The sequence below is a fragment of the Ralstonia mojiangensis genome, from assembly GCF_023955645.1.
Taxonomy (GTDB): Bacteria; Pseudomonadota; Gammaproteobacteria; order Burkholderiales; family Burkholderiaceae; genus Ralstonia; species Ralstonia mojiangensis.
Genome location: NZ_JAMXHU010000002.1, coordinates 281,418 through 336,339, shown reverse-complemented (window position 1 = coordinate 336,339; position 54,922 = coordinate 281,418). Strand labels below are relative to the sequence as shown.

The following is a 54,922-nucleotide window of genomic DNA, read 5'->3' as shown; positions in this document are numbered from 1 at the left end:
GCCGGCTGGCGCGGCGTGTCGGTCAAGCTATGGGCCACGCTGTCGAACTACTTCGGCTTCGATGGCAATTCGCTGGCCGACGGCATCGATCGCGGCAGCCGCGGTTCCACTTACGCCGAAGCCAACTGGGCTGTGCCGTTGCCGAATGACTTCACACTCGGCCTGCACATCGGCCATGAGCACGTGCGCAACCACAGCGCGTTCAGTTTTACCGACTACCGCATCGAACTCTCGCGGCCCATCAACAAGTTTTTGACGCTGTCTGCTGCTTTGACTGGTGCGGATGCATCGGCCTATGCGCATCAGCTCTCCGCGCGCAACGGCACGGATCGCATGACGCTTGGCCGACGCACGGTTGCACTCAAGCTGACGGCCACGTATTGAGCGGCAGGCGACGGCGCTCTACCCACAACCCTTTTTCTACAACCTCTGCTTTCAAAGCACACACCATGGCCTCCCTGGGTTTTACCGACGTTGTCGGTCTGGTCGGCGTCGCCGCTTATGTTTCTGCGCACTTTGGCGTGCAGGTCCTGCATAAGCCGCCGACCGGCGCATTCGCCGTTCGCCTCAACCTGCTTGGACCGATTTGCATCCTGATTTCGCTGATGGGCTCGTTCAATCTTGCGTCGTTTCTCACCCAGTTCTTCTGGCTGGCGCTGACGTTGATGGGCTGGTGGCGCAATAAGCAGGCGGGGCGGCCGGTAGCGGAACCTGCTGGCGCGCCACGCCCGGGGCATCCAGCGCAGCAGTAGGTTCGCCGCTCACGGTTAAAACCGCGTCGATGTGCGCGGTTTTTTTTGCGGGACCGATCTGGGATCGCCGCGAGATATGTAGATCAAGAGTCTCTTTTTTCCGGCGCGGGTGCTGAACAATTGTTGATGTATAAAGAACAGTATTTTCTTCAATTGAGTATTTATTCATCGTGGGCAACGATCTATTCTGGTCACAAGCGCAACGAACTGAGCGCAACCGAATATCCAGACAGATCAGGAGCCCATCATGAACACCCGTCTCGCAACCGCTTTCTCCCGTAACGCTCTGCTGGCCCTGGTGGCCACGGTTTCAGCTTCCGCCGCTCTGCTGTCGGCCCAGCCGGCCGCCGCCGCCGTCCAAAGCAGTGCTGATCCGTACACGCAAGGTGCTGCCGCCAAGTACGACGTCTATACCCAGGGTGCGGATCGCCAGGCTGATACCTACGGCTATCTGTCGTGGAAGAACGACCGCTTTGATCCGTACACCCAAGGTGCTGTCGGCAAGGCTGACCCATACACCGATGGCGCAATCGCTAAGGCCGATCCGTACACCGACGGCGCTGCCGCCAAGTACGACGTCTACACGCAGGGTGCGGATCGCCAGGCTGATACCTACGGCTATCTGTCGTGGAACGGCGATGCCTCGTATCCGAAGGATGCCGCTTCGCGCGCCTAATCGAACCGCATCAAAGCAAAAGGGCCTTGGGGTGCAACCCAAGGCCCTTTTTATTTGTGCAGCGTTCCTGCTTCGTGATCAGACCACGCCGGCTTCGTGTGCCTGCTGATCCGCGTGGTACGAGCTGCGCACCATGGCGCCCACGGCCGCGTGCGTGAAGCCCATCTCGTACGCCTTCTCTTCGAACATCTTGAAGGTGTCCGGATGCACATAGCGCAGCACCGGCAGGTGGTGGCCCGACGGCGCCAGATATTGGCCGATCGTGAGCATGTCGATGTCGTGCTCGCGCATGTCGCGCATGACTTCCAGGATTTCCTCATCGGTCTCGCCCAGGCCGACCATCAAGCCGGACTTGGTCGGCACGTTCGGGTTGCGGGCCTTGAAATCCTTCAGCAGCTTGAGCGAGTGCGCGTAGTCCGCACCGGGGCGGGCCTGCTTGTACAGGCGGGGCACCGTTTCGAGGTTGTGATTCATCACGTCGGGCGGGCATTCCTGCAGGATGTCCAGCGCCTTCTCCAGGCGGCCCCGGAAGTCCGGCACCAGCACTTCAATGCGCGTGGCCGGCGACAGGGCGCGCGTACGCGAGATGCAATCGACGTAATGCTGGGCGCCGCCGTCACGCAGGTCGTCGCGGTCGACGCTCGTGATGACGACGTAGTTGAGCTTGAGTTGGGCGATCGTCTTGGCCAGATTTTCCGGCTCGTTCACGTCGAGCGGGTCTGGGCGGCCGTGCCCGACGTCGCAGAACGGGCAGCGGCGCGTGCACTTGTCGCCCATGATCATGAACGTAGCCGTGCCCTTGCCGAAGCACTCGCCGATGTTCGGGCAGCTGGCCTCTTCGCACACCGTCACGAGGTTGTTGGCGCGCAGGATGTCTTTGATTTCGTAGAAGCGCGAGTTGCCGGTGGCGGCGCGCACGCGAATCCAATCCGGTTTCTTCAGCTTCTCAGCCGGCACGATCTTGATGGGAATGCGCGCGGTCTTGTCGAGCGACTTCTGCTTGGCCGTCGCGTCGTACGGCTTGTTCGACGGGGTGGCAGGGGTGGCGACTTCAGTGGCGCCGGCGGCGGAATCGGTCATCGTGTTCTCCGCACGGGCTTGCGGCTCGTGCATTTCAGGGCGCTACGCGGTAGCGGCCTCGGCGGGATGCGCTTGCGCGCGTTGCTGCAATTGGGCGACCAGCGCATCGGCCAGGTCGCGGGAAACGGTTTGCCAGTCGTTCGCATCGACGGCGCGTCCGGACGCATCACGGGCGCCGGCGGTCACCATATCGACGGTTTCCAGGCCGGCATAGCCACACGGGTTGATCTGCGTGAAGGGCGACAGGTCCATCGCCAAGTTCAGGCTCACGCCGTGGTAGCTGCAGCCGTTGCGGATCTTCAGGCCCAGCGCGGCAATCTTGGCGCCAGCATGCGGCCCGCTCGACAGGTAGATGCCGGGGGCGCCAGCCTTGCGTTCGGAGGCGACATTATACGTGGCGAGCGTCTCGATGACGGCCGCCTCGATGGCGTCGACCAGCGCCTTCACGAACAGCCCGCGTCGGCGCAAATCCAGCAAAAGGTAAGCGACGACTTGGCCGGGGCCGTGGTAGGTGATCTGGCCGCCACGATCAACTTTCACCAGCGGGATGTTGCCGGGAGCCAACAGATGCGCCGGATCGCCGGCCAGGCCGAGCGTGAACACCGGCGGGTGTTCAACCAGCCAGATCGTGTCGGGCGTATCGGGGCCCCGCTGCGCGGTGAATGTCTGCATTTCGTCGAAGCAGGCGGCGTAGTCCTGCAAGCCCCGCTCGACGATGTCAATCGGAATCATGCCCGCGAGTGTAGCGCAGGGCCGCTAACGGCGCCCCGCGCCTTTGCCCGCTTCGGTCGCAGGGTTGCGAAAAAAAATGCCGGCGCGATGGGAGGCATCGGCGCCGGCGTCGGCTTTTGCGGCAGATGCCGCAAAGGAGGCTAGGAACAGGTTTCGGGCTCAGGCGGCCACGACCGGCGTGTCTGCGTGCTCGTTCCAGCCGAGTGCGGCGAGTGTGTGGCGCCATCCGTTCGTGACGTGCCAAGGCTGGCGCGGCATGTGGCCGTCGGTGGCTTCCACGGCCAACGCGACTGGGCCGAGGGCTTTTGGGTCTACCGAGACGACGATTTCTTCACCACGTTTCACGGCAACGGTGCCGCCCGCGTGCAGCCATTCGTCGCCGGCTTTGTTTTCGTGTGTGATCCATACGTCGTGCCCGTAGGCTTCTTCAACGCGCAGATTCTGGTTGGCCGGCATGCGCAACGCCATCACTTCGCCGGGCTGCAGAGTGAATACAATTTTTGTTAGTACAGCTTTCATGATCGGCTCCTTCACGGCAGTGGGATGGGGCCTTGCCGTTGAAGGAATTCTAGGCGCTTGGTTGCCTTGTACCAAACGATATATATTGCGTTTCTTGATAGCGTAGCTCACATAAAACCCACGCCGCGCTACGAAAATCCGGAGGGAAAGATGACCGAAATCCGCGAACCGATGCGCTTGCCGTCACTTGGCGCGCTGCGGGTGTTCGAGGCGGCGGCCCGCTATGAGAGTTTTTCGCGTGCGGCGACGGAGCTGTTCGTTACGCACGGCGCCGTCAGCCATCAGATGCGCACCCTGGAGGACGAGCTGGGCGTGCCGCTGTTCGAGCGGCGCGGCAAGCGCGTCATGCTCACCCACGCGGGCCGTGCCTACGCCGATCGCGTGCGCGAGGCGCTCGACCAGATCGCCCAGGCCACGCACCAGCTGCGCGCCGGCAACCGCGACAACCGCCTAGCCATCAGCACGATGCCGTCGTTCGCGGCGCGCTGGCTGACGCCGCATATCGGCACCTTCATCGAGCGCCACCCCGAGTTGGAGGTGGAGCTGTTCTCCAGCCCTGCGTTGGTCGACTTCGCCCGTGAAGAGGTTGACGTTGCGCTGCGCATGGGTTCGGGCAACTATCCGGGCCTGTACGTGGAAAAGCTGCTCGACGATGTGTTTTTTCCGGTCTGCAGTCCGTCGTTCAACGGCGGGCGCCTGCCGCGTACGGTGGCCGAGATGGCGACCATGACCCTGCTGCGCAGCGAGGGTGAGGATTGGGAGCCATGGTTCGAGGCTGCTGGCGTCTCAGGGTTTGTGGAGCCGCGTGGCGGGCTGATGTTCCAGGACTCGTCGCTGCTGTTGCAGGCAGCGGCGGCGGGCCAGGGCATTGCGCTGATCCGCCCGACGCTGGCGTTCAACGAATTGCTGGCCGGCCGCGTGGTGCGCCTGTTCGAGACAGCGACGCCGTGCCCGTGGAACTACTACTTCGTCTGCCCGCACAGCGCGCTGCAGACGCCCAAGATGCAGGCGTTCCGCGCGTGGCTGCTGCCGGAGATTGCGGCGTTCAAGCTCAAGCTGGCGCGGTTGATGGATGACAACACCGTCTGCCTGGGGCACGTGGCCAAAGGCTGACGCGGTATCGCCGCCCAAAACAAAACGCCCCGGCATGACCGGGGCGTTTTGCTTGGCTGCGCAGAGGCGCGTTACAGCACGATCTTGACCATCGGGTGGCTCGTCAGCGCCTGATAGAGCGCGTCGAGCTGTTCGCGGCTCGTCGCGCGCACGGTCACCGTCAGGCCCAGGTAGTTGCCGCTGGAAGACGGACGTTTTTCCAGGCGCCCTTCGTGGAATTCGGGGTCGTGCAGTCGGACCACTTCGACAATGGTGGCGGCAAAATCGTCATGCATCGGCCCCATCACCTTGATGGGGAAATCGCTCGGGTACTCGATGAGCGACTGTTCGGGCGGAATGTGGCCCGGCGGTGTGGTGTGAGAGGAGGTCATGTCGAAGTAAATGGGGGTGATTACTTCTTTTTAAACCACAGCTTGACCGCGTCGATCGTGCGGCCGACGAAGCCGGCTTCCGGCACTGCTTCGAGCGCCACCACTGGAAACTCCGACACCACGGTTGAACCGTCCATCACCTTGACCGCGCCCAGTTGCTGGCCTTGTGCGATCGGGGCGATTAGCGGGTCCTTGCGCTCCAGCACCGGCTTCAGGCGCGCACCCGCGCCCTTGGGCACGGTGATCCACTTGTCTTCCGGCACGCCCAGATTCACGCTCTTGGCCTGACCCTTGTACACCTCAGGCGTCTGCAGTGCTTCCTTGGCCTTGTACAAGCGAACCGTATCGAAGAACTGATAGCCGTAGTTCAGGACCTTCAGGCTCTCCTGTGTGCGGATAGCGTCGCTCTTGGTGCCGACGATGACCGACAGCAGACGCCGGTTCGCGCCGGGCACATCCGGCAGCGGACGATTGGCGGAGGTGACGAGGCAGTAGCCGGCCGACTTGGTATGGCCGGTCTTGCCGCCATCGACCGTCGGATCGAGCCACAGCAGGCGGTTCCGGTTGGACTGCTTGATGTTGTTATAGGTGAAATCTTTCTGCGAGTAGAACTTGTAGTCCTGCGGGAAATCCTTGATCAGCGCTGATGTCAGGATCGAAAGATCACGTGCGGTCGAGTAGTGATTCGGGTCGGGCAGGCCCGCGGCATTCATAAAGTGCGTGTTCTTCATGCCCAGGCGCTCGGCTTCGCGGTTCATCAGCATCACGAAGTTGGTCTCGGTGCCGCCGACGGCCTCGGCCAGCACCAGGGCTGCATCGTTGCCCGACTGGATGATCAGACCTTGCGTCAGCTCGCGCACCGAAGCGGGCTTGCCGGCTTGCAGGAACATGCGCGATTCGTCGGTCTTGACCGAGCGCACGGTCTCGGTGGGCGTGATCATCTGGTCGTACTTGAGCTTGCCGTCGCGCACGGCTTCAAAGACCAGATAGGCGGTCATCAGCTTGGTGAGCGAGGCGGGCTCGATGCGTTCGTCCATGTTCGCGCCGCCGAGCACCTGGCCGCTGGTCACGTCGGTCAGCATCCACGAGCGGGCCGCGACTTGCGGGGCGGGCACAGGCTGCGCCATGGCGGGCAGTGCGGTGACCAGCACGGCGGCTGCCACAGCGGTTGCGGCGGCGGAATGGAAGGCGAGGGGCGTGAAATGGGCGAAGCGGGTCTGCATGTCGGGTCCTGCGGTCTGCTTGGAGTTCAATGGTGCCGTGCACCGGGGGAGGCACGGCATCCGGAAAAATCAACGGGTTGGTGTTACGGCCGCGGCGCCCAGGCGCCGGTAATGAGCTGCCTGATCAGATGCAGCTTGCGGTGGAAGAAATGATCGGCGCCCGGAATGACGATCACGGGCAGTTCCTGAGGGCGCGCCCAGTTGAGCACGTCGATCAGTGGCACGGTGTCATCCTGTTCGCCGTGGATGATGATGGTGTCGGCCGGCACCGGCGCGACATCCCAGCGTGAAGTGGCAGTGCCGACCAGCGCCAGGCGCTCAGCGGGTGTGCCGGCTTCGGCCAAGCGCCGCGCCACCTGCGACACGACAAAGCTGCCGAACGAGAAGCCGCCAAGCGCCAGCGGTAGCGTGGCCACGTCGGCAGACCATTTGGTCTGTGTACGCATCCAGTCGAGCACGGCCAGCATGTCGTCCTGCTCGCCGATGCCGTTGTCGTGCGTGCCTTCGGTCTTGCCCACGCCGCGAAAATTCAGGCGCACCGTCACATAGCCCAGGCCGACGAAGGTGCGTGCCAGCGTCTGCGCGACCTTGTTGTCCTTGGTGCCGCCGAACAGCGGATGCGGGTGGCCGATCAGCGCCAAGCCGCGCGGCGCAGTGTCCGGCTGGTCGATCGACAGGTCGATCTGCCCGACCGGGCCGGGAATCAGGCGTTCTTCGGTATGAACGTTCATGGAAAAGGGAAAAGCAGATGCGGTAAAGCGCGGGCTCAAGCGTTGGCAGGGCGGTCGACCATCAGCCGTTCGACCGGTTTCCCTTCAACCAGATGGCTCTGGATGATTTCGTCGATGTCTTCCTTGTCGACAAAGGTGTACCAGACGGCCTCGGGGTAGACCACCATGACCGGGCCGAGTTCGCAGCGGTCCAGGCATCCGGCCTTGTTGATGCGCACGCGGCCTTCGCCGTTGATGCCGAGTTCCTTGCAGCGCTTCTTGGCGTATTCCTGCATGGCCTTCGCGCCGAAGTCGGCGCAGCACCGCGAGCCGTCCTCGCGTTCGTTCAGGCAAAAGAAAACGTGGTGCTTGTAGTGGCTGCTCATGGGCGGACCGAGAAGGCTGGGAGGGCTGCGTGACGGTACGCGCGGCAGGATGCGAATGGCTTCCTGACATCGCGCGCACATGTGGATTTGCGTAACGAGCCGGCATTATACGGCCCCGATGTCTCCGTTCCCCCGGGATGCGGGTGCGACGCGACGGCGCGATGCTGCGTTGCAGCATGTTTTCCGGATGTCTGGACGCCATGTGTGAGCAGATTCCGGGATTGACGACGGGTGGGGCGGGTGCCATCGTAGTCACACCACGCTGGAACAAGGGCTGGCGGGCCGCCAGTGCTCGAAATTTGTGTTGGCATAGCCCTTGCAATAAGGAGCGACCTGCTGCGGGAAGCGCCGGACACATCGGCGTATCGAGGCAGGAGAGAGACCACACCAGGGCGGGTCGGACCGGGCGAGCAACTGAGCGCACGGCCGGTCTGTGACACTCGAGGAAGACATGAAAAAACCGTTCTATAAAATCCTGTACGTACAGGTGCTGGCGGCCATCGTCATCGGCGTTTTGCTGGGCCATTTCTCGCCCGAACTCGCCGTGAAGATGAAGCCGCTGGGCGATGGCTTCATCCAGCTGATCAAGATGGTGATCGGGCCGATCATCTTCTGTACCGTCGTCTCCGGCATTGCCGGCATGCGCGACATGAAGAAGGTTGGCCGCGTGGGCGGCAAGGCGCTGATCTACTTCGAGATCGTCTCGACCTTCGCACTGGTGATCGGCCTGGCTGCAGGCCACATCTTCAACCCGGGCGCGGGCTTCAACGTTGATGTGAACACCATCGACGCCAAGGCTGTTGCCCAGTACGCCGCCAAGGCGCACTCGGCCAGCACGGTCGACTTCCTGCTCAACATCATCCCGAGCACGGTGGTGGACGCCTTCGCCAAGGGCGACATCCTGCAGATCCTGCTGATCGCGTTGCTGTTTGGCGGCGCGCTCTCCGCCATCGGTGACCGTGCACAGGTGGTGACGGATTTCATCGACCAGATCTCGCACGTGTTCTTCCGCATCGTGCACATCATCACGCGCGTGGCCCCGATCGGTGCCTTTGGCGCCATGGCTTTCACCATCGGTAAGTACGGCGTGATCTCGCTGGTGCCGCTGCTCAAGCTGGTCGGTACGTTCTACCTGACGGCCATCATCTTCGTGGTGGTGGTGCTGGGCATCATCGCGCGGCTGGTCGGCTTCAACATCTTCCGCTTTGTGTCGTACATCAAGGAAGAGTTGCTGATTGTGCTGGGCACGAGCTCGTCGGAATCGGCGCTGCCGCACCTGATGGAAAAGATGGAGAAGCTGGGCTGCTCGAAGTCGGTGGTGGGCCTGGTGGTTCCGACCGGTTATTCGTTCAACCTGGACGGCACCAACATCTACATGACGATGGCGGTGATCTTCATCTCGCAGGCGCTGAACATCGAGCTGACCTGGACGCAGCAACTGACCATCCTGGCCGTCGCCATGCTGACGTCGAAGGGCGCTTCGGGCATCACCGGCGCAGGCTTCATCACGCTGGCCGCAACGCTGGCCGTGGTGCCTGATATTCCGGTGGCGGGCATGGTGCTGATTCTCGGCATCGACCGCTTCATGAGCGAATGCCGCGCCCTGACCAACATCACGGGCAACGGCGTGGCCTGCGTGGTGATCTCGGCCTGGGAACGTGAACTGGATCGCGCCAAGCTGGCTCGCGTGCTGTCGGGCGACCGTAGCGATGAGGGCGTGCCGGCCTCCCCGGCAGTTTGATCGATCGAATCTGGCTGGCGCCCGCGGGCGCCGGCGCTTGAAAGCGCAAAGCGTATGATTGCGGGGCCTGTCCTTCCAGACGGCCCCGCTTCTTTTTTGGGATGCACCTCGTGAAGCACCTCGGCGGCATGCCGACTGCGGGCGCGGCGTTGGAAGGCACGGCAACACTCTCTGCCGCCGACCTCCAGCCGATGTCCGATCCCGATTTCTCCTTGACCAGCGCCTCCGGCTCGCGACGCGGCTTCTGGTGGCTGGTGGCGCTCGGGCTCGTGGTGGTGATGGCCGTGGTGTGCGCGACCACATTTGTGGTGGCGTGGAACCGAGGGCTCACGCAGGCCCAGCAGGCCGCCGGCGGCCGGGTCGACCGTTATGCCGCCAACCTCAAGAGCACGCTCGACCGCTACGAATACCTGCCGGCGCTGGTGGCGCTGCATCCGTTCATTCACGATCTGCTCGCCAATCCGACACCTGCCAACGTCGACCGCGCGAACCGCTATCTGCGCGAAGTCAACGATCGCGCTCACGCCACAGCCACCTATGTGATTGCCCCCAGCGGCAAGGCTCTGGCCGCATCCAATTACAACCAGCCTGACAGCTTCGTCGGCGCTGAATACCTGTTCCGGCCGTATTTCCAGCAGGCAGCGGAAGGGCATGTCGGGCGCTTTTACGGCATTGGCATCACCCGCGAAGAGCCCGGCTATTACATCTCGCAGCCGGTTATGCAGGAAGGTCGCGTGATCGGCGTGACGGTCGTCAAGCTGAACCTCGAATGGTTCGGCCGCGCCAGCCACGACGCGTCGGAGCCGGTGATGGTGGCGGATGAGAACGGTGTGATTTTCCTGTCGTCCGTGCCCGCGTGGCAGTACCGCACGGTGGAGCCGCTCACATCCAAGCTGCAGGCGCAGTTGGAAGCGACGCGCCAGTATTACCGCAAGCAGATCACGCCACTGCCGCTGCAGCCTGAGGCGCCGGCCTTTCTGCGATTGACCGGACGGTTGCCGGAAGGTGCAGAACTGATTCGCGTTGGCGAGCGGACGAACGCCACGCGCTATCTGCAGGTTTCGCGTGACCTCGTCGAGCCTGACTGGACGCTGATGTACCTCACACCGGTGGATCCGGTGATGAGCGCGGCCCGCAGCGCCACCGTGGCGGCGGCGTTTGCCTTTGCGTTTGCGTGCCTGCTGCTTTTCTATTGGCGTCAGCGCCGCCTGCGCATGATGGAGATGCTGCGCAGCCGTCGCCTGCTCGAAGCCGCGTATGACCAGCTCGAACGCCGCGTTGAAGACCGCACGGCCGATCTGATGGCCACCAACGAACAACTGCAACACGAGATCGTCGATCGCACGCGCGCCGAGGCCGAGTTGCGTGCAACGCAGGATGAACTCGTGCAGGCCAGCAAGCTCGCGGCGCTGGGCCAGATGGCCGCCGGCATCACGCACGAACTCAACCAGCCGCTGGCCGCGCTGCGCACGTTTTCCGACAACACGCGCATCCTGCTCGAACGCGGCCAGCATGGCGCCGCCACTGACAACCTGCAGGCGATTGCCGACCTGACCGAACGCATGGGCAAGATCACGGCGCAGCTCAAGCTGTTCGCAGGCCGCTCACGGCGCAAGGTGGTGGATGTGCAGGTGCGCGTGGCGCTCGATCACACGCTCGCGCTACTGCGTCCGCGCCTGGGCGACGTGGCACTTGAACTGCACTGGCACATCCCCGAAGCAGATGCCGTCGTTCGTGCGGATGAACTGAAGCTGGAGCAAGTGCTGATCAATCTGATTGGCAACGCGCTCGATGCGATCAACACCAATGAACCCGCCCGCGCCGGACGCATCGACATCAGCATCGGGCCCCCCGAGGGTGTGCCGGCGCAATCGAACCTACTGACCATCGCCGTGCGCGACAACGGCCCAGGCATTCCGCTCGACGCCATGCCGCACCTGTTCGAGCCGTTCTTCACCACCAAGGAGATCGGCCAGGGGCTCGGCCTTGGGCTGGCAATCTCCACCAGCATCGCGCGCGATTTTGGCGGGTCGCTGTCGGCTGCCAACATGCCGGGTGGCGGTGCGCAATTTACGCTGACGTTGGTACGCGCCGACGTCACCTCCGCGGCGTCCATCTGATCCGTTTTCTACACAGACACGAACCATGTCCGAAGGCTTGAACGTTCTCTTCATCGAAGACGACCCGCCTGTGCGCCAGGCCACCGCGCAGAGCCTGGAGCTGGCCGGCTTCAACGTGCAGGCGTTCGGCAGCGCCGAGGAAGCCGTCGGCAAGATCGACGCGAATTTCCCCGGCGTGGTCGTCAGCGACCTGCGCTTGCCGGGCGCAAGCGGTCTGGACGTGCTCGCGCACTGTCAGTCGTTTGGCACGGGGATTCCCGTGGTGCTCGTCACCGGCCACGGCGACATCACCATGGCCGTGCAGGCGATGCGCGAAGGCGCGTTCGATTTCATCGAGAAACCGTTTCCCGCCGAACGCCTGACCGAAACCGTGCGCCGTGCCGTCGAGCGTCGCGCGCTGGAGCTGGAAAACCGCGCACTGCGCCGTGAACTGGCCGGCCCGGCGGCAGGCACGCGCATCATCGGGCGCTCGCCTGCGATGGGCGCTGTGCGCGCGCTGATCGAGAACGTCGCGACCACCGATGCGCCGGTGCTCATCAACGGCGAGACCGGCACGGGCAAGGAGCTGGTCGCGCGCAGTCTTCACACGCTCTCGCCGCGTCACGACAAGCCGTTCATCGCGCTGAACTGCGGGGCCGTGCCCGAACAGATTTTCGAGAGCGAGATGTTCGGCCACGAAGCTGGAGCCTTCACCGGTGCGGGCAAGCGGCGCATCGGCAAGCTCGAGCATGCCTCGGGCGGCACGCTGTTCCTCGACGAGATCGAGAGCATGCCGATCGCGCTGCAGGTCAAGCTGCTGCGTGTGCTGCAGGAGGGGGCGCTGGAGCGGCTGGGCTCGAATGCGTCGGTGCGCATCGACGTGCGCATCGTTGCGGCCGCCAAGGGCGATATGGAAGCGCTGATTGAGGCGGGCGGTTTCCGGCGCGATCTGTATTACCGGCTAAACGTCGTCGTCATCGATTTGCCCCCGCTGCGCGAACGCCGCGAAGACATCATCCCGCTGTTCGAACATTTCCTGCTCGAAGCCGCCGTGCGTTATCAGCGCCCGCTGCCGATGTTGGCCGAGCGTCAGCGCCACGAGCTGATGCAATCAAACTGGCCCGGCAACGTGCGCGAACTGCGCAATGCGGCCGATCGTCTTGTGCTTGGCGTCGGCCGCACGCCCGTCGTGCCGGATGCATCGGAGGACGGCATGCCGCTCAAGGAGCGCGTCGAACGCTACGAGCGCACGGTCATTGCTGAAACGCTGGCACGCACGGGCGGCTCGGTGCACCAGGCGGCGGATATTCTGCAGGTTGGCCGTGCGACGCTGTATGACAAGATCAAGCGATACGGCCTTTGACTTGGCACGCCCGCACGCAACAACGCCCGGCATCAACCGGGCGTTTTCTTTTTGCGCTCAACCCAGAATCGGATGGGCATCCGCCACCGGATATCCACGGTCGTCCGTCGGTATCCGCTGGGTTTGGAATGCGATCAGCAATGCCTGAAACTTGCCGTCGATTTCCACGATGACAGCACCGTCCTGCTGCGTGCCGTTCTCGCGCGAATGGTCCTTCACCCCCGGTGTATGCACGACCGGGTTGCCCTGGTTCATGTGGGTTTCGTGCAGGCCGTTGTGCTGCGGCTCGAACAGGAAGCCGAAGCCGTAGACCGTTACGTCGGTGCGCGGCGGCCAGCCTTTGCGGTCGTCGTCGCCAGAACTGCCGTGGTAGACGTAGTCGATCGGCGTGGCGGTGCGGTCCAGCATCAGCATGTCGTCGACGAGCGCGTTGATGTCGTTGTGCTCGGTCTCGGTATCCAGCGCGATCGGCCGCATGTTCGGAAAGTCGACCAGCCCGGCGTCTCGCACGTAGTCGAGGCGCGGGAAGCCGTCCTCGTGCAGCCCCGGGGCCAGCGCAGCTAGGTCGGCGGTGATCGGCAACTGCAGATCCGTCGTCCATTGATACAGCACGTGATAACCGGCAGCACCGGCTCCCGGCATGCTCGAGTCGGATTTCACGTTGGCGAGCACCACGAACTCCGAACCATCCGGCGCTTCCGCCACGATCGCGTAATGCGGATTGCCGTTGTAGCCTTCCAGATAGGGCACGCCGAATTTCAGCTTGCCTTTGAACATGCAGTAGTGATTGGCCATGTGCACTCCATCGAACCCTGGTTGACGGACCGCCATTGCAGCAGGCCCGCGTGAATCTAGTGTGGAACGCGCGTTGTCCGGAAACAAAAACGCCCGGCGTTGACCGGGCGTTTCGTTTGAACAGCGGGGAGGGCGGACCGCTTAGGCCTGCTTGCCCAGCGTCTGCTTGAGCAGCGCGTCGAACGACGACCATTCCGGTTCGCCCACGTAGCGCTTGAGGACGCGGCCGTCGCGGTCGACCAGGAACGTGGTCGGCGTGAGTTGCACGTCGCCGAAGGCCTTGGCGGCGGAGCCGTCGGCGTCCATTGCGACCTTGAACGGCAACTGGCGCGTCTGGCTGAAGTTCATCACGTACATCGGCGCGTCGTAGCTCATCGCCACGGCCACGTATTCCAGTCCTTCGCCCTTGTACTTGTTGTACGTCTGGATCATGTTGGGCATTTCCTTGATGCACGTGGTGCAGCTCGTGGCCCAGAAGTTGACGAGATAGACCTTGCCCTTCAGGTCTTGCGTCGAGAGCTTTTGCCCATCCAGCAGCGTGAAGGTGGCAGCGGGCACCTTCTGCGACGGCGAGAACGCACGCCAGCCGAACCAACCGGCCACAGCCAGCACCAGCACGATCACAGGGAGCAGCCAGCGGCGCCCGCCAGACATGGCGGTAGCAGGGGCTGCGGAGGAAGTCAGGGTCGAGGCCATGTCGGCAACGGATCTGGAAGGGAATCAAACATCTATTGTAGGCCCGCCGTGCCAGCGCCGCATGTCAACCGCGACAATCCGTCCAAAGAGCGATTTTCGCGTCACTTTCCATTGGCGAGGGCGGCTTCGTACAAGGCCAGGTCCGTGGAGGAAAAGCAGCAAAAGGTGATCGTGTCCAGGCTGGCGCCGTGTTCTCGCGCGGCACGTACGGCAATCGGTGCTGCCAATTGCGGCGGGAAGCCGTACACGCCGGTGCTGATGCATGGGAACGCAATGGTGCGCACCTCGTGCTTGCGCGCCAGTTCCAGGCTGTTGCGGTAGCACGCGGCCAGCAATTCCGCCTCGTCTTGCCGGCCGCCGCGCCAGATCGGCCCGACGGTGTGGATGATGTAGCGGGCCGGCAATCGAAAACCGGGCGTGAGCTTGGCCTCACCAGTGCGGCAGCCATGGAGGGCGCGGCACGCCTCCAGCAGTTCCGGCCCGGCCGCACGGTGGATCGCGCCGTCCACGCCGCCTCCGCCGAGCAGCGAGCTGTTCGCCGCGTTGACGATGGCATCGCAGTCCAGCGTGGTGATGTCGGCGCGAAGGGTGCGCAAGGTGACGGACGGGATTGGCATGGCGCGGTCCTTGGCAGGCAGAGGGTGGGCGTCTCTGTCCGATAATAGGCGGCTCGGAAACGGACAGAAAACCTACAGGAGGCGACGTGGCAGTCACAACAACGGCAGGGTGGCGGATCGGGTTGGGCGCGGCGGCGTGTGTGCTGTTGATGGCCTGCTCGCCCAAGTACGACTGGCGCACGGTCCATTCCAACGATGGCGCCTACGCCGTGGATTACCCCGCCAAGCCAACCGCAGAAGCCCGGCCTATCGCCATCAACGGCCAACGCATGCCGATGACGATGCAGGCCGCCAACATCGACGGCACGCTGTTCGCCATCGGCGTGGTGGAACTGCCCGCGGATGATCCAGTCTGGCGGCAGCGCGCGGTGGAGGCGCTGCGCAATGGCTTGTCCGCCAACTTGAAGGGCCGCGTAACCGAGCGCGACATCGCCGTGCAGACCGCCGCACAGCCGCCTTTGTCATTGCCGGCGGTGGAGTTGATTGCCCAGGGGGCGGGCGGGGACGATCCCGCGCCGCGCCGGCTGACCGCGCGCGTGGTCGCCACGGGCAAGCGCGCATACCAGGCCGTCGTGCTGGAATCGGGCGATGCCGCACGCGATGCCCGCCAGCAGGAGCAGGTCGACCAATTCCTCTCCAGCTTCCATCCGTACTAGACCCTGAGCACGCCCGAGCGAACTCGCCGCAGCCGGTGCACAATCGTCGTCTTCCGCTTTACCGCAACACAACTCACCACATCACGGGGAACCATCATGACGTTGCAAGTCTGGCTGGCCTTCTTTCTGGCCGCCTGGGTGATCGCCATCTCGCCGGGGTCGGGCGCCATCCTGTGCATGAGCCACGGCCTGACGCATGGCGTGCGCCGCACGTCGGTCACGATTGCAGGACTGGAACTGGGCATTGTCGTGATCCTGTTCATTGCGGGTGCCGGGCTCGGCGCGTTGCTGATCGCGTCGGAGCACGCATTTACGGCCATCAAGATCATCGGCGCGATGTACCTGATTTACCTGGGCATCGTGCAATGGCGCACACCCATTCAGATCGCCAAGCCGGCTGAGGGCGAGCCCACAAATGTAGCGCCTCGGGTGTCTGGCAGTGGCGCGCACCGCCGCTTCCTGGTGGGGCTGCTGACCAATCTGACGAACCCGAAAGGCATTCTGTTCATGGTGGCCGTGCTGCCGCAGTTCATCGATCCGGCCAAGCCGCTGCTTTCGCAACTCGGCATCCTGGCGGCGACGATGGTGTTCGTCGACCTGATCGTCATGCACGGTTATGCGCTGCTGGCCTCGCGGGCGCAGCGACTGTTCCGCAATCCGCGTGCGCTGCGCTGGCAGAGCCGCTTCTTCGGCGGCATGCTGATGAGCATTGGCGCAGCGCTGTTCTTCGTGAAGCGGCAGACCAACTGAGCCTTATCGCGCCAGCGGGGCAGGATGCGTGCCGAGCCCCGCGCGCGCAATCAGCAGCGCGCCCACCGGCGCAGCCGCAAACAGCAGGAACAGCCAGCGCGACGCCACCTCCAGATCGGGCTCCGGACCGGCCGCGCCCAGCGTGTTGAGCACGACGCCACCCAGCGCCGCCCCCAGCGCAGTCGCCACCAGCTGCACCGTCACGATCGATGCCGATGCGCGGTCGTGGTCTTCGGCCGGCACCGCCGTCATGATGCGATTGGCCAGATGCGGCCACGCCACGCCCACGCCCAGCCCCACCAGCGTCAGTGCGACGATGATCAGTCCGGTCATCCACGTATCGCCCGCGCCCATCGGTACCAGCATCGCCAGCACCAGCAGGCCCAGTGCGCACGCCCATGGCGCCGCGCGGATCACCCGCGTGGCGGACGATTCTTGCAGCGTGGCGCTCAGGATGGCACCGAGTGTCCACCCCGCCGAGGCCGTCGCCGCGATGTAGCCGGCAATCAATGGGCTTTGCCCATGCAGCCGCTGGAGGAAGAGCGGCACGAAGATCTCCGTGCAGGTGACCGTCACTGCTAGCAACGCAGATACGCCATACAGTGCGGCGTGCGCCGTGCGACCCGTGTATGCATCGGCCGGCAGGATGCGGCGCGATGAGCGCATCTCGACGTGGCGGATGGCCAGCATCGTGGCCGCTGCGGCGATCATCCCGAGGGCGCCGAGCCACGGCGTAGCGCTGACGCTGCTCCACGATGCTGCGACCACCGCGACCGCCAGCAGCACAAGCTGTCGCCCCGGCACGGGCGTCGGTTGCTCGGTTTGCGCGGACGCGGGTTTGAGCACCACCACGGCCGCCGCAGCCGCCAGGCCGATCAGCGCCACCAAAGACCAGAATGCCAGCCGCCACGTCGCATATTGCGCAAACACGCCGCCTACCGCGGGCCCCAGCAGCGTGGCAATCCCCCACATGCCAGAGAGCAGCGCCAGCGCGCGCGGCCATAGCGGCTCCGGCAGCACGCTGCGCATCAGCACATACGGCGCCGACAGCAGCACGCCGCCGCCGAGCCCCTGAAGCACGCGCCCCATCAGCAGCACCGGCATCGTCGGCGCGAGCGCGCACAACGCCGAGCCGCCGCCGAACACTGCAGCCCCCAGCAGGTAAGCACCGCGCGGCCCAACATGCTGGATCACCTGCGCCGCTACCGCCGCCCCCGTGATCGACGCGACGATAAACAGCGTCGTGTTCCACGCATAAAAAGCCACGCCGCCGATGTCGTCGACCACGCTCGGCAGGATGGTCGTGGTCAGGTACAGATTGATGGCGTGCAATGCCACGCCGGCGGCCAGCACCAGCACGCGCAGCGCGTTGGCGCCGCGGAACAGGTCAAGCCAGGAAGCTTCATCTGCATTGATCGAGGTTGGACTCATCTTGCGCTCCAGCAAATGGGTTCAGTGCCATCTCGAAGACGCACGGGAGGTGCCGCGTTGCGACAGCCCGCTTGCATCCGCCGAATCCGTATCGCACTATCTTGGCGTCAAGATAAAAACGAGTTATCTCGACGTCAAGATAACCACCGCTGGAGGAAGGGAGAATGGACCGCGCTGCCCAAGCCGTCGAACAATGGAATAGCGAACGCCCCGACCTGGACGTCAGCTCGATGATGCTGCTCGGGCGTCTGGGCGAGGCAGCGCTCGTCATCGCGCGTGAACGGCTGAATCCGCTGTTTGCGGAGTACGGCTTGCAGCCCGGGGAGTTCGACGTGCTGGCCACCTTGCGTCGCAGCGGCGCGCCATATGCGCTTACGCCCACCGCTCTGTACGACGCAGCGATGATGTCCTCGGGCGGCATGACCAACCGTATCGATCGCCTGCAGCAGGCCGGCTGGGTTGAGCGTCGCCCGAACCCTGAGGACGGTCGCGGCACACTCGTCGCGCTCACCAAGGCGGGGTTTGCGCTCATCGACGAGGTTGTCGGGGCGCATGTGGCAAACCAGCGCGCCGTGCTGTCCGTCTTGACGCAGACGGAGCAGCAGCAGCTGGCAAAGCTGTTAGGGAAGCTGATCGACGGACAGCGTGCCGATGCGAGCTGATCCGCTCTGCGGCATGCTTAATCCGCCTTCACTCCGCGCCGATACTGAATTGCCTCGCCCACATGCGCAGCATCGATTTGCTCATCGCCGGACAGGTCGGCAATCGTGCGGGCGAGCTTGAGCACGCGTGCATAGGCGCGGGCAGACCACGAAAAGCGCGTCATCGCGTGGCGCAGCAAGCCATCGGCTGCATCGGTGCGGCTGCAATGCAGATCGATTTCATGGCCGCCCAGCAAGGCGTTGCGTTTGCCTTGCCGCGCGAGTTGTCGCGCGTGTGCGGCAGAAACCCGCTCGGCCACGTTGAGCGTCGGTTCGCCAGGCGGCCCGTCGAGCAACTCTTCCTGCGAGGGTGTCGGCACTTCGATCTGCACATCGATGCGATCAAGCAGCGGCCCCGAAATGCGCGCCTGGTATCGCTCCACTTGATCTGGCGTGCAGCGGCACGCCCGCAACGGATGCCCGCGATAGCCGCACGGACACGGGTTCATTGCGGCAATCAGTTGGAAGCTGGCAGGAAAGTCTGTCTGATGCGCGGCGCGTGAGATGGTGATGTGGCCGGTTTCCAGTGGCTCGCGCAGGACTTCGAGCACGCGGCGCTCGAACTCTGGAAGTTCGTCGAGGAATAACACGCCCTGATGCGCCAGCGAGATTTCGCCCGGCCTTGGCGTATTGCCCCCGCCCACCATCGCCACAGCCGACGCCGTGTGGTGTGGCGAGCGGAACGGCCGGACCTTCCAGCGCCGCGCGTCGAAGCCGCGCGTGGTCAGGCTCATCACGGCGGCGGCGGAAAGCGCTTCGTCATCGCTCATGTCCGGCAGCAAGCCGGGAAACCGTTGTGCGAGCATTGATTTGCCGGTGCCGGGCGGTCCGATCATCAGCATGGAGTGACCGCCGGCGGCGGCCACTTCCAGCGCCCGCCGCGCCTGCGGCTGGCCGCGCACGTCGGCCAAGTCGGGATAGCGGATATCCGCGTCGACCGGTGCGGGCAGCGCGGGTGCGAGCTTGCGGTCCGGCGCGCTCAGGTGGTCGCACACCTCGATGAGCGTGCGTGCCGGGAGGACTTTTGTGCCGCTCACGAGTGCGGCTTCAGCGGCGTTCTCGGCGGGCAGCACGAAGGCGCGGGCAAGCGGTGTGTCGCCATCGGCGAGGACGGGGTTGCGCGATAGCGCATACGCCATCGCCAGCGCACCGCGAATCGGCCGCAGATCGCCGGACAGCGACAGCTCACCCGCAAACTCATGCGCATCCAGATGCGTGTGCGGAATCTGCCGGCTTGCAGCGAGGATCCCCAGCGCGATTGCAAGATCGAACCGGCCAGATTCTTTTGGGAGATCCGCGGGCGCGAGGTTGACGGTGATGCGCCGCGCCGGAAACTCGAAGCGGCTGTTTTGGATCGCCGCGCGTACGCGGTCCTTGCTCTCCTTCACCTCGGTGTCGGGCAGGCCGACGATGGTGAACGATGGCAGGCCATTCGCCAGATGGACCTCCACCGAGACGGCTGGCGCATCGATCCCCGAGAGCGCGCGCGAACGCAGTACAGCGAGGCTCATCGCGGAATCCTCCGGGAGAACTCACGAGCAAGGCGGAGGGCGTGGCATCGGTGCATGGCGTGACGGAGCATGGCGGTTGCGGAACCCTCCACTGTGCCAGCCGCGTTGCGCCGCCATGTTCACCGGCATCCAAATTTGACGATCGTCGTCGGCATGAGAAACGGGCAAAAAAAACCGGAGCGCTGGGCTCCGGCTTCGTTGTCGGCAGATCAACTCAGGGGAAGGCCGGCATGGCCGTGTCTTCGCCGCTGAAGTGGCCTTCGGGATGCGTCTTCTGCAGCAGCGCACGTACCTCTTTCACACGCGAGCGCGGCACATCGACCATCAGCAGGATCTGCCCATCCTCCACTGCCTGCTTGAATGGTTTGAGGCGGCTGTTTGGCACGGAGCTTCCGATCATGCTCGAGGCCCATGCGCCAAAGAGCGCGCCCACCACGGTGGTAATGCCGACCATGCCCCACTGCGGTCCTTCGCCGATGACCGGGAAGATGGCCGCCACGATGCCCGCCAGCACGCCGGCACCCCCGCCGATCACCAACCCATTCTGGGTGGCGTGGACGATGTCCGAAGTCTGGAGGATGTTGGCCTCGTGCAGGCCAGTGAGATCGACGCCGGGCCTGGAGACGAAGTGGATGTGGCGCTCGGTAATGCGCGCCAGCAGGAGGTCGTTCATTACGCGCCGGGCACTGACGACGTCCGGCATCAGGAAGTAGAGGCGATGCTGCATGATCTTCTCCTCAAGCGCGGTGCACGCGCGTCTTAAGGACGTTCTAGATCAGTTCGCCAGCCGCAACAAGGCGGCATATGGATCTTTTCGCTGTGCGCCGCAGCAGGGGTGCGGCGGCCGGCACAGCAGCCACGCAGATGCGTGCCCGGCGCAACACCGGGCCGCGGGTTACTGATCTGCCGGGGCAGCGGACTTCAGTTGGGCTTCCAGCGCGGCCACGCGCGTTTCCAGTTCTTCCAGACGCGCGCGCGTCCGCGCCAGCACTTGCGATTGCACGTCGAATTCCTCACGCGTGACCAAGTCGAGCTTGGAAAAGCCCTGGGTCATCATCGCGCGGACGTTCTTTTCGATGTCGGCCGCCGGCGAGTTACGCAGGGCTTCGCTGACGCGGTTTTGAAAGTCGGAAAAGAGATCGGTCGGTTTCATGTCGTTTGCTCCGTGGGTCGTGCTATCTGCGCCAAGCCGGTGCATGCACAGAAGCTGTGCGTGAAAATTGCTGTGCCGTGGTGCGGAGGCCTGCGCCTGGCGCGTGGTTTCGGTGCTGCCGGCCGCGATGGTACCGGCTGGGCGCTCTAAACGGCACACCTTGCGTCAAATCTCGCTGCGATGCGGCATTGGCGGCGCCATACAAACGGGGACAGAACGGGCCGTCGCAGTTTCCGCGCCCGGCCGTGCGAGCGACTGCATGGGGCTGAAATCACTCTATCACATGGTTTTTATCGCGCCATGACGGCGCGGGCCGCCATGGGGGAACCCGCTTGCGGCAACCGTTGGCGGGCCGCCGGCGTTGTCACGCGTGACCCGTCCCCAATTTCCTCCGCTTTCGCGGTATGGCGCAGCCCTCGTCGTGGACCGAAGACGTCCTCCAGTCCAGTGACAACGACATGGCATGACAGTTGCAGAACTGGATCGATTTTTTTTCCATTCCGTTGCGACTGTCTAAAGGGGGAGAGCCGTTATGAAGAAGTTTGCGTACGCAGCCAGTCTGGTACTGCTGACCGGTGCCGTTGCCGGTGTCAGCCAATCCGCCATCGCCCAGTCCGCACCCGCGGCTGATGCACCGGCCGCCGCACCGGCGCCCGCGCCGGCCGCACTCACGGCCAACGTCACACTGGCCAGCCAATACCGCTACCGCGGCATCATGCAGACCAACAACAAGCCGGCCATCCAGGGCGGTTTCGACTACGCCATTCCTGGCGGTGTGCTGCCTGAAGGCTTCTACGTCGGTAACTGGAACTCCTCGATCAGCTGGCTGAGCGATTCGAACTCGAACGTGTCCGCGCCGATCGAGATGGACTTCTACGGCGGCTACAAGACCGAGATCATCAAGGACGTGCCGATCGACGTGGGCGTGCTCCAGTACTACTACCCCGGCAGCTACCCCGACGGCTTCACGCGTCCGCACACGACCGAAGGCTATGCCCAGATCGGCTACGGCCCGGTCACGTTCAAGTATTCGCACGCGTTTTCGAACCTGTTCGGCACGCCTGATTCGCATCACAGCCAGTACTTCGATCTGTCGGGCAACTTCGACACCGGCTTCTGGGGCCTGACGCTGAACCTGCATGCTGGCTACCAGCAAGTGCCGCATCAGACCGTGCGCGCCTCATATGCCGACTGGAAGGTCGGTGTGACGAAAGACTTCGGCAACGGCTGGGCGGCATCGCTGGCCTACATCGATACGAACGCTTCGCGCGCGTTCTATACGAACACGCGCGGCAACTACATGGGCAAGGCCACGGCCCTGCTGTCGATCACCAAGACTTTCCAATAACGATGCGCGGCGGCGCTCCGGTGCCGCCGACCGAGGAGCAACCAGCATGAAACTCATCATGGCCATCATCAAGCCGTTCAAGCTCGACGAGGTCCGCGAGGCATTGTCCGAAGTCGGTGTGTCGGGCATTACCGTCACGGAAGTCAAAGGCTTCGGACGCCAGAAGGGTCATACCGAGCTTTACCGCGGCGCGGAGTACATCGTCGACTTCCTGCCTAAAGTAAAGATCGAAGTGGCCGTGCCCGACGACGTGGTCGAACGCGCCGTCGAGGCCATCGAAAAATCTGCCCGCACCGGCAAGATTGGCGACGGCAAGATCTTCGTGGCCGAGGTTGAACAAGTCATCCGCATCCGCACCGGTGAGACCGGCGGCGACGCCCTATAAGCCCCAATCCGCCAAGGAAGAGGTCAAAACATGAAAACCTGGTTCACACGATTCCTGACGGCTGGGGCCGTCGCTGCCGTGCTCGCAGGCGCCGTGGTATCGGCGCCGGCCGTTGCACAGGACAAGCCGGCGGCTGAAGCTTCGGCGCCGGCTGCCGCGGCTGCCGCTTCCGAGCCGGCCGCTGCCGCACCGGCTGCCGCTGCCCCGGCTTCAGCGCCTGCCGCCGCCGCTGCTCCGGCTGCCGCTGCGCCCGCCGCCGCTACGCCCGTCCCCAACAAGGGCGACACGGCGTGGCTGCTGATCTCCACCGCCTTCGTCATTCTGATGACGCTGCCGGGTCTGGCGCTGTTCTACGGCGGCCTGGTGCGCAAGAAGAACATGCTGTCGGTGTTGATGCAGTGCATGGGCATCTTCTCGCTCATCATCATCCTGTGGGCTGTCTACGGCTACAGCTTCGCGTTCACTGAAGGCAACGCTTTCTTCGGCGGGCTTGATCGTCTGTTCCTCAAGGGGCTGACGCCGGATTCGGTCGCTGCCACCTTCAGCAAAGGCGTGGTGGTGCCGGAATACGCGTACTTCGCTTTCCAGGGCGCGTTTGCGGCGATTACGTGCGCGCTGATCATCGGCGCCTTCGCCGAACGTGCGAAGTTCTCGGCTGTCCTGCTGTTTGTGGTGCTGTGGTTCACCTTCAGCTACCTGCCGATCGCGCACATGGTCTGGTTCTGGCCGGGTCCGGACGGCTTTACCGACGCCAAGGCGGCCGAGGTGATGACCGCTAAGTCGGGCTGGCTGTTCCAGAAGGGCGCGCTGGACTTTGCGGGCGGTACCGTGGTGCACATCAACGCTGCTGTGGCGGGTCTGGTGGGCGCCTTCCTGTTCGGCAAGCGCATCGGTTTTGGCCGTGAGGCGCTCAAGCCGCACAGCCTGACGCTGACGATGGTCGGTGCCTCGCTGCTGTGGTTCGGCTGGTTCGGCTTCAACGCCGGTTCGGCCCTGGAAGCCAACGGCAGCGCCGCGCTGGCCTTCGTCAACACGCTGCTGGCAACCGCCGCAGCCGTGCTGTCGTGGAGCTTCGGCGAGTGGTTCGGCAAGAGCAAGCCGTCGATGCTGGGTGCCGCATCCGGCGCCGTGGCTGGCCTGGTGGCCATCACGCCGGCTGCCGGCTTTGTCGGTCCGATGGGTTCGATCGCGCTCGGCATCATCGCCGGCCTGCTGTGCCTGTGGGGTGTGAACGGCCTCAAGCGCATGCTGGGCATGGACGACACGCTGGACGTGTTCGGCGTGCACGGCGTGGGCGGTATCCTTGGCGCGCTGCTGACTGGCGTGTTCGCGGCACCGAGCCTCGGCGGCACCGGCATCTACGACTATGTCGCCAACAAGGTTGCAGATGATTACTCGATCGGCGGCCAGCTGTGGATCCAGTTCCAGGGCGTGGTGACCACGGTCATCTGGTCCGCAGTGGTGGCGTTCATTTCGTACAAGATCGTCGATGCCATTGTTGGCCTGCGCGTGCCGGAAGAAGAGGAGCGCGAGGGTCTGGACATCACGTCCCACGGCGAAACCGCCTACGAAGACTGATCCGCTCACTCACCTTGCAAAAGACCCGGCTGCGTGCCGGGTTTTTTGTTCCGTCGCCCCTGAGCTGGACGTCCTTAAGTCCGATGTAAAAAACCTTCAATTGCCTCTCGTTATGCGGACGCTTACATTGCAGACGTGGTTTCCTCCACCTGCAGAACGCTCCCCGTATCTGTCAGGCTATTCCCCAAGCGCGGCAGCCCCGCGCTTTTTTTTTGTCCGCCTTTTTGTGTGGTTTGCTGCACCGCCGCACTTCGCCTCTTGCGAATCCTCTTTCCTGACCGCATATCGATAGCCCGCTGTCGTCTGCAAGCTATTGCCTGTTCCTCTACAATCGGAGCGGGCGATAAATAACATCAATAGGAAGGGTATGGTTCCGCACTTGATCACCGCGCTGAACGGGCCGCTGCTCGAGCTCGAGCAGAAGATTCTTGACGCCACGCCCGCCATCGAACGCTGGTTCCGCCTGGAGTGGCAGGAACACACGCCGCCGTTCTACTGTTCCGTCGATTTGCGCAATGCCGGCTTCAAGCTGGCGCCGGTCGACACGAACCTGTTCCCTGGCGGCTTCAACAACCTTGCGCCCGAGATGCTGCCGCTGGCCGTGCAGGCCGCCATGGCCGCCATCGAAAAGATTTGCCCGGACGCCAAGAACCTCTTGCTGATCCCCGAGCGCCATACGCGCAACATGTTCTACCTGCAGAACGTGGCGCGCCTGTCGCAGATCATGCGCCAAGCGGGGTTGAATGTGCGTCTCGGCTCGCTCTCCGAAGACATCACCGAGCCGACGCCGATCGACTTACCCGATGGGCAACGCCTGGTGGTTGAACCGATCAAGCGCATCGGTACCAAGGGCCGCCGCTTGGGTATGGAAGATTTCGATCCGTGCTCGATTTTGCTGAACAACGATCTGTCAGCCGGCGTGCCGCCCATCCTCGAGAACATCAACGAGCAGTATCTGCTGCCGCCGCTACATGCCGGCTGGTCGCAGCGTCGCAAGACCAACCACTTTGCCGCCTACGACGAAGTGGCGAAGAAGTTCGCCAAGCTGATCGACATCGACCCGTGGATGGTCAACCCGTACTTCACCAAATGCAGCGGGCTGGACTTCCATGAGCGTGCCGGCGAGGAAGAACTGGCTCACGCCGTGGAGACGGTGCTCAAGAAAACCGCCAAGAAGTACAAGGAATACGGCGTGACCGAGACCCCATACGTGGTGGTCAAGGCCGACGCCGGCACCTATGGCATGGGCGTGATGACCGTGCGCGATCCGTCCGAGGTCAAGGGCCTCAATCGGAAGGAGCGCAACAAGATGAGCGTGGTCAAGGAGGGCCTGGAGGTTTCCGAGGTGATCGTGCAGGAAGGCGTGCACACCTTCGAGAAGATCAACGAAGCTGTGGCCGAGCCCGTCGTCTATATGATCGACCGCTATGTGGTGGGAGGTTTCTACCGGGTTCACACGGGTCGTGGCGTGGACGAGAATCTCAACGCGCCGGGCATGCATTTCGTGCCGCTGCCGTTTGCGTCGAATTCGCTGCCGGACAGCCATGCCAAGCCGGGCGCCGGCGAGCCGAACCGCTTCTATATGTACGGTGTGGTGGCGCGCCTGGCGCTGCTGGCTGCCTCGCTCGAGCTTGAGAAGACCGACCCGAACCCGCTGATCTGATCGGCCGTACCCCGCTGCAGAAGGAACCGCCATGCGCATCCTGTTCATCGTCGATCCGCTGTCGACGTTCAAGACTTACAAGGATTCCACCTTTGCGATGATGCGCGAGGCGGCGGCGCGCGGTTACGCCATCTACACGTGCCTGCAGTCGCAGCTCACGCTGGCGAACAACGTGGTGGAAACCGTTGCCACGCCTATCGCCCTGACCGGCGACGAGCACGACTGGTATCGCGCCGGCGATGCGCGCCTGCTACCGCTCACCGGCTTTGACGCGGTGCTGATGCGCAAGGACCCGCCGTTCGACATGGAGTACGTCACCAGCACATGGCTGCTGGAGATTGCCGAGCGGCAGGGCGCGCGCGTGTTCAACAAGCCCCAGGCGATTCGTGATCATTCGGAGAAGCTCGCCATCGCGCAGTTCCGCGAGTTCACCGTGCCGACCGTCGTGTCGCGCGATGCCAAGCGCCTGCGCGAATTTCACGCGGAGCAGGGCGACGTCATCTTCAAACCGCTCGACGGCATGGGCGGTGCGGGTATCTTCCGCGTGGGGCCGGACGGCATGAACCTCGGGGCGGTCATCGAATCGCTCACCGACAACGGCGCACGCACGATCATGGCTCAGCAGTACATTCCTGCCATCCGCGAGGGCGACAAACGCATTCTCCTGATCGGCGGTTCGCCGGTGCCGCATTCACTGGCACGCGTGCCGATGGCCGGCGAGGTCCGCGGCAATCTGGCGGCTGGCGGGACGGGCAAGGCTCAGCCGCTGTCCGAGCGTGATCAGGTGATTGCGCATGCACTTGCGCCCGTGCTCTGGCAACGCGGTCTGCTGCTTGTCGGCCTGGACGTCATTGGGGATTACCTCACCGAGGTCAACGTCACCAGCCCGACGTGCTTCCAGGAAATCACCCAGCAGACGGGCTTCAATGTGGCCGGAATGTTCATCGATGCACTCGAGCGCGCCGCCGGCAAGAACAGCGGACTGGGGCGCAAGCCCGCCTGATTTGGAGGCATGGCCCCTCTGCCGAGGGTCCTCCACAAGGGGGAGGTTCGGCACACGGCCGCACAATTGCGCCAAATGGCCCTGATACAATCAGCGTTATACCGATTCGCTTTTCGATCATGGCAGGGATTCTGATCATCGCTCATGCGCCGCTGGCTAGCGCACTGCGCGATTGCGCTGCACACGTCTATTGCGGTCAGCCTGAGCGGCTGGGCGCAATCGATGTCCTGCCCGATGCCGAGCCGGCTGCCGTGCTGGCTCAGGCGCGCGACAAGCTCGCCGAACTCATTGAAGCCAACGGCGCACTGGTGCTGACCGACATCTTCGGGGCCACGCCCGCCAATATCGCCTCGCGCCTGGCCGATCCGGGCCGCGTGCGCGTGCTGGCCGGCGTAAACCTGCCGATGCTCGTGCGCGCCATCTGCTATCGCTCCGAAAAACTCGAACAACTTGCCGCCAAGGCTCTGGCCGGCGGCGCGCAAGGCGTACTGCAGGTCGGCTCGACAGCCGTTCAGAACCAGGTTGCCAATCATCCAGACAAATATGCTGCAGAGGGATATCACCATCATCAATAAGCTCGGGCTGCATGCCCGGGCCTCCGCCAAACTCACGCAGCTCGCCAGCAAGTTCGACAGCCAGATCAAGATGTCGCGCAACGGCCGTCAGGTCGACGCCAAGAGCATCATGGGCGTGATGATGCTGGCCGCGGGCATCGGCTCCACCGTCACGCTGGAGATCGACGGCCCCGACGAGCACGATGCCATGGATGGTCTCGTCGCGCTCATCAATGACCGCTTCGGCGAAGGCGAATAACCCCTCCCAGCCGCACTCCACTTCAACGCCGCTCCGGCCAGCGTCTATGCCTTTTACCCTGCACGGTATTCCGGTCTCGCGCGGCATCTCCATCGGCCGCGCTCACATGCTGGCGCGCGCGGCGCTCGATGTGTCGCATTACCTGGTCGACGAAGACAAGGTCGACGCCGAGGTCGAGCGTTTGCGCAGTGCCCGCGCTACCGTGCGTGCCGAGTTGGCTGCGCTCAAGCGCGATCTGCCCACCGATGTGCCCGAAGAGATGGGCGCCTTCCTCGATGTGCACGCGATGATTTTGGATGACGCGTTGCTCTCGCAGGTGCCGGAGACGTTGATTCGCCAGCGGCGTTACAACGCAGAGTGGGCGCTCACAACGCAACTTGAAGAACTGATCCGCCAGTTCGGCGAAATCGAAGACGAATACCTGCGCGAGCGAAAGGCCGACATCGAGCAGGTGGTCGAACGGATTCTGAAGGTGCTGGCCGGCGCGCCCGCGTTGGCGCCTGCGCCGGTGGCGGTGGGTTGCGATCCGGATGCTGGGATGATCGTCGTGGCGCACGATATTGCGCCGGCCGACATGCTGCAGTTCCGCGGCCAAACCTTCGCTGGCTTTGTGACCGACCTGGGCGGTCGCACCTCGCACACCGCCATCGTGGCGCGTAGCCTCGATATTCCGGCGGCCGTGGGTGTTCATAACGCTAGCACGCTGATTCGCCAGGACGACATCGTCGTCATTGATGGCGACAACGGCATCGTCATCGTCGATCCGAGCGCGTCCATTCTCGAGGAATACCGCCACCGCCGCAGCGAAGGCGAATTGCAAAAAAAGCGCCTCGAACGCCTGCGCCATACGCCCACCGTCACGCTCGACGGTACGCAAATCGATCTGCACGCAAACATCGAGATGCCGGAAGATGCGGCCGCGGCCGTCAAAGCCGGTGCCGTGGGCGTGGGCCTCTTCCGCTCCGAGTTCCTGTTCATGAACCGCCGGGGCGCGCTGCCCGACGAGGAAGAGCAGTTTCGCGCGTACCGCACCGCCGTTGAATCGATGATGGGCCTGCCCGTCACGATCCGGACCATCGACATCGGGGCTGACAAGCCGCTGGACATCCGCGACGACGTGTTCGAGACCGCGCCGAATCCGGCGCTTGGTTTGCGCGCGATCCGCTGGTCGCTCTCGGAGCCGGCAATGTTCCTGACGCAGTTGCGCGCGCTGTTGCGGGCGTCTGCGTTTGGGCCCATCAAGATTCTTGTGCCGATGCTTGCGCACGCCCGCGAGATCGACCAAACGCTTGAGTTGTTGGCACGCGCCAAGGCCTCGCTCGACGCCGATGGCGTGGCCTACGACCCGACCATCAAGGTCGGCGCCATGATTGAGATTCCGGCCGCCGTGCTGATCCTGCCGGTGTTCCTGCGCCGCATGGATTTCCTCTCGATCGGCACGAACGACCTGATTCAGTACACGCTCGCTATCGACCGCGCCGACAACGCGGTTGCGCATCTGTACGACCCGCTGCATCCGGCGGTGCTGCAATTGATTGCGCGCACTATCCGCGAAGGGCATCAGGCGGGCAAGCCGGTTTCAGTGTGCGGCGAGATGGCGGGGGACGCTTCCATGACGCGCCTGCTGCTGGGCATGGGCCTGACCGAATTCTCGATGCATCCGTCGCAACTGCTGAGCGTCAAGCAGCAGATCCTGCGCTCGGACCGCCCTCGCCTGATGCGCGAAGCGGACCGCCTGCTGCACGCCTGCGAACCAGCCGAAATCGAGGAAGCGCTGGGCGCGCTGGCACGGGCCTGAGTCGCGCGTCCTCAAAGCGCCGGCCGTACCGAGTGTCGCGCCGGCGCATCGCTTTCCTAAGGTGTAGCTTCCATAAGTGATTGAAATTTCACGTCTTTCTCTGAAAAGACGGCTTGCGTACACCTGCATGACCCTCCGCTCAGAATGGGGTCGAACAAGAATTGTTCTCATTTCTATTCTCTGTTATTCTGGTTTTACAGCGTGTTCTGAACGCTGCGGAGGAATCCCGTGTACGTCTGCATCTGCAACCAAGTGACCGACCGCGAAATCCATGGCGCCGCCCGTCTGGGCGTGTCGACGATGGACGAACTCGCCGAAACGCTCGGCGTGGGCACCTGCTGTGGACAATGCCGGGACTGCGCCAAGCAGGTGCTTGCCGAAGCGGTGAGTTGCGTCCCCGTCGATCAGATTTTGGGCCGTGCCAGCACGCATGCCATAATCGAGCGTCGCGACGAGCCCGTTGCCAACGATCAGGCCATTGTGCCTGGAGCATTGGCTGCCTGATTCCCCCCGTCTTTTTCTGTCGCCGCGAATTGCCGCCCAGGCGTTGAGCCTCGGCGGCATTTGTTGCTTGCTGGTCAGGCAAAGGGCTCGCCTTGAACGGACGCGTGCGTGCGTCCATCACCGCAGTTGCACTTTGCTGGAGCCCCAAGAATGAAAGGCGATAAGAAGGTCATCCAATATCTGAACGCCCAGCTCAAGAACGAGCTGACCGCCATCAACCAGTATTTCCTCCACGCGCGCATGTACGGCCACTGGGGGCTCAAGCGCATTGGGGACCACGAGTACAAGGAGTCGATCGGTGAGATGAAGCATGCCGATCGCCTGATCGAGCGGATCCTGATGCTCGACGGCCTGCCTAACCTGCAGGACCTGGGCAAGATCTTCATCGGCCAGGACACGAAAGAGATCATCGAGTGCGACCTGAAGCTGGAGCGCGCCGCACACGGCACCGTGGTCGAGGGCATCGCTTACTGCGAATCGGTGAAGGACTACGTCAGCCGCGAAATTCTGGTCGACATCCTGGACGACACCGAAGAGCACATCGACTGGCTGGAAACGCAACTCGAGTTGATCGATAAGGTCGGCATCCAGAACTATCTGCAATCGCAGATGGAGCCCGAGGGCGAGTAAGCCTCGTCAACCGACGAAAAAGAAGGAGGCCTTGGCCTCCTTTTTTGTTGCACGGTTTCGGGCGTCTCAGTGCGCTCCGCCGCAGACCGGGCATGACGGCTGGCGCGCGATGCGCATCGTCGTCCATTCCATCGATAGACCATCGAGCATCAGCAGGCGACCGGCAAGCGATTGACCGATACCCGCGATCAGTTTCAGCGCCTCAGCAGCCTGCACTGTACCCACCATGCCCACCAGCGGCGAGAACACGCCCATCGTTGCGCACGCGACCTCGGGCGCGGGCTCGTCGGGTGGGAACAGGCACGCGTAGCAGGGGCCGCCGTCGCGGCTGTCAAACACGCTGATCTGCCCGTCAAAACGGATGGCGGCGCCCGACACCAGCGGCACCCCAGCCCGCACGCAGGCAAGGTTGGTAGCCTGGCGGGTGCCAAAGTTATCGGAGCAGTCCAGCACCACGCTCACGCCTTGAAGCAGCGCGCCAATGGCGTCGGCATCGAGCCGGCGCTGTAACGCATTCACGCGCACGTCCGGATTCAGTCGGGCAATGGCCGCCTGGGCCGATGCCACCTTCGGTTGTCCGACCGATTCCGTTGTGTGGATGATCTGGCGTTGCAGATTCGTCAAGTCCACCGTGTCGTCGTCGACGATGGTGAGCGTGCCCACGCCGGCCGCCGCCAGATAGGGCAGGGCTGCCGCGCCCAGTCCGCCCGCGCCAATGACGAGCGCGTGGCTCTCAATCAGGCGCGTCTGCCCCTCGATGCCGATTTCGTCGAGCAGGATATGGCGCGAGTACCGCAGCAGTTGATCGTCGTTCATGGTGGTGCAATGAAAAAGGCCGTGCAGTGCACGGCCTTGTAAGTTTGCCAGTGTTTGCCGGCCCGTGTCTTAACGGGCGCCGGTGGGCTCCGGTGCAGGCTGCACGCCGCTGGCCGGAACATTGGGTTTCGGAGCGGCCGGCTCGGAGGCCGGCGCAGCCTTGCCCTTCGGCAGCTTGGCCGGGGCGCTCGATTCCTTGGCCGCCGGCGATTTCACCGCCTTGTCCGGCACCGCGGCTGCCGCGGCTTCCAGCACAGACTTCGAGCGCTTGACCGGCTGACCCTTCAGGTCGGCGATGGCCTGTTGCAGCATGAAGTCTTCAGCCGAACCGAACTCGATCGGCTTCTTGTTGCGCTCCTTCTCGCGCTGCTCAGGCGTCTTCTTGGCGTTTTCCTCTTCCAGGCGACGCAACTCTTCAACGCGGCGCTTTTCGCGCTCGGTCATCTCGGCTTCTTCAGATTCCTGCTTGTTATGCAGGTGGCGTTCGGTGTCGATTTCGCGCGTGATCAGCGCATCGTCCGGGTCGCCGTCCGGGTTCTGGTCAACCGGAATATCCGGGCGGATGCCCTTCGCCTGGATCGATTTGCCAGACGGCGTGTAGTAGTACGCGATCGTCAGCTTGATGCCGGTGTCGTTCGACAGCGGACGTACGGTCTGCACCGAGCCCTTGCCGAACGTCGTCTTGCCCATCGTCTTGGCGCGGTGATGATCCTGCAGCGCACCAGCCACGATTTCAGAGGCCGAAGCCGTGTAGGCGTTGGTCAGCACAATGATCGGCACGGTCTTGAACTCGGGGTCCAGACCGACCAGCGGATCGGAGTCGAAGTTGCTCAAGCGGTAGTTGGCGAAGGTCGCCTTGTACGTGCGCTTGGCATCCGGCACCTGGCCGTTTGTCGATACCACCGTCACGTCCGGCGGCAGGAACGCAGCCGACACGCCAACCGCAGCTTGCAGCACGCCACCCCCGTTGTTGCGCAGATCCAGGATCACACCCTTGAGGTGCGCGTCCTGTTTGGCCAGGTCATTGAGCTTCTTGGCCAGGTCCGGAACGGTGCGTTCCTGGAAGCTCGTGATGCGCACCCACGCGATGCCGTTGTCCAGCAGCTTGGCCTTGACCGACTGCACCTGGATCTCGGCGCGTGTGATGGTCAGCGGGAACGTGCGCTCTTCCTTCTTGCGGTAGATCGTGAGCGTGACCTTGGTGCCTGGCGCGCCGCGCATGCGCTTGACGGCTTGCTCCAGCGGCATGCCACGCACGGGCTTATCGTCGATGCGGGTGATCAGGTCGCCCGGCTGCACGCCGGCGCGGAACGCCGGAGTGTCTTCGATTGGATTGATGACCTTGACCAGGCCCTCTTCCTGCGAGATCTCGATGCCCAGACCGGCGAAGCGGCCCTGGGTCCCTTCCTGCAGTTCCTGGAAGTCCTTCTTGTCCAGGTAGGCCGAATGCGGGTCGAGGCTGGCGACCATGCCCTTGATGGCTTCGGTCAGCAGCTTGTCGTCGTCCACGGGCTCGACATATTCACGCTTGATCTGGCCAAAGATGTCCGCCATGAGCCTGAGCTTCTCCAGCGGGAGCGGGCCGACCGTCGCGTTTTGCGCAGTGGCGGAGAGCTGGAGCGTCGCCAGAACCCCGGTGACGAGGCCGATGGCGATCAAGCTGATGTTCTTGAGCGAAGTTCGCATGTGTCGAGCGTGGACGTGGGAACAGTAGATAAACATGGCCCGGGACGGCTCGCGCACATCCCGGGCTACAGGCTTCGACAGTATAAAGGCGTTGGAGTGCCGCAGCGCCCGTTACGGTTTATTTCGACTTGCCTTGGCTGGCCACCGCCGCGAGCGAAGCGGCAATCGCTTCCTGGTCGCCCAGGTAGTAATGGCGGATCGGCTTGAGGTTGGCGTCCAGCTCATACACAAGTGGCGTGCCGTTGGGGATATTCAGGCCGACGATGTCTGCGTCGGAAATGCCGTCCAGATACTTCACCAGCGCGCGGATGCTATTGCCGTGCGCGGCGATCACCACGCGCTTGCCGCTCTTGATGGCCGGTGCAATCGATTCATCCCACAGCGGCATCACGCGCGCGACGGTGTCCTTCAGGCATTCGGTCAGGGGCACCTGCTCGCGCGTGAGGCCCGCGTAACGGGGGTTGCCGAAAGCGTCGTTGTCGGCGCCGGGCTCCAGCGCGGGCGGCGGCGTGTCGTAGCTGCGGCGCCATACCAGGACTTGCTCGTCGCCATATTGCGCGGCGGTTTCGGCCTTGTTCAGGCCCGACAGCGCGCCGTAGTGGCGCTCGTTCAGACGCCATTCGTTGCGAGTCGGGATCCACATCAGGTCCATTTCGTCCTGCACATGCCAGAGCGTGCGGATCGCGCGCTTGAGCACCGAGGTATAGGCCAGATCGAACGTGAAGCCAGCTTCGCGCAGCAGTTTGCCGCCTTGGCGGGCCTGGGCGACGCCCGTGTCGGTCAGGTCGACGTCGACCCAGCCGGTGAAGCGGTTCTCCAGATTCCACGTCGATTCGCCGTGGCGGATGAGGACGAGCTTATGCATGACTGCCATGATGAGAAGTGAGAAAACCTGCGCGCGGCTGCGGCGACGTGTCGTACGTCATCGTGCAGCCGCTGAAACCGACTATTTTATAATGCCGCGGGCATTGGGCCCCCGAATCGTTCGGCTGATGTTCGCCCAGTAGACTTGCCCGACCCATCCCAGGAAACCGATACCGTGAAGTTCTTCGCCGATTACAACAACCTCGCACTGCTTGCCGTCGCCATCGTTTCGGGTCTGCTGCTGCTCTGGGCGCCCATCCAGCGCCGCATCGCGGGCGGCGGCGGTGCCAAGGTGGGTGCTTCGGCGGCCACCCAGCTCATCAATCGCCGCAATGCCGTGGTGGTGGATGTGCGTGAAAGCGGTGAATACGCCGCCGGCCATCTGCCGCAAGCCAAGCACGCGCCGCTCGGGGAACTTGCAGGCAAGGCCGCCGGGCTTGCAAAGAACAAAGAGACCCCCATCATCCTCGTATGCCAGACCGGCCAGCGTGCTGGGCGGGCCCAAGCAGTCCTGAAGCAGGCCGGTTACAGTGAGGTGTATTCGCTCGAGGGCGGATTGGCCGCCTGGCAACAAGCCGGCCTTCCGGTTGTGAAATAAAGATACGAGGTTGAAGTTATGGCGCACGTGGTCATGTACAGCACCACCGTCTGCCCCTATTGCGTGGCAGCGGAACGACTCCTGAAGCAACGCGGTGTCGAGCAGATCGAGAAGATCCTGATCGATCGCGAACCCGGCAAGCGCGAAGAGATGATGACGCGCACGAATCGCCGCACGGTTCCACAGATTTATATCGACGAGCGTCACATCGGCGGCTTCGATGATCTGTCTGCGCTGGACCGCGAGGGTGGCTTGGTTCCGTTGCTGGCTGCCTGATTCGGCGGCCCGATCTGGCGACCTGCGCACCACACAAAAACGCCCGGCTTAGACCGGGCGTTGTACTTTTGGGCCGGCTCTCATAGCGGGCTCCATTTGGTCATGTACCATACGCGTCTTGCGCGGCGGACGCTTCCGCCAAGCACCGACCACATCCCATTTGAAGGCGAGTCATGAGCGACCAGCAACAGCAGCAACCGGGCCAGGATGGCCAGCCGTTCTTCAACATCCAGCGCGTCTATCTGAAGGACCTGTCGCTGGAACAACCGAACTCGCCGCACATCTTCCTCGAGCAGGAACAGCCGTCTGTGGAAGTGCAGGTGGACGTCGCCGCTTCGCAACTGGCTGAAGGCGTGTTTGAAGTGACCGTCATCGGTACGGTGACGACCAAGGTGCAAGAGAAGGTCGCGTTCCTGGTGGAAGCCAAGCAAGCGGGCATCTTCGATATCCGCAACGTGCCGGCCGAACAGATGGACCCGCTGCTGGGCATCGCCTGCCCGACCATCGTGTACCCGTACCTGCGCTCGAACATTGCCGACACCATCGGTCGCGCCGGTTTCCAGCCGATCCACCTGGCCGAGATCAACTTCCAGGCGCTGTACGAACAACGCCTGGCCTCTGCCATGGAGCAGCAAGGCCAAGCCGGCGGCGCTGGTCTGGTGATGCCGGACGGCTCGAAGGCCACCCACTAAGTACGAGGCGCACTGCGCCAGAGGCCCGCGCCAGCCGCACGCTTGCGCGGGCTTTTTTTTTGCCCGACCTGTTGCTCGACCTTTGCCTGACCGATGTTGAACACGCGCATGCGAATTTCCGTTTTGGGTGCCGGTGCCTGGGGCACTGCCCTGGCCAGCCACGCCGCGCAATCGCACGATGTCGTGCTGTGGGGGCGTGACGCGAACCTCGTCGCGCAAATGGCCGCCACGCACATCAACGCGACGTATTTGCCGGGCATGACACTGCAGGCGTCGTTGCATTTTTCTGCTGACTTGCAAGCCGCGCTCGATCATGCGGCAGGCCACGACGGACTCGCCGTTATCGCTTCACCTGTTGCCGGGCTGGCTGACCTGGCGCGCACGATCGCCGCGCACGGCGGTGTGCGCAACGTGATCTGGCTATGCAAGGGTTTCGACCCCGAGACCAGCGCACTGCCGCACGCCATCGTCGCCGACGTGCTGAAGGCGTCGGGCCGTACCGACCTTGCTGTCGGTGTGCTGTCGGGGCCGAGTTTCGCCAAGGAAGTCGCGCAGGGTTTGCCGTGCGCCATGACCGTCGCCTCGACCAGCGAGACACTGTGCAAGCTCACGCAGCGCGGCTTTCATCATCACGCGATGCGCGTGTACGCAAGCGACGACCTCGTCGGCGTGGAAGTGGGCGGTGCCGTCAAGAACGTGCTAGCCATTGCGACAGGCGCCGCAGACGGCCTGGGCCTGGGGCTGAACGCACGCGCCGCACTGGTCACGCGCGGGCTGGCCGAGATGACGCGCCTGGGCTTGGCGCTGGGCGGCCGGCCAGAAACATTTATGGGGCTGACCGGCATGGGCGATCTACTGCTGACCGCCACCGGCGATCTGTCGCGCAATCGCACGGTTGGGATGCAGCTAGCGCAGGGCCGTACGCTCGACGACGTCCTGCACAGCCTCGGTCACGTTGCGGAAGGCGTACGTTGCGCGCGGGCCGTGGCAGCACTGGCGCGTGCCAAGGGCGTGGACATGCCGATCACCTTTACCGTCTGCGAAGTCCTGTTCGAAGGGCTTCCCGCTGCGAAAGCGGTCGAGCGTCTACTGCAGCGCGACGCCAAATCCGAATCGGCGCGCTAGTCACGCACCAACCAAGGGTGGCGTCCGGCTCAGGCGCCGCCCGCGAATCCGTTTTGCCGCCACGCTTCGAACACCACCACCGCCACGGTGTTCGATAGATTCAGGCTGCGGTTGTCCGGCCGCATCGGCAGGCGAATCCGCTGGGAAGCAGGAAACCACTCGCGCCGCTCTTCCGACAATCCGCGCGTTTCCGATCCGAAGACAAACCAGTCGCCCGGCTGGAACGCCATGCTGGCAAACGGCGTCGAGCCGCGCGTGGTGAGCGCGAACATGCGCGTGGGATCGGGCTGCGCATCGCGCAGGAAGGCGTCCCAATCGGCATGCACACGCATCGTCGCGTACTCGTGATAGTCGAGCCCCGCGCGGCGCATGCGGGCATCTTCGAGCGGAAAACCCAACGGTTCGATCAGATGCAGCTGCGCACCCGTGTTGGCGCACAGGCGGATCACATTGCCCGTGTTGGGCGGGATTTCGGGCTCGACAAGGACGACGTTGAACATGGTCTGGCGGCAGGAGGAATTTCGGCGGCGAGCTTATCCACATTGGGAAGGGTTGTCACCCCGCCACAGCTTTGCATAAGCGGCGCGACACAATGTCGCATAAGCACGGAATCAGGGCGTGCGCAAGGCGACAACGTTGGTGACGCGGGTGGCGCCGGCGCGTTTGAGTTGTGTGGCGATCTCGCCGAGGGTCGTGCCGGTGGTCATCACATCGTCGACGACGCCGATGTGGCGCCCCGCGATGCGCCCAGGCTCGGCGACAACGAATGCGCCGTGCAGGTTGGTCAGCCGCTCGGTGCGGTGCAGCGTGGCCTGCGCGGGGTTGTCGCGCACACGGTGCAGGGCGCCGGCGTGGGCCGAAATGTCCAATTGGCGGGCGATCCGGCGGGCAACCTCCCACGCCTGGTTGTAGCCGCGCGAGCGGAGGCGGGCCGGCGAAAGCGGCACTGGCAGCAGCACGTCCGGCCGGTCGCCCGGCGCAGCGGCGAGTGCGTTGCCCAATTGGTCCGCCAGCCAAGCCGCCAACGGCAATTGCGCCCGAAATTTCAATCCGGTGACAAGGTGGTCAAGCGGCCAGTCGTAGTCGGCAATGACGACGGTCGCATCAAAGTCGGGCGCACCGGCTAAACAAGTGCGGCAATGTCGGGCGGCGTGCCGCGCCTCCAGCGCAATGGCGCATTGGATGCAGCGCCGCCTGTGCAACTGCGGGGCCAGGTCGCCCATGCAGCCTGTGCACACCAGGCCGCCCTGCACTGCGCCGCAAAGCGCGCAGGCGCACGGCAACAGATGACGCAGGCCGGCGCGAAACCATGCCGATAACGCGTGTTTATGCATGCAAAAAGCCACTATCCAAGCCGATTTGCGGCCACTGCGCTATCGGACGGCGCCTCAAACTGCGGGCCGGTATACTTGGCAACCGCAGTATTCCGTCCCGCCTTGTCGATGTCTGATCCCGCTCTTGCCCGTCCTGCCGCCTTGCGGCGCGCCTTTGATCGCCGCGCCGCGCGTTTCGCCGACGTGGATTTCCTGCTGCGCGAAGTGGGCAGTCGCATGCAGGACCGGCTGTCCTACATCAAAGCCACGCCCGCGCGTGCGCTGGATTTGGGGTGCGGCCTGGGACAAGGCCTGGCGGTACTGCGCGCGCAATATCCGGACGCACAGATCTGCGGGATCGACTGGTCGTCCGCCATGCTGGCGCAAGCGCAGAAACTTGATCCGCAGCGCACCGATGCGGGTTGGCTCGGCCGGCTGCTGAAGAAGCGACCGGTCTTTGATTTTGTCCAGGCGGATTTCCGCGCGCTGCCGTTTGCCGGCGCGTCATTCGATCTGCTGTGGTCGAACCTAGCGCTGCACTGGGACCCGGCGCCGCACGCGATCTTTCCGGAATGGCATCGCGTCACCACGGAAGGCGGCCTGCTGATGTTCAGCCTGTTCGGTCCCGATACCTTGCGCGAGCTGCGCAGCGCCCTGGCTGGCATCGACGCGGGTGTCCACACGCTGCGCTTTGTCGATATGCACGACATTGGCGACATGCTGGTGCATAGCCGTTGGTCCACGCCCGTCATGGACATGGAGCAGCTCACAATCACCTACGAAACGCCGCAGGCCCTGCTGGCCGATGTGCATTTGCTTGGCGGTATGGCTGGCTTGACGGACGAAGCAGGCCGCAGCCTTGCTGGCGCCGGTCTACACACGCCGCGCTGGCGCCAGCGGCTATTCGACGCACTTGATGCGCAACGCAATCCCGACGGACTGATACCGCTCACCTTCGAAATCGTTTACGGCCACGCCTGGAAGCTTGCGCCGACTCAGCGGCAGGCGTTGGACGAGGAGGGGAGAGCCATGATTTCGATCGATCAGATCGGCCGCAAACCGCGCGCCTGAGATGTTTTTAATGCGAAAACGGCATTGGCGCACCTTGTCAAGCCGGGACTTGCATAAAGGCGCTTTACCTTGTTTGGGGTCAATCGCGGCCATATAATGCGCCAGTTTGTCGCAGCAGTCCCCCCAAAGGCCTATCCCGTTTTTTGCCACGGGCGAACCGTTCGGGTATGCATCCGAGGCAGGAGTGGTTCAATGCACGACATTGAAACCGCGCTCCACCCAGCATGCGGCGCGTCCACCATCTCGGAATCGCCGCGCAAGAACTGGCTCATGAAGCGAAACTGCTCGCTTTCAACCCGCCAGGTTGGCTGGTCCATCCCCTTGGTCGTCATTCCCCCGTTCGTAATCGCTTGGTTTTCTGTCTGGCAACGCGCGTGATTGGTGTTGCCTGACGCGGGGCTGGTGGTCGCGATTCTCGGATGGGCATTGCTGTACTATGCCCGCCACGCCTCCGATTACGGGCAAGTCTGGCTGGAAGACGGCCGGCTCGTGATCTAGCAGGTGAGCGTCAGGCGGCGCAAGCTTGCGGACGAGCTTTCCCGGTGTTTGGGACACGGGCAACCAACCCAGGTCTCATGAGCCGCGCACCGGGGCAGAGTGGAATCTGTCAATTGGGTAGATAAAAAATGAAAATGTTGAATAAGACATTGGCAAGTTTGCTGGCGGCAGGCTCTCTCCTCGCCCTCAGTCAAACGGCCCTGGCAGTGGAAGACATGCCGGGCGGCCCCGCAGTGCGGCAGCTCAATCTCGCGCCTCCGGTCACCAAGATCGCCGCCGAGATCCATTGGCTGCACTGGATGATGCTGATCATCTGTATCGTGATCTTCATCGGTGTATTCGGGGTGATGTTCTACTCCATTTTCAAGCACCGTAAGTCGGTCGGCCACAAACCGGCGACATTCCACGAAAGCACCACGGTTGAAATCATCTGGACCATCGTGCCGTTCCTGATCGTGATCGGGATGGCGCTGCCGGCCACGAAGGCTGTGGTCGCAATGAAGGACACCACCAATTCCGACCTCACCATCAAGGCCACCGGCTACCAGTGGAAGTGGGGTTACGACTACCTGAAGGGCGAAGGCGAGGGTATCTCGTTCCTCTCCACGCTGACCACACCGCGTGACCAGATCAACAATCAGGCGCCCAAGTCGAACACGTATCTGATCGAAGTCGACAATGAACTGGTCGTGCCGGTCAATCGCAAGGTGCGCATCGTCACCACCGCCAACGACGTGATCCATTCGTGGATGATTCCGGCGTTTGGCGTGAAGCAGGATGCGATTCCGGGCTTTGTGCGCGACGCATGGTTCAAGGCTGAGAAGGTCGGCGTGTATCGCGGCCAGTGCGCTGAACTGTGCGGCAAGGAACATGCGTTCATGCCGATCGTCGTGCGCGTGCTTTCGCAGGACGATTACACCAAGTGGGTCGACGGCAAGAAAAAGGAAATGGCCGCCAAGGCCGATGACCCGAACAAGACCTACACGCTTGAAGAGCTGAAGTCGCGCGGCGAGAAGGTCTACACCGCCAACTGCGCGGTCTGCCATCAGCCGAACGGCAAGGGCGGCGGTCCGTTCCCGGCGCTTGATGGTTCGAAGATCGCCAATGGCCCGCTGGCTGACCACGTTGGCATCGTGCTGCACGGCAAGGGCGCCATGCCGCCCTGGGCTTCGGCACTGAACGACGTCGAAATCGCTTCCGTCATCACTTACGAGCGCAACCACTGGGGCAACCATACCGGTGACCTGCTGCAGCCGACGCAAGTGAAGGATGCGCGCGGCGGCAAGATGCCCGAAGGCGGCGGCGCCAAGACCGCTGCAACTGAATCCGCCGGCAAGGTGGCGTCCCAACAAGCGAATGCGGCCGAAGACCGCAACGCTGGCTGATTGATCGTCTGCGTGACGAACCGAACCCTAGGAGTTCCTCGATGAGCACCGCTGTTACGCACCCGCAAGATCACGCGCACGGTCATGGAGACGACCACGCGCACGACCATCCGCACGGCTGGCGCCGTTGGCTGTTTGCGACCAACCACAAGGACATCGGTACGCTGTACCTGCTGTTCTCTTTCATGATGCTGCTTTCGGGCGGCACGCTGGCCCTGCTGATCCGCCTTGAGCTGTTCCAGCCCGGCTTGCAGTTCTTCCATCCGGAGCTGTTCAACCAGTTCACCACGCTGCACGGCCTGATCATGGTGTTCGGCGCGATCATGCCGGCCTTCGTGGGCTTTGCGAACTGGATGATCCCGCTGCAGGTCGGCGCGTCCGACATGGCCTTTGCGCGGATGAACAACTTCAGCTTCTGGCTGTTGCCGCCCGCGGCAATGCTGCTGGTGGGCTCGTTCTTCGCGCCGGGTGGCGCCACGGCTGCCGGCTGGACGCTCTATGCACCGTTGTCGGTGCAGATGGGCCCGGGCATGGACATGGCGATTTTCGCGATCCACATCATGGGCGCATCGTCGATCATGGGCGCGATTAACATCATCGTGACCATCCTGAACATGCGTGCGCCCGGCATGACGCTGATGAAGATGCCGATGTTCTGCTGGACGTGGCTGATCACGGCGTACCTTTTGATTGCTGTGATGCCGGTGCTGGCGGGTGCGATCACCATGGTGCTGACCGACCGCCACTTCGGCACGAGCTTCTTCTCGGCTGCAGGCGGTGGTGACCCGGTGATGTACCAGCATATCTTCTGGTTCTTCGGGCACCCCGAGGTGTACATCATGATCTTGCCGGCGTTCGGTATCGTCAGCCAGATCGTGCCGGCCTTCGCGCGCAAGCCGCTGTTCGGCTACAGCTCGATGGTGTATGCCACGGCGTCGATTGCCATCTTGTCGTTCATCGTGTGGGCTCACCACATGTTTACGACCGGTATGCCCGTTACCGGCCAGCTGTTCTTCATGTACGCGACGATGCTGATTGCGGTGCCGACCGGCGTGAAGATCTTCAACTGGGTGGCGACGATGTGGCGCGGCTCGATGACGTTCGAGACGCCCATGCTGTTTGCGATCGGCTTCATCTTCGTGTTCACGGTGGGCGGCTTCACGGGCCTCATCCTGGCCGTGGCCCCGATCGACATCCAACTGCAGGACACGTATTACGTGGTGGCGCACTTCCACTACGTGCTGGTGGCCGGCTCGCTGTTCGCACTGTTCGCGGGCTTCTACTACTGGGGTCCGAAGTGGTCGGGCTATATGTACAGCGAGACGCGCGGCAAGATCCACTTCTGGGGTTCGATGATCACCTTCAACCTCACGTTCTTCCCGATGCACTTCCTGGGCCTGGCTGGCATGCCGCGCCGCTATGCTGACTACCCGCAGCAGTTTGCCGACTTCAATGCCGTGGCGTCGATCGGAGCCCTGGGCTTTGGCCTGATGCAGGTGTATTTCTTCTTCTTCGTGGTGCTCCCGTCGTACCGCGGTGGCGAGAAGGCTGCCGACAAGCCGTGGGATGGCGCGGAAGGCCTGGAGTGGACCGTGCCGTCGCCGGCGCCGTTCCACACCTTTGAAGAACCGCCGCACGTGAAGTAATGCAGGTGTCGCGGGGCGGCTTGCCAATACTGGTGCCGGCCCCGCGATCCTCCGGACAACGATGTCGAATCCAGAAAAAAGCCCAACACCCGAGCAACGCGCAGCCAATCGTCGCCTGGGGCTCATCCTCGGCACGATCGCGTTGGTTTTCTTTCTGGGTGTGATTTTCAAGCGCGTGGTGTTCGGCGGTTAGCCGGGCAGGCGACGCGCTGGTCGCTGAACCGAGATTTCGCGAGACCTCTATGAGCCAGACACCGGCGCAGCCGGATCCGACCCAAAACGACAAAGCCCTCGAGCGCGGCCTCAACCGGTCCATGCTCGGCAAGCTGGCCGTTGTGGTCGTGATCATGTTCGGCTTCGGCTACGCGATGGTGCCGCTGTACAAAAAGATCTGCGAGCTTACGAACATCAACGTGTTGAACACACGGGATGAAGATGGCGGCGCGCTGCGCAATTCGCAGGTCGACAAGACGCGCACGATCACGGTGGAATTCGATTCGAACAGCCAAGGGCCGTTCCGCTTCCGCCCCGTCAAGAACAGCATGGATGTGCACCCCGGCGAGATCAACCAGATCGTCTACGAGGTGGTGAACAAGGAGGGGCGTACGGTCGAGGCGCAGGCCATCCCAAGTTACGCGCCCAAGCAGGCAACCGAGTTCTTCAAAAAGATTGAGTGTTTTTGTTTCAAGCAGCAGATGCTGACGGCCAACGAATCACGCGAGATGCCGGTGGTGTTTGTGATTGATCCGGATCTTCCCAAGGACGTGAAGACGATCACCTTGTCCTACACTTTCTTTGAAATCCACGCGCCGTCGGCTATTGCGCCGGCGATGCCGAACAAGGGAACGTGAGGACATGGACGAACTGAAGGAAGCGACCAAGCGACGCGCATCATTCGCACAGACGATGAAGGCGGTGTTCTGGTCCTTCTTCGGTGTGCGCAAGGGCCGCGATCATGACCGTGACATGGCGCAGTTGAATCCCGTGCACGTGATCATCGCGGGCATTCTAGCGGCGGTCATGTTTATCGTTGTGCTGCTGTTGATCGTGCGGGCAGTAGTCGGTTAAGGATTGAGAAGGTTGAGGAGACGGCCCGCGCAGCATGGGCCGGGCAACATCGATTGGATTCTTAAAAAAATAGAGCTGGAGAAAAAGAGATGAGTGCGAATCGAGCAAACGCTCCGTACTACTTCGTGCCCGGGCCGTCGCGGCATCCGATTACGGCAAGCCTCGGCCTGCTGATCGTGCTGTTGAGCTCCGCTGCATGGGTGAATGCTCAGCCCTGGGCGCCTTGGACATTCCTGATCGGCCTGCTGTGGTTCCTCTTCGTGCTGCGTGCGTGGTTTGCCGACGCCATCTCTGAATCCGAGACCGGCAAGTACGGCGACCGCGTGGATGCGTCGTTCCGCTGGTCGATGAGCTGGTTCATCTTCTCGGAAGTGATGTTCTTCGCGGCGTTCTTCGGCGCGCTGTTCTATGCCCGCACGATTGCCATGCCCTGGCTCGGCGATCTGAACAACAAGCTGCTGTGGCCCGACTTCAACGCGCTGTGGCCGAACGCCGGCCCGGCCGGCACGGTCGCTCCATTCACGACGATGGGCCCGTGGCCGATCCCGACCATCAACACGGCGCTGCTGCTGACCTCCGGTGTGACGCTCACGTGGGCACACCATGCGCTGCGTGAAGGCAAGCGTGCCCAGGTCATCCAGGGCCTGCTGCTGACGATCCTCCTGGGCTTCACGTTCATGGGTTTCCAGGCGTTCGAGTACATCCACGCCTATCACGAACTGAACCTGAAGCTGACCTCCGGTATCTATGGTTCAACGTTCTTCTTGCTGACCGGCTTCCACGGCTTCCACGTGACGATGGGCGCGATCATGCTGTCGGTGGTGCTGGGTCGTGTGATCAAGGGCCACTTCACGCCGGAGCATCACTTCGCGTTCGAGGGTGCCGCGTGGTACTGGCACTTTGTGGACGTGGTGTGGCTGGGTCTGTACGTGGTGGTGTACTGGCTGTAAGGCTGTATGGGATTGGAGTGGCGCCCTTTGCGCCGCTCCGTAGCCCCGCGCCACGATGGGCGAAGACAATGCCGCAGACGGGACACCGCTGCGGCGTTTTCGTTTTTCTGGCGTGAGCGATTTGCTGCGGCTATTGGCCGAAGCGGATGCCGGTACTGTGAATCCACCCCAGCCGGTTCGCGACCAAGATGAAGATGAATAGCGCGATCGAGAACCCGACGCGGAACATCAACGAGCGAACGGTGCGGTTGCTGTGGCCCTTGTCGCGCATCAGGAAGAACAGTGCGGAGGCAAGGCTGCCCAGGATCAGCAGAAACGCAATGGCAACGACGATGCGCATGGAGGGTTGCGGGTTGGGCGACGAAGGGTTGGAAATGGCTGCCGAGCATTATCGCACCGAGGCTGCGCAATGACCGTGCGCGTGCCGATGTGGCGTTGGTTTGCGCCCGTGCCGATGCTGGCGGGCGTGGCGCTGATTGCGCTCACGTGCGCGCTCGGGCGTTGGCAGCTTTCGCGTGCGCATGAGCGCATCGAGCGGCAGGCCCGCATCGTGGCGCTGGAAAATGCGCCCGCCCAACGCATCACTGCTCAACCTGTGACGGCAGATTCAGTGATGTACCGACCGGTGCTGCTGCGTGGAACGTTCGACGCGGCGCACACGGTGCTGCTGGAAAATCGCCCACACGTCACCAACGACGTATCGCGCCCCGGTTTTGAGGTGCTCATCCCGCTCAAGCTGGAAGGGGCGGGCGGGCGTGCTGTGTTGGTTGATCGGGGCTGGCTGCCGCGCGATCCGGCCGACCGCACGCGCATCGCGCCATACAGCACGCCGGCGGGCGAAGTGCAGGTCGAAGGGATGGCGGTGCCACATGCCAGCCGGGTCTTCAGCCTGGGCCGCAAGGATGGCGCGGATGAAGTCGGCCAGCGACTTAGGCAGAATATCGACCTCGACGCTTTCTCGCGCGAAATCGGCGTGCCGCTCCAACCGTTTGTGGTGCAGCAGCAATCCGACGCGCAGGACGGCCTGTTGCGCGATTGGCCGCGTGCAGACTTGGGCGCCGATCGCAATTACGGCTACGCATTCCAGTGGTTTGCGATGGCAGCGGCGGTGCTTGGGCTGATGGTCTTCTACAGCGTGCGGCGTTATCGCCGCTTGGCGGGCGCCTCGGAGCCCGTTTGAATACGAACTCGCGTTGCGGCTTAGTGCCGCAGCTGAATGTACTGGGAATCACATGGTGAATCAGGAATCCGCACCCGGCGCGCCCGGCACTCTTGGCGCGTCCGAAGACCCGCGCATCGACGCGCGCACGCGTCGCGGCCGCTTGATGATGCTGTTCCTCCTGCTCGTGTGCGCGTCGCCGGTAATCGCGTCGTACCTTGCGTATTACGTTTTCACGCCAGCCGGCGGCAAGGCGGCGTATGGCGCGCTGGTCGAGCCGCAGCGCCCCATTCCGACGGGCCTGATGGTGCAAGACGAGCACGGCACTGAAGTGCCCCTCGCTAGCCTCAAGGGCAAATGGTTGATGGTGTCCGTGGATGGCAGCGCCTGCGACGACAACTGCGCGCGCAAGCTCTTCACCATGCGCCAACTGCGTATCGGCCAGGGGCCGGACCGCGACCGCATCGTCCCTGTCTGGCTGGTGACTGACCGCGGGGAGATCGACCCGCGTCTGATCAAGGCTTACAACGACGATTACGGCGCCGTGCGCTTCCTGCGGGCGCCTGAGTTGCCGAAGAACTGGCTTGCCGATGGTAAGACGCCGCCCACGGATCACCTCTTCCTGGTCGATCCGCTTGGCAACCTGATGATGCAGTTTCCGAAAGATCCGGACCCGAAGAAGGTGCGCGCAGACATGACGCGGCTGCTGAAGTATTCGCGCATCGGATAAGCCATGCTGCTGCAACTTGCCTCTATCGGCATCCTGATCGCGTTGATCCCGCTGTGCTACGTGCTGGTCAAAGGGGATCGCAACAAGTACCGCAAGCTGGTGTGGATCACAGCCTTTCTGACGCTGGACCTCATCATGTTCGGCAGCTTCACGCGTCTGACCGATTCGGGTCTTGGTTGCCCGGATTGGCCAGGTTGCTACGGCACGTCCAACCCGTTCCACGCTCGTGACGACATCCATGCGGCGCAGACCGCCATGCCGAGTGGCCCCGTCACGTGGATGAAGGCGTGGATCGAGATGACGCATCGCTACTTTGCGCTTGCGTTGGGCGTTCTGATCATCACGCTGGTGGTGCTGGCGTGGGTCAAGCGCAAGGAGCTGAAACAATCCCCGTGGTATGCGACAGCCGTGCTGGCGCTCGTATGCGTGCAGGGGGCCTTTGGCGCCTGGACCGTCACGCTCAAACTGCAGCCGGCAATCGTGGTGACGCACTTGCTGCTGGGCATGTCGTTGCTGGCCGCGCTGATCTGGCTCGGCTGCAAGAATGATGTGCCGCGTGTGGTGGATGAACGTGGTGCCTCGTTGCGCGTTGCGGCGGCCATCGGGCTCGCGCTGCTTGTCGTGCAGATTGCGCTGGGCGGCTGGGTCAGCACGAACTACGCTGTGCTGGCCTGTACAGATTTTCCGCTGTGCAACGGCCAGTGGGTGCCGCCGATGGACTTTGCGCACGGCTTCACGTTCTGGCGTCAGCTCGGCAAGACCGCCGGCGGTGACTTTATCTCGCACGATGCGTTGGTGGCTATCCATTGGACGCACCGCGTGTTTGCAGTCGCTGTGCTGAGCCACCTGGCGTGGCTGGGCCTGCGTGCGCGTCGCATTGGCGGCATCGGCCGTGTCGCTACGGTGCTGCTCGTCGTGTTGGCCGTGCAATTGGCAACCGGCCTTTCGAACATCGTGCTGGGCTGGCCGTTGCTGGCTGCCGTGGCGCATAACGGCGGCGCGGCTGTGCTGCTGCTGCTGATGGTGCGTCTGCATTATCTGATCGGGCTCGCACAAGCGCGGGCGCCGATGCCTGTGGCGGCCGCCGTCGTCTGAAAGCTGTCTGACCGTTTTTTATGAATACCGTGGCAACCCCAACAACTTCCACTCAACTTCCTGGCTGGCGAACGACCGCATCGCAGTATGCGGCGCTCACCAAGCCGCGCGTCACGCAGCTTGCCGTGTTCTGCGCCGTGATCGGCATGTTCCTGGCCACCCCGGGCATGGTGCCGTGGCCGGTGCTGATTGGCGGCGCGGTCGGCATCTGGCTGTTTGCCGGCGCTGCCTTCGCCATCAACTGCCTTGTCGAGCGCAAGATCGACGCGATGATGCGCCGCACGGCCTGGCGTCCCTCAGCCAGCGGCGAGCTGGGCACGCGCCAGATCCTGGTGTTTTCGGTGGTGCTGGGCGGAGCGGGCATGTGGACGCTGCACGTGTTCGCCAACGACCTGACGATGTGGCTCACATTCGCCACCTTCATCGGCTACGCGATCATCTACACGCTGCTGCTCAAGCCGGCCACGCCACAGAACATTGTCATCGGCGGCTTGTCTGGAGCGATGCCGCCGGCGCTGGGCTGGGCGGCCGTCGCCAACAGCGTGCCGGCCGAAGCGTGGATCCTTGTGCTGATCATCTTCACCTGGACGCCGCCGCACTTCTGGGCGCTCGCGCTGTACCGCCGCGCAGACTACGCAAAGTCCGGCCTGCCGATGCTGCCGATCACGCACGGCGAGAAATACACGCTGCTGCATATCCTTCTGTACACGCTCATCATGATCGCCGCGACCATCCTGCCGTTCGTCTACGGCATGAGCGGCTATATCTATTTGGCGACAGCGCTGGTGCTCGGCTTCGGCTTCCTCTCGTATGCGTGGCGCATGTACCGCAAATATTCGGACGCGCTGGCGCAGAAGACTTTCCGCTATTCGATCATCTATCTGTCGATCCTGTTTGCCGCACTGCTGGTGGATCACTACTTCAAGTTCGGCCCGGCGCTCATGCAAAGCGCGGCGCTGTGACGCACGGCACCGCCAGCAAGCATGTGCCGTTGGCGGTACGCTAGGCGGTCTGTTTCCAACACGATGACCATGCTCTCTTTCCGACACCTCCGCGCCGCGCTCTTCGCCATGCTGGCCGTCGCCGTGCTGGCGCTGACGGCGTGCAGCGACAAACCCGCCTTCAAGAACCTCGACATCACTGGGTCCAAGAGCTTCGGCACCGATTTCTCGCTGACGGACCACACCGGCAAGCGCCGCACACTCGAAGATTTCCGCGGCAAGGTCGTCGTTATGTTCTTCGGTTACACGCATTGCCCGGATGTTTGCCCGACCACGCTGGCCGAACTGCGCGCTGTGATGGAAACCCTCGGCAAAGACGCCGACCGCGTCCAGGTGCTGTTTGTCACCGTCGACCCGGAGCGCGATACGCAAGACTTGCTGGCCAAGTACGTGCCTGCGTTCGATCCGCGCTTCATTGGCCTGCGTCCGGCAAACGAAGCTGAGCTGAAGAAGGTCGCGTCCGACTTCAAGGTGTTCTACAGCAAGGTGCCGGGCAGCTCGCCCGACAACTACACCATGGACCACACCGCCGGCAGCTACATGTTTGATCCAAAGGGCAACCTGCGGTTGTTCATCAAGCACGGCCAGGGCCCTGAGCCGATCGCCCACGACATCAAGCAATTGCTGGCCGACTGATCTCCGATCGCCGCTCCAAGAAAAAGCCCGCCAAATTGGCGGGCTTTCTTTATGGCGAGGCGGGCAGCTTAGGCGAAGGCCTGCAGCGCACCCTTCATCTTCTTCATCGCGGCCGATTCGATCTGGCGAATGCGCTCGGCTGACACACCAAACTCGTCGGCCAGCTCGTGCAGCGTCGAGCCGCCCGATCCGTCGTCATTCACGTTCAGCCAGCGGGCTTCAATGATGCGGCGGCTGCGGTCGTCCAGCTTGGCGAGGGCAGCTTCGATGCCTTCACTTTGCATGCGGTCGTTGCCGCGAGCTTCGATCACGCGGGTCGGCTCGTTGTGCGTGTCCGCCAGATAGGCGATCGGGGCAAACGACTCTTCGCCGTCGTCCATCTGGCCTTCCAGCGCGATGTCGCCGCCCGAGAGGCGCGTTTCCATCTCGCGCACTTCTGTGCCCTTGACGTTCAACTCGGCCGCTACGGCGTCGATCTCATCCGATGTGAAGGTCGCCTGCGCATCCTGCTTGTGGCTGCGCAGGTTGAAGAACAGCTTGCGCTGGGCCTTGGTGGTGGCCACCTTGACCATGCGCCAGTTCTTCAGGATGTACTCGTGCATCTCGGCCTTGATCCAGTGCATCGCGTACGAGACGAGACGCACGCCTTGATCCGGGTCGAAGCGCTTGACGGCCTTCATCAGGCCGATATTGCCTTCCTGGATCAGGTCGGCATGCGGCAGGCCGTAACCGAGGTAGCCGCGGGCGATCGACACCACGAGGCGCAGGTGCGATAGCACCAGCCGGCGGGCGGCATCGAGATTGTCGTTGTCGCGGTATTCGCGGGCCAGACGCTGTTCTTCTTCAGCCGTCAACATCGGCACACGGTTGACGCTCTGGATATAAGCGTCGATGTTGCCCAGGTTGCCGGGGAACGCCAGCGCCCATCCATTACCGGCGTTGCCGGACGGCTGGGTGGCGATTGCGGAAACGGTATTCACGGGGATGACTGCGTTCACTCAGGACTCCTGTCGAAATCCAGTGGAGGTTTGGAAAGGCATCTTAGCACTCCAACCGGATGAGTGCTAATAGGACATTTTTGTCCGGTTAATAGTTCCCGTAAATCAGGGTTGATTCTTCAATAGTGTGATGTTTGCGGCGCAACAAAAAGGGCGCCGCACCCAGTCATAGACCGTAGCGGTCGGTATCGGTTCTCGTCTATGCCGCGGTGTTACGGCCGCGTGACTTCGCCCAGTAAAGTGCGCGATCGGCTTCGCGTAGGGCGGCATCGGGGTCACGTACTTCGGGGCCCGGGCAGGCCACGCCGATGCTCGTTGTGACGTGGAGCACCGTGCCATCGGGCAGGTGGATGGGAGGGCGGATCGCGCCAACGATCTTCTGCGCCGTGTGCAGCGCATCGTCCGGGGCGTCGATGGGGTCGAGCAAGATGATGAACTCGTCACCTGCGAGGCGGGCGACGGTGTCTGTGCGGCGCACGGCACGTTGCAGGCGGTGCGCGACCTCTAACAGCACCGCATCGCCGGCAGCATGGCCGTAGGTGTCGTTGATGTGCTTGAAATGGTCCACGTCCAGATACAGCACGCCCAGCGGCGCAGGCAGGCGTTGACGGCGTTCCAGCGCGGCGCGCAGGCGCTCGTAGAGTTCGTAGCGGTTGGGCAGGCCGGTGAGGGCATCAAAGCGCGCCATGCGCGAAAGCTCCATCTCACTGCGCTTGGCTTCGGTCACGTCCTGCACGAAGGCGTAGAAACCGCAGCGGCCGTCGCGTGCTTCTCCGGCATCGGGGACGAGCTGGCCGCGGAAATGCCGGGTGCGGCTGCGCGGGCCGTTGGCGTGCGGCTTTTCGTACCAAGGCGCCGTGATCTCGAATTGGACGGATTCTCCGCGCTGGGCGCGCACCAGATACGGTGCCAGCAAGGCGTACGTGCCCGGCGTGAACACCCGCTCCGGCATCTGGCCGCAGACCTCCTCGGGCGTGCGCTGCAGCCAGCGCGCATGCGTGACGTTGCAGAAGGTGAAGACGCCGTCGGGGTTGATGTGCGACACCAGCAGCGGCGCGTTGTCGAGCACGAGCTTGAGCGCGCGTTCGCTGCGCCCCAGGGCCAGCTCGGCACTCGTGCGGGCCGTCAGATCCTGCAGCACCGAGAAATAGCCGCGTAGCGTGCCGCGATCATCGTAGTCAGGAAAGTAGTGGCCGCTCAGATAGCGGGGCACGCCGGTGCGCATGGACTGGATCTCGAACTGCACCGGGTAGCCGGCCAGCACCTCCGTCATGTAGGGCAGCAGCGTGCGGTAGTCCTCGGGGGCGTAGATGTCGCGCACGTGGCGGTCGAGCATCTCGTCTTCATCGCGGCCGAACGCTTCGAGCAGCGTGCGGCTGGCAAAGCGGACGATGCCGTCGGGGTCGACATAGCTGAGCTGCGCGGGCACGTTGTCGGCCACCAGGCGCAGTTGTTCGCGGCTGGCGCGCAGGGCGTCACGGCGGCGCTCAAGGCTTTCGTTGGCGGTGCGCAGCGCACGTTCGGATGCGGCGAGCCGGTTGGCAAACGGCCGTACCGTCAGGCGAATGGCCAGCACGCTGCCAATCATCAGGCACAGCATGAAGGCCGCCAGCCGCTCGAACTGCACACGCATCGGGGCATACAGCTCGGCGCTGGCGATCTTGCTGATCAGCGCCAGACCTGTGTGGCCGATGGGCGTGTAGCTGAACGACGTCGGCCTGCCGTGGATGTCCTGCCACTGGCCGTAGCCGGCCTCGCCCGCCAGCGCCAGGCGTGACGGCAGCGGCCGATGATCGACCGTAAGCTGCGGCAGCTCGAACACATACGCGTCAAAGCGCTGCGGAAACGACATGGCGCGGCCGCGCGCATCAAAGCCCGACATCGCCAGGGTTTCCGTCATCCCCGTGCCGCGTTGGTTGGTGTAGCGGCCTGTCATGTGGGCGAGCGGTTGCTCGGCGACCAGCCAGCCGATCTGCATGCCGTCTGCCATGACCGGTGTTTCGGTGCGCATGGCAAAACCATGTACCCATTGCAGCGTGACGCGCTCGGGCGCGAGGCCGGCGTGCAGCGGTATCGACAGTTCGGGTTCAAGCGTTTGCGTCCCCAGGCTGACGATGCCCTCGCCGGCGAGCGTACGCAGTTGCAGGTACGAGTAACCTTGCTCGCGATACGCCTGCAGCGCGCTCGCGCTGCGCAGGCGCGCTGCGTTGTCGGCCGGATGGCGCAGCACTTCCTGGATGTGCGTGGCAGCAGCCACCAGGCGCGGGTTTTCTGCACGCATGGCGAGCAGTTGGTCGAATTCTTCAGCGTAGCTGGAAAGCGCACGGGCCCGCGTGGTACCGAATGTCAGGGTGGCGCTATCCACCTGGATGATGAACGCCGTGATGGTGGCCCCCAGCCCTGCCACCACCACACAGCCGCCGCTGATCCAAACGATGGTGTCTTCCGGCGACAAGCGCAGGCGCAACAGGCCAGGATGCCGGGCCACCGCGGCGCACAGCACGCCCGTGACCACCAGCAGCGAGCACACGGCAGCCACGTCCGAGGCGCGCCACCGCAGCCACGCCGGATACAGATATTCGAGTGCCATGGCGCGGCCCAGCAGGTCGCCGGCGCAGAGCAGCATCGCTAGGCCGAGGAGCCCACAGAACCACCGCGCGCGGTGCGGTTTGTGCAGCGAGGGGACGAGGCTCAGGGCCGTCGCCGATGCGGCCATCGCCAGCGCGTGGCTGGGGTGCATCCCGCCAATCCATCCGGTCACCCATTGGCGGTCGAACCAGGCGTGCAGGCCAGGAAAATCGAGCCCGATCGGCCATCCCGTGATCATCTCGGCCAGCCGCAGCGTAGACAGCAACGCCACCGCGCCACTCAGCCCGCGTGCCGTCAGGTCTGCCCAGCGGGCGTTGGGTCGTACCGTCCCGACCAGCAGCGCCCCCAGGCCAGCGCCCAGCAGCGTCAGGTTGATCCCCGTGGCGAACACGATCAGCAGCCGGTCCGTGCCCAGCTTCACTGCCCATGGCCAATGCTGCAGCCAGCCGACCATCACGGTCAGCCCGACAAGGACGAGGAGGAAACCGATGCCGCCGGCAATGGCGACAAGCGGCCGGCGAGGAACCATGCAGGTGAGGCGTAAGCGGGGCGGTTTCAGGGCGGATGTCTTCTAACCGGAAGATCGGCGGAAAACCGCGCCGCTTGAGCGTTTCCACCCAAATGGGTGGGCCAAATTGCCATGTCTGCAATGTCGCGTGATCGACGGGTCATTGAATGCGGTGCACCCCGCACATGGGCTCACCTCCCGTGCCGTCACGCAAGTTAGCTACACTGCCCGGACATCGCAGACACCGTTACAGGAGCCGTCATGACCATCGTCGTCAGCAAGGACACCGAAGGCCTTTTCCGTCACAAGATCACCTTCCCCGAGGGCGTGACCTACACCGACGTGCCCAAGCCGGCAGGCGAGGGCAGTGCGCCCGATCCGCACGCCTACTTTGATGCAGCATTGGCAAGCTGCAAGGCGTTGACCGTGACGCTGTATGCACGCCAGCGCAAGTACCCGCTCGATTCGATCGATGTGGCCGTCGAGCACGACGGCAGCCAGGAGCGCCAGGGCCGCTACAAGCTGCGCACCGTGTTGACCCTGCACGGCGATCTGAGCGACGAGCAACGCGCCGACCTGCTGCGTGTGGCCGGCAAGTGTCCCATTCACAAGCTGATGACCGAGGTGGAGATCAGCGTCGATACCGAACTTGCCGAGCGCGCCTGAGGAGCTTTCCGTCATGACTTCCATTCAGCACATCATTGGTCCGCACGTGCGCGACCTGGGCGGTTTCTCGGTCAAGCGCGTGCTGCCCTCGGCGGCGCGCCAGACGGTCGGGCCGTTCATCTTCTTCGACCACATGGGCCCCGTGGATTTCGCTCCCGGCGAGGGCATCGACGTGCGCCCGCACCCGCACATCGGCCTGGCCACCGTCACGTATTTGTTCGACGGCAGCATGGTCCACCGTGACAGCCTCGGCAGCGTGCAGACCATCACGCCCGGCGACGTGAACTGGATGACGGCCGGCAACGGCATCGTCCACTCCGAGCGTTCCTCGCCGGAAGGGCGCGAAAAGGGCGCGCGCGTGCATGGCATCCAGACCTGGGTGGCGCTGCCGAAGGATCAGGAAAAGGTGGGAGCCAGCTTCGCCCACCACGCGGCCGACACGCTGCCCAAGCTCGAATGCCCTGGCGTGCAGGGCGTGGTCATTGCGGGGGATGCGTTTGGGCTGACGTCGCCCGTGAAGGTGAGTTCGCGCACGTTGTACGTGGCGCTGGAACTGGCGGCCGGTGCGTCGCTGGTGATTCCGCCCGAGCACGCAGACCGCGGGCTGTATCTCGTCGACGGCGCCGTCACCATCGACGGCGAGGCGCTCGACCCGCAGCACCTCGCCGTGCTGGAACCCGGCGGCGACGTGACGCTCACCGCGCAGGCATCGTCACGCGTGATGCTGCTGGGCGGCGACCCGACCGACGGCCACC

The 54,922-nt window shown here is 63.6% G+C and carries 62 protein-coding genes (2 of these 62 only partly in view); 40 read left to right on the top strand and 22 right to left on the bottom strand.

Annotated features, from left to right (window positions below; genetic code table 11):
• From NG898_RS08345 to NG898_RS08335, 3 genes are all read left to right on the top strand, one after another.
• A protein-coding gene (locus NG898_RS08345) for a TorF family putative porin (RefSeq protein ID WP_252691887.1) crosses the window boundary here: on the top strand, positions 1-384 show its 3' portion. 426 nt of this gene lie to the left of the window's left edge; the window shows 384 of its 810 coding nt (coding positions 427-810); its start codon lies off the left edge, out of view; its stop codon occupies positions 382-384.
• 65 nt (positions 385-449) lie between these two features.
• A complete protein-coding gene (locus NG898_RS08340) occupies positions 450-752 on the top strand; it encodes a CBU_0592 family membrane protein (protein WP_045202433.1) in 303 nt (100 codons plus the stop codon).
• A gap of 247 nt (positions 753-999) precedes the next feature.
• Positions 1,000-1,428, top strand: a complete 429-nt coding sequence (locus tag NG898_RS08335; protein WP_092973539.1) for a hypothetical protein — start codon at positions 1,000-1,002, stop codon at positions 1,426-1,428.
• Between the two features lie 78 nt (positions 1,429-1,506).
• On the opposite strand, the gene lipA is transcribed toward NG898_RS08335, so the two are convergent.
• The 3 genes from lipA to NG898_RS08320 all read right to left on the bottom strand — a co-directional run bounded on the left by lipA (position 1,507) and on the right by NG898_RS08320 (position 3,759).
• Positions 1,507-2,508, bottom strand: coding sequence for a lipoyl synthase (gene lipA, locus NG898_RS08330; protein ID WP_012761007.1), 1,002 nt, complete (start codon positions 2,506-2,508; stop codon positions 1,507-1,509).
• Between the two features lie 42 nt (positions 2,509-2,550).
• A complete protein-coding gene (gene lipB / locus NG898_RS08325; protein ID WP_092973535.1) occupies positions 2,551-3,240 on the bottom strand; it encodes a lipoyl(octanoyl) transferase LipB in 690 nt (229 codons plus the stop codon).
• A gap of 159 nt (positions 3,241-3,399) precedes the next feature.
• On the bottom strand, positions 3,400-3,759 hold the full coding sequence (locus NG898_RS08320) for a DUF2917 domain-containing protein (RefSeq protein WP_252691886.1): 360 nt from the start codon (positions 3,757-3,759) through the stop codon (positions 3,400-3,402).
• Between the two features lie 150 nt (positions 3,760-3,909).
• Between NG898_RS08320 and NG898_RS08315 the strand changes: the two genes are divergently transcribed.
• The gene (locus NG898_RS08315) at positions 3,910-4,872 is read left to right on the top strand and encodes a transcriptional regulator GcvA (RefSeq protein WP_252691885.1); all 963 of its coding nucleotides are present in this window, start codon (positions 3,910-3,912) and stop codon (positions 4,870-4,872) included.
• A gap of 71 nt (positions 4,873-4,943) precedes the next feature.
• Here the strand turns inward: NG898_RS08315 and NG898_RS08310 are convergent, their stop codons facing one another.
• From NG898_RS08310 to NG898_RS08295, 4 genes are all read right to left on the bottom strand, one after another.
• Positions 4,944-5,243 (bottom strand): YbeD family protein, encoded by a 300-nt coding sequence (locus NG898_RS08310; RefSeq protein WP_252691884.1) that lies wholly within the window; start codon positions 5,241-5,243, stop codon positions 4,944-4,946.
• Between the two features lie 20 nt (positions 5,244-5,263).
• Positions 5,264-6,466: a D-alanyl-D-alanine carboxypeptidase family protein gene (locus NG898_RS08305; RefSeq protein ID WP_092973529.1), complete on the bottom strand. Its 1,203-nt coding sequence runs from the start codon at positions 6,464-6,466 to the stop codon at positions 5,264-5,266.
• Between the two features lie 83 nt (positions 6,467-6,549).
• On the bottom strand, positions 6,550-7,197 hold the full coding sequence (locus tag NG898_RS08300; protein ID WP_252691883.1) for an alpha/beta hydrolase: 648 nt from the start codon (positions 7,195-7,197) through the stop codon (positions 6,550-6,552).
• A 35-nt stretch (positions 7,198-7,232) separates the two neighbouring features.
• Positions 7,233-7,562: a (2Fe-2S) ferredoxin domain-containing protein gene (locus tag NG898_RS08295; protein ID WP_045202559.1), complete on the bottom strand. Its 330-nt coding sequence runs from the start codon at positions 7,560-7,562 to the stop codon at positions 7,233-7,235.
• Between the two features lie 451 nt (positions 7,563-8,013).
• Here NG898_RS08295 and NG898_RS08290 point away from each other — a divergent pair, with 451 nt between their 5' ends.
• The 3 genes from NG898_RS08290 to NG898_RS08280 all read left to right on the top strand — a co-directional run bounded on the left by NG898_RS08290 (position 8,014) and on the right by NG898_RS08280 (position 12,765).
• The gene (locus NG898_RS08290; RefSeq protein WP_252691882.1) at positions 8,014-9,303 is read left to right on the top strand and encodes a dicarboxylate/amino acid:cation symporter; all 1,290 of its coding nucleotides are present in this window, start codon (positions 8,014-8,016) and stop codon (positions 9,301-9,303) included.
• 101 nt (positions 9,304-9,404) lie between these two features.
• Positions 9,405-11,423, top strand: a complete 2,019-nt coding sequence (locus tag NG898_RS08285; RefSeq protein WP_252691881.1) for a sensor histidine kinase — start codon at positions 9,405-9,407, stop codon at positions 11,421-11,423.
• A 25-nt stretch (positions 11,424-11,448) separates the two neighbouring features.
• Entirely contained in the window at positions 11,449-12,765 is a 1,317-nt protein-coding gene (locus NG898_RS08280) for a sigma-54-dependent transcriptional regulator (protein ID WP_092973519.1), read from the top strand.
• Positions 12,766-12,822: 57 nt separating this feature from the next.
• Here the strand turns inward: NG898_RS08280 and NG898_RS08275 are convergent, their stop codons facing one another.
• From NG898_RS08275 to NG898_RS08265, 3 genes are all read right to left on the bottom strand, one after another.
• Complete coding sequence (locus tag NG898_RS08275) at positions 12,823-13,560, bottom strand: DUF2278 family protein (RefSeq protein ID WP_252691880.1); 738 nt, start codon at positions 13,558-13,560, stop codon at positions 12,823-12,825.
• 141 nt (positions 13,561-13,701) lie between these two features.
• The gene (locus NG898_RS08270) at positions 13,702-14,256 is read right to left on the bottom strand and encodes a TlpA disulfide reductase family protein (protein ID WP_252691879.1); all 555 of its coding nucleotides are present in this window, start codon (positions 14,254-14,256) and stop codon (positions 13,702-13,704) included.
• 101 nt (positions 14,257-14,357) lie between these two features.
• Positions 14,358-14,873 (bottom strand): O-acetyl-ADP-ribose deacetylase, encoded by a 516-nt coding sequence (locus NG898_RS08265; protein WP_252691878.1) that lies wholly within the window; start codon positions 14,871-14,873, stop codon positions 14,358-14,360.
• Positions 14,874-14,959: 86 nt separating this feature from the next.
• Here NG898_RS08265 and NG898_RS08260 point away from each other — a divergent pair, with 86 nt between their 5' ends.
• On the top strand, positions 14,960-15,529 hold the full coding sequence (locus tag NG898_RS08260; protein ID WP_252691877.1) for a hypothetical protein: 570 nt from the start codon (positions 14,960-14,962) through the stop codon (positions 15,527-15,529).
• A gap of 96 nt (positions 15,530-15,625) precedes the next feature.
• Positions 15,626-16,279: a LysE family transporter gene (locus NG898_RS08255; RefSeq protein ID WP_092973509.1), complete on the top strand. Its 654-nt coding sequence runs from the start codon at positions 15,626-15,628 to the stop codon at positions 16,277-16,279.
• A 3-nt stretch (positions 16,280-16,282) separates the two neighbouring features.
• Here NG898_RS08255 and NG898_RS08250 read toward each other — a convergent pair whose 3' ends face one another.
• Positions 16,283-17,710 carry an MFS transporter gene (locus NG898_RS08250; RefSeq protein WP_252691876.1) on the bottom strand — a complete coding sequence of 476 codons (1,428 nt, stop codon included), beginning with the start codon at positions 17,708-17,710 and terminating at the stop codon, positions 16,283-16,285.
• Positions 17,711-17,874: 164 nt separating this feature from the next.
• Here NG898_RS08250 and NG898_RS08245 point away from each other — a divergent pair, with 164 nt between their 5' ends.
• On the top strand, positions 17,875-18,372 hold the full coding sequence (locus NG898_RS08245; protein ID WP_252691875.1) for a MarR family winged helix-turn-helix transcriptional regulator: 498 nt from the start codon (positions 17,875-17,877) through the stop codon (positions 18,370-18,372).
• Positions 18,373-18,389: 17 nt separating this feature from the next.
• On the opposite strand, the gene NG898_RS08240 is transcribed toward NG898_RS08245, so the two are convergent.
• From NG898_RS08240 to NG898_RS08230, 3 genes are all read right to left on the bottom strand, one after another.
• Positions 18,390-19,922: a YifB family Mg chelatase-like AAA ATPase gene (locus tag NG898_RS08240; protein ID WP_252691874.1), complete on the bottom strand. Its 1,533-nt coding sequence runs from the start codon at positions 19,920-19,922 to the stop codon at positions 18,390-18,392.
• Between the two features lie 214 nt (positions 19,923-20,136).
• Positions 20,137-20,649 carry a DUF1269 domain-containing protein gene (locus tag NG898_RS08235; protein ID WP_092973505.1) on the bottom strand — a complete coding sequence of 171 codons (513 nt, stop codon included), beginning with the start codon at positions 20,647-20,649 and terminating at the stop codon, positions 20,137-20,139.
• A gap of 168 nt (positions 20,650-20,817) precedes the next feature.
• Entirely contained in the window at positions 20,818-21,075 is a 258-nt protein-coding gene (locus NG898_RS08230; protein ID WP_004637064.1) for an accessory factor UbiK family protein, read from the bottom strand.
• Between the two features lie 532 nt (positions 21,076-21,607).
• On the opposite strand from NG898_RS08230, the gene NG898_RS08225 reads away from it, so the two are divergent.
• From NG898_RS08225 to bfr, 10 genes are all read left to right on the top strand, one after another.
• A complete protein-coding gene (locus tag NG898_RS08225; protein WP_252691873.1) occupies positions 21,608-22,423 on the top strand; it encodes a TorF family putative porin in 816 nt (271 codons plus the stop codon).
• A gap of 46 nt (positions 22,424-22,469) precedes the next feature.
• On the top strand, positions 22,470-22,808 hold the full coding sequence (locus NG898_RS08220; protein ID WP_027678364.1) for a P-II family nitrogen regulator: 339 nt from the start codon (positions 22,470-22,472) through the stop codon (positions 22,806-22,808).
• 30 nt (positions 22,809-22,838) lie between these two features.
• On the top strand, positions 22,839-24,386 hold the full coding sequence (locus tag NG898_RS08215; protein WP_252691872.1) for an ammonium transporter: 1,548 nt from the start codon (positions 22,839-22,841) through the stop codon (positions 24,384-24,386).
• Between the two features lie 367 nt (positions 24,387-24,753).
• On the top strand, positions 24,754-26,049 hold the full coding sequence (gshA, locus tag NG898_RS08210; RefSeq protein ID WP_004637074.1) for a glutamate--cysteine ligase: 1,296 nt from the start codon (positions 24,754-24,756) through the stop codon (positions 26,047-26,049).
• A gap of 31 nt (positions 26,050-26,080) precedes the next feature.
• The gene (gene gshB / locus NG898_RS08205) at positions 26,081-27,052 is read left to right on the top strand and encodes a glutathione synthase (RefSeq protein ID WP_252691871.1); all 972 of its coding nucleotides are present in this window, start codon (positions 26,081-26,083) and stop codon (positions 27,050-27,052) included.
• 119 nt (positions 27,053-27,171) lie between these two features.
• The gene (locus tag NG898_RS08200; protein ID WP_027678360.1) at positions 27,172-27,627 is read left to right on the top strand and encodes a PTS sugar transporter subunit IIA; all 456 of its coding nucleotides are present in this window, start codon (positions 27,172-27,174) and stop codon (positions 27,625-27,627) included.
• On the top strand, positions 27,596-27,865 hold the full coding sequence (locus NG898_RS08195; protein ID WP_004637085.1) for an HPr family phosphocarrier protein: 270 nt from the start codon (positions 27,596-27,598) through the stop codon (positions 27,863-27,865). The genes NG898_RS08200 and NG898_RS08195 overlap by 32 nt, the downstream gene beginning before the upstream one ends.
• Before the next feature lie 46 nt (positions 27,866-27,911).
• On the top strand, positions 27,912-29,663 hold the full coding sequence (gene ptsP / locus NG898_RS08190; protein WP_252691870.1) for a phosphoenolpyruvate--protein phosphotransferase: 1,752 nt from the start codon (positions 27,912-27,914) through the stop codon (positions 29,661-29,663).
• A gap of 228 nt (positions 29,664-29,891) precedes the next feature.
• Positions 29,892-30,167, top strand: a complete 276-nt coding sequence (locus NG898_RS08185) for a (2Fe-2S)-binding protein (protein WP_252691869.1) — start codon at positions 29,892-29,894, stop codon at positions 30,165-30,167.
• 150 nt (positions 30,168-30,317) lie between these two features.
• Positions 30,318-30,797, top strand: coding sequence for a bacterioferritin (bfr, locus tag NG898_RS08180; RefSeq protein WP_004637092.1), 480 nt, complete (start codon positions 30,318-30,320; stop codon positions 30,795-30,797).
• A gap of 66 nt (positions 30,798-30,863) precedes the next feature.
• Here bfr and NG898_RS08175 read toward each other — a convergent pair whose 3' ends face one another.
• From NG898_RS08175 to gpmA, 3 genes are all read right to left on the bottom strand, one after another.
• The gene (locus tag NG898_RS08175) at positions 30,864-31,613 is read right to left on the bottom strand and encodes a HesA/MoeB/ThiF family protein (protein ID WP_252691868.1); all 750 of its coding nucleotides are present in this window, start codon (positions 31,611-31,613) and stop codon (positions 30,864-30,866) included.
• Positions 31,614-31,682: 69 nt separating this feature from the next.
• Positions 31,683-33,299 carry a S41 family peptidase gene (locus tag NG898_RS08170; RefSeq protein ID WP_252691867.1) on the bottom strand — a complete coding sequence of 539 codons (1,617 nt, stop codon included), beginning with the start codon at positions 33,297-33,299 and terminating at the stop codon, positions 31,683-31,685.
• Between the two features lie 118 nt (positions 33,300-33,417).
• On the bottom strand, positions 33,418-34,164 hold the full coding sequence (gene gpmA / locus NG898_RS08165; RefSeq protein WP_024976760.1) for a 2,3-diphosphoglycerate-dependent phosphoglycerate mutase: 747 nt from the start codon (positions 34,162-34,164) through the stop codon (positions 33,418-33,420).
• Positions 34,165-34,338: 174 nt separating this feature from the next.
• Here gpmA and NG898_RS08160 point away from each other — a divergent pair, with 174 nt between their 5' ends.
• The 4 genes from NG898_RS08160 to NG898_RS08145 all read left to right on the top strand — a co-directional run bounded on the left by NG898_RS08160 (position 34,339) and on the right by NG898_RS08145 (position 36,854).
• A complete protein-coding gene (locus NG898_RS08160) occupies positions 34,339-34,761 on the top strand; it encodes a rhodanese-like domain-containing protein (RefSeq protein ID WP_092973487.1) in 423 nt (140 codons plus the stop codon).
• Positions 34,762-34,779: 18 nt separating this feature from the next.
• Entirely contained in the window at positions 34,780-35,037 is a 258-nt protein-coding gene (gene grxC, locus NG898_RS08155; RefSeq protein WP_004633497.1) for a glutaredoxin 3, read from the top strand.
• A gap of 173 nt (positions 35,038-35,210) precedes the next feature.
• A complete protein-coding gene (gene secB / locus NG898_RS08150) occupies positions 35,211-35,729 on the top strand; it encodes a protein-export chaperone SecB (RefSeq protein WP_252691866.1) in 519 nt (172 codons plus the stop codon).
• A gap of 108 nt (positions 35,730-35,837) precedes the next feature.
• Positions 35,838-36,854: an NAD(P)H-dependent glycerol-3-phosphate dehydrogenase gene (locus NG898_RS08145; RefSeq protein ID WP_252691865.1), complete on the top strand. Its 1,017-nt coding sequence runs from the start codon at positions 35,838-35,840 to the stop codon at positions 36,852-36,854.
• Positions 36,855-36,883: 29 nt separating this feature from the next.
• Here NG898_RS08145 and trmL read toward each other — a convergent pair whose 3' ends face one another.
• Positions 36,884-37,354 carry a tRNA (uridine(34)/cytosine(34)/5-carboxymethylaminomethyluridine(34)-2'-O)-methyltransferase TrmL gene (gene trmL, locus NG898_RS08140; protein ID WP_092973485.1) on the bottom strand — a complete coding sequence of 157 codons (471 nt, stop codon included), beginning with the start codon at positions 37,352-37,354 and terminating at the stop codon, positions 36,884-36,886.
• 111 nt (positions 37,355-37,465) lie between these two features.
• Complete coding sequence (locus NG898_RS08135; RefSeq protein WP_252691864.1) at positions 37,466-38,188, bottom strand: ComF family protein; 723 nt, start codon at positions 38,186-38,188, stop codon at positions 37,466-37,468.
• Between the two features lie 108 nt (positions 38,189-38,296).
• On the opposite strand from NG898_RS08135, the gene NG898_RS08130 reads away from it, so the two are divergent.
• From NG898_RS08130 to NG898_RS08090, 9 genes are all read left to right on the top strand, one after another.
• Positions 38,297-39,238 carry a methyltransferase domain-containing protein gene (locus NG898_RS08130; RefSeq protein WP_252691863.1) on the top strand — a complete coding sequence of 314 codons (942 nt, stop codon included), beginning with the start codon at positions 38,297-38,299 and terminating at the stop codon, positions 39,236-39,238.
• Positions 39,239-39,430: 192 nt separating this feature from the next.
• Entirely contained in the window at positions 39,431-39,616 is a 186-nt protein-coding gene (locus NG898_RS08125; protein WP_252691862.1) for a hypothetical protein, read from the top strand.
• Positions 39,617-39,736 (top strand): DUF2244 domain-containing protein, encoded by a 120-nt coding sequence (locus NG898_RS08120; RefSeq protein ID WP_252691861.1) that lies wholly within the window; start codon positions 39,617-39,619, stop codon positions 39,734-39,736.
• 128 nt (positions 39,737-39,864) lie between these two features.
• The gene (gene coxB, locus NG898_RS08115; protein ID WP_252691860.1) at positions 39,865-41,121 is read left to right on the top strand and encodes a cytochrome c oxidase subunit II; all 1,257 of its coding nucleotides are present in this window, start codon (positions 39,865-39,867) and stop codon (positions 41,119-41,121) included.
• Between the two features lie 41 nt (positions 41,122-41,162).
• Positions 41,163-42,767 (top strand): cytochrome c oxidase subunit I, encoded by a 1,605-nt coding sequence (gene ctaD, locus NG898_RS08110; RefSeq protein ID WP_252691859.1) that lies wholly within the window; start codon positions 41,163-41,165, stop codon positions 42,765-42,767.
• 61 nt (positions 42,768-42,828) lie between these two features.
• On the top strand, positions 42,829-42,960 hold the full coding sequence (locus NG898_RS08105; protein ID WP_009277177.1) for a cytochrome oxidase small assembly protein: 132 nt from the start codon (positions 42,829-42,831) through the stop codon (positions 42,958-42,960).
• 49 nt (positions 42,961-43,009) lie between these two features.
• Positions 43,010-43,618 (top strand): cytochrome c oxidase assembly protein, encoded by a 609-nt coding sequence (locus NG898_RS08100; RefSeq protein WP_252691858.1) that lies wholly within the window; start codon positions 43,010-43,012, stop codon positions 43,616-43,618.
• A 4-nt stretch (positions 43,619-43,622) separates the two neighbouring features.
• Positions 43,623-43,835, top strand: a complete 213-nt coding sequence (locus NG898_RS08095) for a DUF2970 domain-containing protein (protein ID WP_024976749.1) — start codon at positions 43,623-43,625, stop codon at positions 43,833-43,835.
• Between the two features lie 89 nt (positions 43,836-43,924).
• On the top strand, positions 43,925-44,785 hold the full coding sequence (locus NG898_RS08090; protein ID WP_045202471.1) for a cytochrome c oxidase subunit 3: 861 nt from the start codon (positions 43,925-43,927) through the stop codon (positions 44,783-44,785).
• A gap of 130 nt (positions 44,786-44,915) precedes the next feature.
• Here the strand turns inward: NG898_RS08090 and NG898_RS08085 are convergent, their stop codons facing one another.
• Positions 44,916-45,125 carry a twin transmembrane helix small protein gene (locus NG898_RS08085; protein WP_024976747.1) on the bottom strand — a complete coding sequence of 70 codons (210 nt, stop codon included), beginning with the start codon at positions 45,123-45,125 and terminating at the stop codon, positions 44,916-44,918.
• 69 nt (positions 45,126-45,194) lie between these two features.
• Here NG898_RS08085 and NG898_RS08080 point away from each other — a divergent pair, with 69 nt between their 5' ends.
• From NG898_RS08080 to NG898_RS08060, 5 genes are all read left to right on the top strand, one after another.
• The gene (locus NG898_RS08080) at positions 45,195-45,965 is read left to right on the top strand and encodes an SURF1 family protein (protein ID WP_252691857.1); all 771 of its coding nucleotides are present in this window, start codon (positions 45,195-45,197) and stop codon (positions 45,963-45,965) included.
• Between the two features lie 52 nt (positions 45,966-46,017).
• The gene (locus NG898_RS08075) at positions 46,018-46,674 is read left to right on the top strand and encodes an SCO family protein (RefSeq protein ID WP_252691856.1); all 657 of its coding nucleotides are present in this window, start codon (positions 46,018-46,020) and stop codon (positions 46,672-46,674) included.
• A 3-nt stretch (positions 46,675-46,677) separates the two neighbouring features.
• Positions 46,678-47,769, top strand: a complete 1,092-nt coding sequence (locus tag NG898_RS08070; RefSeq protein ID WP_252691855.1) for a COX15/CtaA family protein — start codon at positions 46,678-46,680, stop codon at positions 47,767-47,769.
• 20 nt (positions 47,770-47,789) lie between these two features.
• Complete coding sequence (gene cyoE, locus NG898_RS08065; protein WP_024976743.1) at positions 47,790-48,731, top strand: heme o synthase; 942 nt, start codon at positions 47,790-47,792, stop codon at positions 48,729-48,731.
• Between the two features lie 69 nt (positions 48,732-48,800).
• The gene (locus NG898_RS08060) at positions 48,801-49,406 is read left to right on the top strand and encodes an SCO family protein (RefSeq protein ID WP_252691854.1); all 606 of its coding nucleotides are present in this window, start codon (positions 48,801-48,803) and stop codon (positions 49,404-49,406) included.
• A 68-nt stretch (positions 49,407-49,474) separates the two neighbouring features.
• Here NG898_RS08060 and rpoH read toward each other — a convergent pair whose 3' ends face one another.
• Positions 49,475-50,368, bottom strand: coding sequence for an RNA polymerase sigma factor RpoH (rpoH, locus tag NG898_RS08055; RefSeq protein ID WP_392397851.1), 894 nt, complete (start codon positions 50,366-50,368; stop codon positions 49,475-49,477).
• A 235-nt stretch (positions 50,369-50,603) separates the two neighbouring features.
• Positions 50,604-53,522 carry a diguanylate cyclase domain-containing protein gene (locus NG898_RS08050; protein ID WP_252691853.1) on the bottom strand — a complete coding sequence of 973 codons (2,919 nt, stop codon included), beginning with the start codon at positions 53,520-53,522 and terminating at the stop codon, positions 50,604-50,606.
• A gap of 240 nt (positions 53,523-53,762) precedes the next feature.
• Between NG898_RS08050 and NG898_RS08045 the strand changes: the two genes are divergently transcribed.
• A complete protein-coding gene (locus NG898_RS08045; RefSeq protein ID WP_252691852.1) occupies positions 53,763-54,167 on the top strand; it encodes an OsmC family protein in 405 nt (134 codons plus the stop codon).
• A gap of 13 nt (positions 54,168-54,180) precedes the next feature.
• Positions 54,181-54,922 carry the 5' portion of a pirin family protein gene (locus NG898_RS08040; RefSeq protein WP_252691851.1) on the top strand. It continues 128 nt past the right edge of the window, so the window shows 742 of its 870 coding nt (coding positions 1-742); its start codon is at positions 54,181-54,183; its stop codon lies off the right edge, out of view.

Coding starts and splice junctions, on each gene's coding strand:
- NG898_RS08200 (WP_027678360.1), top strand. CDS start 27,172: ATGGCAGGGATTCTGATCATCGCTCATGCGCCGCTGGCTAGCGCACTG.
- NG898_RS08305 (WP_092973529.1), bottom strand. CDS start 6,466: ATGCAGACCCGCTTCGCCCATTTCACGCCCCTCGCCTTCCATTCCGCC.
- lipB (WP_092973535.1), bottom strand. CDS start 3,240: ATGATTCCGATTGACATCGTCGAGCGGGGCTTGCAGGACTACGCCGCC.
- NG898_RS08245 (WP_252691875.1), top strand. CDS start 17,875: ATGGACCGCGCTGCCCAAGCCGTCGAACAATGGAATAGCGAACGCCCC.
- NG898_RS08295 (WP_045202559.1), bottom strand. CDS start 7,562: ATGAGCAGCCACTACAAGCACCACGTTTTCTTTTGCCTGAACGAACGC.
- NG898_RS08315 (WP_252691885.1), top strand. CDS start 3,910: ATGACCGAAATCCGCGAACCGATGCGCTTGCCGTCACTTGGCGCGCTG.
- NG898_RS08280 (WP_092973519.1), top strand. CDS start 11,449: ATGTCCGAAGGCTTGAACGTTCTCTTCATCGAAGACGACCCGCCTGTG.
- NG898_RS08310 (WP_252691884.1), bottom strand. CDS start 5,243: ATGACCTCCTCTCACACCACACCGCCGGGCCACATTCCGCCCGAACAG.
- NG898_RS08250 (WP_252691876.1), bottom strand. CDS start 17,710: ATGAGTCCAACCTCGATCAATGCAGATGAAGCTTCCTGGCTTGACCTG.
- NG898_RS08090 (WP_045202471.1), top strand. CDS start 43,925: ATGAGTGCGAATCGAGCAAACGCTCCGTACTACTTCGTGCCCGGGCCG.
- NG898_RS08125 (WP_252691862.1), top strand. CDS start 39,431: ATGCACGACATTGAAACCGCGCTCCACCCAGCATGCGGCGCGTCCACC.
- NG898_RS08300 (WP_252691883.1), bottom strand. CDS start 7,197: ATGAACGTTCATACCGAAGAACGCCTGATTCCCGGCCCGGTCGGGCAG.
- NG898_RS08170 (WP_252691867.1), bottom strand. CDS start 33,299: ATGCGAACTTCGCTCAAGAACATCAGCTTGATCGCCATCGGCCTCGTC.
- secB (WP_252691866.1), top strand. CDS start 35,211: ATGAGCGACCAGCAACAGCAGCAACCGGGCCAGGATGGCCAGCCGTTC.
- NG898_RS08270 (WP_252691879.1), bottom strand. CDS start 14,256: ATGGCCTCGACCCTGACTTCCTCCGCAGCCCCTGCTACCGCCATGTCT.
- NG898_RS08095 (WP_024976749.1), top strand. CDS start 43,623: ATGGACGAACTGAAGGAAGCGACCAAGCGACGCGCATCATTCGCACAG.
- NG898_RS08285 (WP_252691881.1), top strand. CDS start 9,405: ATGCACCTCGTGAAGCACCTCGGCGGCATGCCGACTGCGGGCGCGGCG.
- lipA (WP_012761007.1), bottom strand. CDS start 2,508: ATGACCGATTCCGCCGCCGGCGCCACTGAAGTCGCCACCCCTGCCACC.
- NG898_RS08100 (WP_252691858.1), top strand. CDS start 43,010: ATGAGCCAGACACCGGCGCAGCCGGATCCGACCCAAAACGACAAAGCC.
- NG898_RS08235 (WP_092973505.1), bottom strand. CDS start 20,649: ATGCAGCATCGCCTCTACTTCCTGATGCCGGACGTCGTCAGTGCCCGG.
- coxB (WP_252691860.1), top strand. CDS start 39,865: ATGAAAATGTTGAATAAGACATTGGCAAGTTTGCTGGCGGCAGGCTCT.
- NG898_RS08075 (WP_252691856.1), top strand. CDS start 46,018: ATGGTGAATCAGGAATCCGCACCCGGCGCGCCCGGCACTCTTGGCGCG.
- NG898_RS08220 (WP_027678364.1), top strand. CDS start 22,470: ATGAAACTCATCATGGCCATCATCAAGCCGTTCAAGCTCGACGAGGTC.
- NG898_RS08070 (WP_252691855.1), top strand. CDS start 46,678: ATGCTGCTGCAACTTGCCTCTATCGGCATCCTGATCGCGTTGATCCCG.
- grxC (WP_004633497.1), top strand. CDS start 34,780: ATGGCGCACGTGGTCATGTACAGCACCACCGTCTGCCCCTATTGCGTG.
- NG898_RS08175 (WP_252691868.1), bottom strand. CDS start 31,613: ATGAACGACGATCAACTGCTGCGGTACTCGCGCCATATCCTGCTCGAC.
- NG898_RS08340 (WP_045202433.1), top strand. CDS start 450: ATGGCCTCCCTGGGTTTTACCGACGTTGTCGGTCTGGTCGGCGTCGCC.
- NG898_RS08130 (WP_252691863.1), top strand. CDS start 38,297: ATGTCTGATCCCGCTCTTGCCCGTCCTGCCGCCTTGCGGCGCGCCTTT.
- gshA (WP_004637074.1), top strand. CDS start 24,754: ATGGTTCCGCACTTGATCACCGCGCTGAACGGGCCGCTGCTCGAGCTC.
- NG898_RS08045 (WP_252691852.1), top strand. CDS start 53,763: ATGACCATCGTCGTCAGCAAGGACACCGAAGGCCTTTTCCGTCACAAG.
- NG898_RS08265 (WP_252691878.1), bottom strand. CDS start 14,873: ATGCCAATCCCGTCCGTCACCTTGCGCACCCTTCGCGCCGACATCACC.
- NG898_RS08145 (WP_252691865.1), top strand. CDS start 35,838: ATGCGAATTTCCGTTTTGGGTGCCGGTGCCTGGGGCACTGCCCTGGCC.
- NG898_RS08080 (WP_252691857.1), top strand. CDS start 45,195: ATGACCGTGCGCGTGCCGATGTGGCGTTGGTTTGCGCCCGTGCCGATG.
- gpmA (WP_024976760.1), bottom strand. CDS start 34,164: ATGCATAAGCTCGTCCTCATCCGCCACGGCGAATCGACGTGGAATCTG.
- NG898_RS08320 (WP_252691886.1), bottom strand. CDS start 3,759: ATGAAAGCTGTACTAACAAAAATTGTATTCACTCTGCAGCCCGGCGAA.
- NG898_RS08060 (WP_252691854.1), top strand. CDS start 48,801: ATGCTCTCTTTCCGACACCTCCGCGCCGCGCTCTTCGCCATGCTGGCC.
- NG898_RS08105 (WP_009277177.1), top strand. CDS start 42,829: ATGTCGAATCCAGAAAAAAGCCCAACACCCGAGCAACGCGCAGCCAAT.
- NG898_RS08085 (WP_024976747.1), bottom strand. CDS start 45,125: ATGCGCATCGTCGTTGCCATTGCGTTTCTGCTGATCCTGGGCAGCCTT.
- cyoE (WP_024976743.1), top strand. CDS start 47,790: ATGAATACCGTGGCAACCCCAACAACTTCCACTCAACTTCCTGGCTGG.
- NG898_RS08050 (WP_252691853.1), bottom strand. CDS start 53,522: ATGGTTCCTCGCCGGCCGCTTGTCGCCATTGCCGGCGGCATCGGTTTC.
- NG898_RS08225 (WP_252691873.1), top strand. CDS start 21,608: ATGAAGAAGTTTGCGTACGCAGCCAGTCTGGTACTGCTGACCGGTGCC.
- NG898_RS08240 (WP_252691874.1), bottom strand. CDS start 19,922: ATGAGCCTCGCTGTACTGCGTTCGCGCGCGCTCTCGGGGATCGATGCG.
- NG898_RS08135 (WP_252691864.1), bottom strand. CDS start 38,188: ATGCATAAACACGCGTTATCGGCATGGTTTCGCGCCGGCCTGCGTCAT.
- NG898_RS08335 (WP_092973539.1), top strand. CDS start 1,000: ATGAACACCCGTCTCGCAACCGCTTTCTCCCGTAACGCTCTGCTGGCC.
- NG898_RS08230 (WP_004637064.1), bottom strand. CDS start 21,075: ATGAAACCGACCGATCTCTTTTCCGACTTTCAAAACCGCGTCAGCGAA.
- NG898_RS08195 (WP_004637085.1), top strand. CDS start 27,596: ATGCTGCAGAGGGATATCACCATCATCAATAAGCTCGGGCTGCATGCC.
- ctaD (WP_252691859.1), top strand. CDS start 41,163: ATGAGCACCGCTGTTACGCACCCGCAAGATCACGCGCACGGTCATGGA.
- NG898_RS08215 (WP_252691872.1), top strand. CDS start 22,839: ATGAAAACCTGGTTCACACGATTCCTGACGGCTGGGGCCGTCGCTGCC.
- gshB (WP_252691871.1), top strand. CDS start 26,081: ATGCGCATCCTGTTCATCGTCGATCCGCTGTCGACGTTCAAGACTTAC.
- bfr (WP_004637092.1), top strand. CDS start 30,318: ATGAAAGGCGATAAGAAGGTCATCCAATATCTGAACGCCCAGCTCAAG.
- NG898_RS08275 (WP_252691880.1), bottom strand. CDS start 13,560: ATGGCCAATCACTACTGCATGTTCAAAGGCAAGCTGAAATTCGGCGTG.
- NG898_RS08255 (WP_092973509.1), top strand. CDS start 15,626: ATGACGTTGCAAGTCTGGCTGGCCTTCTTTCTGGCCGCCTGGGTGATC.
- ptsP (WP_252691870.1), top strand. CDS start 27,912: ATGCCTTTTACCCTGCACGGTATTCCGGTCTCGCGCGGCATCTCCATC.
- trmL (WP_092973485.1), bottom strand. CDS start 37,354: ATGTTCAACGTCGTCCTTGTCGAGCCCGAAATCCCGCCCAACACGGGC.
- NG898_RS08290 (WP_252691882.1), top strand. CDS start 8,014: ATGAAAAAACCGTTCTATAAAATCCTGTACGTACAGGTGCTGGCGGCC.